This is a genomic window from Halobacteriovorax sp. XZX-3 (assembly GCF_043196495.1).
GTDB lineage: Bacteria > Bdellovibrionota > Bacteriovoracia > Bacteriovoracales > Bacteriovoracaceae > Halobacteriovorax_A.
Genome location: NZ_JBEBMO010000001.1, coordinates 1,489,313 through 1,546,983 on the forward strand (window position 1 = coordinate 1,489,313; position 57,671 = coordinate 1,546,983).

General features: G+C 36.1%; 53 protein-coding genes and 1 tRNA gene (2 of these 54 running past the window's edge). 25 read left to right on the forward strand and 29 right to left on the reverse strand.

The annotated features are described in order from the left end of the window. Positions 1–1,190: the 5' portion of a UDP-glucose/GDP-mannose dehydrogenase family protein gene (locus ABMA70_RS07040; RefSeq protein WP_103218926.1), read on the reverse strand. Its footprint begins 124 nt before the window's first position; the window shows 1,190 of its 1,314 coding nt (coding positions 1–1,190); its start codon is at positions 1,188–1,190; its stop codon lies beyond the left edge, outside the window. 80 nt (positions 1,191–1,270) lie between these two features. Between ABMA70_RS07040 and ABMA70_RS07045 the strand changes: the two genes are divergently transcribed. Then, on the forward strand, positions 1,271–2,263 hold the full coding sequence (locus tag ABMA70_RS07045) for a lysylphosphatidylglycerol synthase transmembrane domain-containing protein (protein WP_392990769.1): 993 nt from the start codon (positions 1,271–1,273) through the stop codon (positions 2,261–2,263). Between the two features lie 5 nt (positions 2,264–2,268). On the opposite strand, the gene ABMA70_RS07050 is transcribed toward ABMA70_RS07045, so the two are convergent. The 5 genes from ABMA70_RS07050 to ABMA70_RS07070 form a co-directional block, all read right to left on the reverse strand. Next, entirely contained in the window at positions 2,269–2,889 is a 621-nt protein-coding gene (locus ABMA70_RS07050; RefSeq protein ID WP_103218924.1) for a hypothetical protein, read from the reverse strand. A 2-nt stretch (positions 2,890–2,891) separates the two neighbouring features. Beyond that, on the reverse strand, positions 2,892–4,715 hold the full coding sequence (gene lepA, locus ABMA70_RS07055; RefSeq protein ID WP_146037906.1) for a translation elongation factor 4: 1,824 nt from the start codon (positions 4,713–4,715) through the stop codon (positions 2,892–2,894). Between the two features lie 89 nt (positions 4,716–4,804). After that, on the reverse strand, positions 4,805–6,037 hold the full coding sequence (locus tag ABMA70_RS07060; protein ID WP_103218923.1) for a HAMP domain-containing protein: 1,233 nt from the start codon (positions 6,035–6,037) through the stop codon (positions 4,805–4,807). Between the two features lie 30 nt (positions 6,038–6,067). Continuing rightward, positions 6,068–6,763 carry a TrkA family potassium uptake protein gene (locus tag ABMA70_RS07065; protein WP_021266154.1) on the reverse strand — a complete coding sequence of 232 codons (696 nt, stop codon included), beginning with the start codon at positions 6,761–6,763 and terminating at the stop codon, positions 6,068–6,070. Positions 6,764–6,783: 20 nt separating this feature from the next. Next, a complete protein-coding gene (locus tag ABMA70_RS07070; RefSeq protein WP_158246933.1) occupies positions 6,784–8,514 on the reverse strand; it encodes a TrkH family potassium uptake protein in 1,731 nt (576 codons plus the stop codon). Positions 8,515–8,579: 65 nt separating this feature from the next. Here ABMA70_RS07070 and ABMA70_RS07075 point away from each other — a divergent pair, with 65 nt between their 5' ends. The 3 genes from ABMA70_RS07075 (at position 8,580) to ABMA70_RS07085 (ending at position 11,767) form a co-directional block, all read left to right on the forward strand. Beyond that, positions 8,580–9,728 carry a class I SAM-dependent RNA methyltransferase gene (locus ABMA70_RS07075; RefSeq protein ID WP_392990767.1) on the forward strand — a complete coding sequence of 383 codons (1,149 nt, stop codon included), beginning with the start codon at positions 8,580–8,582 and terminating at the stop codon, positions 9,726–9,728. A gap of 97 nt (positions 9,729–9,825) precedes the next feature. Then, on the forward strand, positions 9,826–10,629 hold the full coding sequence (locus ABMA70_RS07080; RefSeq protein WP_158246932.1) for a lipopolysaccharide assembly protein LapB: 804 nt from the start codon (positions 9,826–9,828) through the stop codon (positions 10,627–10,629). A 16-nt stretch (positions 10,630–10,645) separates the two neighbouring features. Then, complete coding sequence (locus tag ABMA70_RS07085; RefSeq protein ID WP_103218919.1) at positions 10,646–11,767, forward strand: RodZ family helix-turn-helix domain-containing protein; 1,122 nt, start codon at positions 10,646–10,648, stop codon at positions 11,765–11,767. Here the strand turns inward: ABMA70_RS07085 and ABMA70_RS07090 are convergent. After that, positions 11,764–12,945, reverse strand: coding sequence for an LptF/LptG family permease (locus ABMA70_RS07090; RefSeq protein ID WP_392990765.1), 1,182 nt, complete (start codon positions 12,943–12,945; stop codon positions 11,764–11,766). The genes ABMA70_RS07085 and ABMA70_RS07090 overlap by 4 nt on opposite strands. Positions 12,946–13,046: 101 nt before the next feature. Here ABMA70_RS07090 and ABMA70_RS07095 point away from each other — a divergent pair, with 101 nt between their 5' ends. Together ABMA70_RS07095 and ABMA70_RS07100 are read left to right on the forward strand one after the other, a co-directional pair. Next, a complete protein-coding gene (locus tag ABMA70_RS07095; RefSeq protein WP_103218917.1) occupies positions 13,047–14,555 on the forward strand; it encodes a leucyl aminopeptidase in 1,509 nt (502 codons plus the stop codon). 12 nt (positions 14,556–14,567) lie between these two features. Further along, the gene (locus ABMA70_RS07100; RefSeq protein ID WP_233189732.1) at positions 14,568–15,044 is read left to right on the forward strand and encodes a tRNA (cytidine(34)-2'-O)-methyltransferase; all 477 of its coding nucleotides are present in this window, start codon (positions 14,568–14,570) and stop codon (positions 15,042–15,044) included. On the opposite strand, the gene ABMA70_RS07105 is transcribed toward ABMA70_RS07100, so the two are convergent. The 11 genes from ABMA70_RS07105 to ABMA70_RS07155 all read right to left on the reverse strand — a co-directional run bounded on the left by ABMA70_RS07105 (position 15,041) and on the right by ABMA70_RS07155 (position 28,210). Then, a complete protein-coding gene (locus ABMA70_RS07105) occupies positions 15,041–16,027 on the reverse strand; it encodes a hypothetical protein (RefSeq protein ID WP_392990762.1) in 987 nt (328 codons plus the stop codon). The genes ABMA70_RS07100 and ABMA70_RS07105 overlap by 4 nt on opposite strands. A gap of 68 nt (positions 16,028–16,095) precedes the next feature. Further along, entirely contained in the window at positions 16,096–16,971 is an 876-nt protein-coding gene (locus tag ABMA70_RS07110) for a hypothetical protein (RefSeq protein WP_392990760.1), read from the reverse strand. Positions 16,972–17,081: 110 nt separating this feature from the next. Next, the gene (locus ABMA70_RS07115) at positions 17,082–18,062 is read right to left on the reverse strand and encodes a hypothetical protein (RefSeq protein WP_103218914.1); all 981 of its coding nucleotides are present in this window, start codon (positions 18,060–18,062) and stop codon (positions 17,082–17,084) included. 61 nt (positions 18,063–18,123) lie between these two features. Continuing rightward, positions 18,124–19,119: a hypothetical protein gene (locus ABMA70_RS07120; protein WP_392990758.1), complete on the reverse strand. Its 996-nt coding sequence runs from the start codon at positions 19,117–19,119 to the stop codon at positions 18,124–18,126. A gap of 102 nt (positions 19,120–19,221) precedes the next feature. After that, positions 19,222–20,184 carry a hypothetical protein gene (locus ABMA70_RS07125; RefSeq protein ID WP_392990757.1) on the reverse strand — a complete coding sequence of 321 codons (963 nt, stop codon included), beginning with the start codon at positions 20,182–20,184 and terminating at the stop codon, positions 19,222–19,224. A 161-nt stretch (positions 20,185–20,345) separates the two neighbouring features. Next, positions 20,346–21,395 (reverse strand): hypothetical protein, encoded by a 1,050-nt coding sequence (locus ABMA70_RS07130; RefSeq protein WP_392857499.1) that lies wholly within the window; start codon positions 21,393–21,395, stop codon positions 20,346–20,348. Between the two features lie 136 nt (positions 21,396–21,531). Continuing rightward, positions 21,532–22,485 (reverse strand): porin, encoded by a 954-nt coding sequence (locus tag ABMA70_RS07135; RefSeq protein ID WP_392992267.1) that lies wholly within the window; start codon positions 22,483–22,485, stop codon positions 21,532–21,534. Between the two features lie 183 nt (positions 22,486–22,668). Next, positions 22,669–23,850 (reverse strand): hypothetical protein, encoded by a 1,182-nt coding sequence (locus ABMA70_RS07140; protein ID WP_392990755.1) that lies wholly within the window; start codon positions 23,848–23,850, stop codon positions 22,669–22,671. Between the two features lie 153 nt (positions 23,851–24,003). Then, complete coding sequence (locus ABMA70_RS07145; RefSeq protein WP_103218909.1) at positions 24,004–25,140, reverse strand: hypothetical protein; 1,137 nt, start codon at positions 25,138–25,140, stop codon at positions 24,004–24,006. A gap of 128 nt (positions 25,141–25,268) precedes the next feature. Then, positions 25,269–26,798, reverse strand: coding sequence for a lytic transglycosylase domain-containing protein (locus ABMA70_RS07150; RefSeq protein ID WP_103218908.1), 1,530 nt, complete (start codon positions 26,796–26,798; stop codon positions 25,269–25,271). A 155-nt stretch (positions 26,799–26,953) separates the two neighbouring features. Then, a complete protein-coding gene (locus tag ABMA70_RS07155; protein ID WP_392990753.1) occupies positions 26,954–28,210 on the reverse strand; it encodes a dicarboxylate/amino acid:cation symporter in 1,257 nt (418 codons plus the stop codon). A gap of 47 nt (positions 28,211–28,257) precedes the next feature. Here ABMA70_RS07155 and ABMA70_RS07160 point away from each other — a divergent pair, with 47 nt between their 5' ends. Further along, positions 28,258–28,800: a hypothetical protein gene (locus ABMA70_RS07160; RefSeq protein WP_146037905.1), complete on the forward strand. Its 543-nt coding sequence runs from the start codon at positions 28,258–28,260 to the stop codon at positions 28,798–28,800. On the opposite strand, the gene ABMA70_RS07165 is transcribed toward ABMA70_RS07160, so the two are convergent. Then, positions 28,797–29,606, reverse strand: coding sequence for a hypothetical protein (locus ABMA70_RS07165; protein ID WP_103218905.1), 810 nt, complete (start codon positions 29,604–29,606; stop codon positions 28,797–28,799). The two genes, ABMA70_RS07160 and ABMA70_RS07165, sit on opposite strands and share 4 nt — an antisense overlap. Before the next feature lie 245 nt (positions 29,607–29,851). On the opposite strand from ABMA70_RS07165, the gene rplU reads away from it, so the two are divergent. The 5 genes from rplU to ABMA70_RS07190 all read left to right on the forward strand — a co-directional run bounded on the left by rplU (position 29,852) and on the right by ABMA70_RS07190 (position 32,471). Beyond that, entirely contained in the window at positions 29,852–30,157 is a 306-nt protein-coding gene (gene rplU, locus ABMA70_RS07170; RefSeq protein ID WP_103218904.1) for a 50S ribosomal protein L21, read from the forward strand. Positions 30,158–30,183: 26 nt separating this feature from the next. After that, on the forward strand, positions 30,184–30,438 hold the full coding sequence (gene rpmA / locus ABMA70_RS07175; protein ID WP_021266471.1) for a 50S ribosomal protein L27: 255 nt from the start codon (positions 30,184–30,186) through the stop codon (positions 30,436–30,438). Positions 30,439–30,527: 89 nt separating this feature from the next. Next, positions 30,528–31,529, forward strand: a complete 1,002-nt coding sequence (gene obgE / locus ABMA70_RS07180; protein WP_103218903.1) for a GTPase ObgE — start codon at positions 30,528–30,530, stop codon at positions 31,527–31,529. A 3-nt stretch (positions 31,530–31,532) separates the two neighbouring features. Then, positions 31,533–31,997 (forward strand): ribosome silencing factor, encoded by a 465-nt coding sequence (gene rsfS, locus ABMA70_RS07185; protein ID WP_103218902.1) that lies wholly within the window; start codon positions 31,533–31,535, stop codon positions 31,995–31,997. Positions 31,998–32,003: 6 nt separating this feature from the next. Continuing rightward, on the forward strand, positions 32,004–32,471 hold the full coding sequence (locus ABMA70_RS07190; RefSeq protein ID WP_103218901.1) for a 23S rRNA (pseudouridine(1915)-N(3))-methyltransferase RlmH: 468 nt from the start codon (positions 32,004–32,006) through the stop codon (positions 32,469–32,471). A 3-nt stretch (positions 32,472–32,474) separates the two neighbouring features. Here the strand turns inward: ABMA70_RS07190 and ABMA70_RS07195 are convergent, their stop codons facing one another. Both ABMA70_RS07195 and ABMA70_RS07200 read right to left on the reverse strand, forming a co-directional pair. After that, positions 32,475–33,482: a tryptophan--tRNA ligase gene (locus tag ABMA70_RS07195; RefSeq protein ID WP_199177574.1), complete on the reverse strand. Its 1,008-nt coding sequence runs from the start codon at positions 33,480–33,482 to the stop codon at positions 32,475–32,477. A 111-nt stretch (positions 33,483–33,593) separates the two neighbouring features. Further along, complete coding sequence (locus ABMA70_RS07200; RefSeq protein ID WP_393022161.1) at positions 33,594–33,896, reverse strand: hypothetical protein; 303 nt, start codon at positions 33,894–33,896, stop codon at positions 33,594–33,596. A gap of 143 nt (positions 33,897–34,039) precedes the next feature. Between ABMA70_RS07200 and ABMA70_RS07205 the strand changes: the two genes are divergently transcribed. From ABMA70_RS07205 to ABMA70_RS07215, 3 genes are all read left to right on the forward strand, one after another. Then, positions 34,040–34,115: transfer RNA gene (locus ABMA70_RS07205), tRNA-Met, on the forward strand. A 232-nt stretch (positions 34,116–34,347) separates the two neighbouring features. Then, complete coding sequence (locus tag ABMA70_RS07210; RefSeq protein ID WP_392990748.1) at positions 34,348–35,562, forward strand: sensor histidine kinase; 1,215 nt, start codon at positions 34,348–34,350, stop codon at positions 35,560–35,562. 48 nt (positions 35,563–35,610) lie between these two features. Continuing rightward, entirely contained in the window at positions 35,611–36,837 is a 1,227-nt protein-coding gene (locus ABMA70_RS07215) for a sensor histidine kinase (protein WP_392990746.1), read from the forward strand. On the opposite strand, the gene ABMA70_RS07220 is transcribed toward ABMA70_RS07215, so the two are convergent. The 3 genes from ABMA70_RS07220 to alaS form a co-directional block, all read right to left on the reverse strand. Further along, on the reverse strand, positions 36,834–37,133 hold the full coding sequence (locus tag ABMA70_RS07220) for a hypothetical protein (protein ID WP_103218896.1): 300 nt from the start codon (positions 37,131–37,133) through the stop codon (positions 36,834–36,836). The two genes, ABMA70_RS07215 and ABMA70_RS07220, sit on opposite strands and share 4 nt — an antisense overlap. A gap of 65 nt (positions 37,134–37,198) precedes the next feature. Then, positions 37,199–37,552 (reverse strand): hypothetical protein, encoded by a 354-nt coding sequence (locus ABMA70_RS07225; protein WP_103218895.1) that lies wholly within the window; start codon positions 37,550–37,552, stop codon positions 37,199–37,201. A 136-nt stretch (positions 37,553–37,688) separates the two neighbouring features. Then, the gene (alaS, locus tag ABMA70_RS07230; protein WP_103218894.1) at positions 37,689–40,259 is read right to left on the reverse strand and encodes an alanine--tRNA ligase; all 2,571 of its coding nucleotides are present in this window, start codon (positions 40,257–40,259) and stop codon (positions 37,689–37,691) included. Between the two features lie 232 nt (positions 40,260–40,491). Between alaS and ABMA70_RS07235 the strand changes: the two genes are divergently transcribed. From ABMA70_RS07235 to ABMA70_RS07270, 8 genes are all read left to right on the forward strand, one after another. Continuing rightward, positions 40,492–42,075 carry a phosphoenolpyruvate carboxykinase (ATP) gene (locus tag ABMA70_RS07235; protein WP_392990744.1) on the forward strand — a complete coding sequence of 528 codons (1,584 nt, stop codon included), beginning with the start codon at positions 40,492–40,494 and terminating at the stop codon, positions 42,073–42,075. Beyond that, on the forward strand, positions 42,075–42,611 hold the full coding sequence (locus tag ABMA70_RS07240; RefSeq protein WP_103218892.1) for a CopD family protein: 537 nt from the start codon (positions 42,075–42,077) through the stop codon (positions 42,609–42,611). Before ABMA70_RS07235 ends, ABMA70_RS07240 begins: the two co-directional genes overlap by 1 nt. Next, positions 42,611–42,856: a DUF1653 domain-containing protein gene (locus tag ABMA70_RS07245; RefSeq protein WP_103218891.1), complete on the forward strand. Its 246-nt coding sequence runs from the start codon at positions 42,611–42,613 to the stop codon at positions 42,854–42,856. The genes ABMA70_RS07240 and ABMA70_RS07245 overlap by 1 nt, the downstream gene beginning before the upstream one ends. Then, positions 42,853–43,647, forward strand: coding sequence for a 2-oxo acid dehydrogenase subunit E2 (locus ABMA70_RS07250; RefSeq protein ID WP_392990742.1), 795 nt, complete (start codon positions 42,853–42,855; stop codon positions 43,645–43,647). The genes ABMA70_RS07245 and ABMA70_RS07250 overlap by 4 nt, the downstream gene beginning before the upstream one ends. Before the next feature lie 83 nt (positions 43,648–43,730). After that, positions 43,731–45,584: a phospholipase D-like domain-containing protein gene (locus tag ABMA70_RS07255; protein WP_392990740.1), complete on the forward strand. Its 1,854-nt coding sequence runs from the start codon at positions 43,731–43,733 to the stop codon at positions 45,582–45,584. A gap of 41 nt (positions 45,585–45,625) precedes the next feature. Next, entirely contained in the window at positions 45,626–46,180 is a 555-nt protein-coding gene (locus ABMA70_RS07260; RefSeq protein ID WP_392990738.1) for a hypothetical protein, read from the forward strand. Between the two features lie 94 nt (positions 46,181–46,274). Beyond that, positions 46,275–47,366, forward strand: coding sequence for a hypothetical protein (locus ABMA70_RS07265; RefSeq protein ID WP_392990736.1), 1,092 nt, complete (start codon positions 46,275–46,277; stop codon positions 47,364–47,366). 1 nt (position 47,367) lies between these two features. Then, positions 47,368–48,738 carry a hypothetical protein gene (locus ABMA70_RS07270; RefSeq protein WP_392990735.1) on the forward strand — a complete coding sequence of 457 codons (1,371 nt, stop codon included), beginning with the start codon at positions 47,368–47,370 and terminating at the stop codon, positions 48,736–48,738. Here ABMA70_RS07270 and ABMA70_RS07275 read toward each other — a convergent pair whose 3' ends face one another. Continuing rightward, a complete protein-coding gene (locus ABMA70_RS07275) occupies positions 48,739–50,475 on the reverse strand; it encodes an ABC-F family ATP-binding cassette domain-containing protein (protein WP_103218885.1) in 1,737 nt (578 codons plus the stop codon). A gap of 65 nt (positions 50,476–50,540) precedes the next feature. Between ABMA70_RS07275 and typA the strand changes: the two genes are divergently transcribed. Further along, positions 50,541–52,382 carry a translational GTPase TypA gene (typA, locus tag ABMA70_RS07280; protein WP_103218884.1) on the forward strand — a complete coding sequence of 614 codons (1,842 nt, stop codon included), beginning with the start codon at positions 50,541–50,543 and terminating at the stop codon, positions 52,380–52,382. A 224-nt stretch (positions 52,383–52,606) separates the two neighbouring features. After that, positions 52,607–53,308, forward strand: a complete 702-nt coding sequence (locus ABMA70_RS07285) for a response regulator transcription factor (protein WP_103218883.1) — start codon at positions 52,607–52,609, stop codon at positions 53,306–53,308. Here the strand turns inward: ABMA70_RS07285 and ABMA70_RS07290 are convergent. The 4 genes from ABMA70_RS07290 to ABMA70_RS07305 all read right to left on the reverse strand — a co-directional run. Next, entirely contained in the window at positions 53,297–54,364 is a 1,068-nt protein-coding gene (locus ABMA70_RS07290; protein WP_158246928.1) for a glycosyltransferase, read from the reverse strand. The genes ABMA70_RS07285 and ABMA70_RS07290 overlap by 12 nt on opposite strands. Positions 54,365–54,371: 7 nt before the next feature. Next, a complete protein-coding gene (locus tag ABMA70_RS07295) occupies positions 54,372–55,529 on the reverse strand; it encodes an NAD(P)/FAD-dependent oxidoreductase (RefSeq protein ID WP_392990732.1) in 1,158 nt (385 codons plus the stop codon). Positions 55,530–55,533: 4 nt separating this feature from the next. Continuing rightward, positions 55,534–57,345, reverse strand: coding sequence for a DEAD/DEAH box helicase (locus ABMA70_RS07300; RefSeq protein ID WP_392990730.1), 1,812 nt, complete (start codon positions 57,343–57,345; stop codon positions 55,534–55,536). Between the two features lie 170 nt (positions 57,346–57,515). Continuing rightward, positions 57,516–57,671, reverse strand: partial view of a hypothetical protein gene (locus ABMA70_RS07305; protein ID WP_103218879.1) — the final stretch only. It continues 537 nt past the right edge of the window; the window shows 156 of its 693 coding nt (coding positions 538–693); its start codon lies beyond the right edge, outside the window — the gene reads right to left on this strand; the stop codon is at positions 57,516–57,518.

Below are 57,671 nucleotides of genomic sequence, written 5' to 3' on the forward strand. Positions count from 1 at the left end.
GGAGTAGAGAATTCTCTCCATTCAGTTACAGTAACCATAGCGTCACATCCACTTAAACAGTCATACTTATTAGCTACTTGCTCAATAGATGAGTGATACTTTTCATCCACAGCTTTCATGAAGTTTGGTCCACCTTCAGGATCGAAGAAACGAATCTTTGCACCAGCATCGATTAGATCCTTTGCCATATAAATTGCAGGAGACTCACGAACATCATCAGTATTTGCTTTAAATGCTACACCCCAAAATGCAAAAGTTTTTCCACTTAAGTCTTCACCAAAATGCTTTTTGATTTTTGTTGCCATGTAAAGTTTTTGCTCATCATTTACATCTTCAGTTGATTCAATGACTCTTAGAGTATGCCCATGTTCTTTAGCTGTATAAATTAAGGCCTTCACGTCTTTTGGAAAACATGATCCACCATAACCAGGGCCCGGATATAAGAAGTGTGGTCCAATTCTTCGATCACTTGAGATTCCTTGGCGAACCTCATTGATGTCTGCACCAAGAGTGTCACAAAGTCTTGCAATGTCATTAATGAAAGAAATCTTAGTCGCTAGAAAACAGTTTGCCGCATACTTTGTCATCTCTGCTGAAAGATTAGACATCATATAAATTGGGTTACCTTGTTTTACTAATGGCTCGTAAAGCTCTTCCATAGCTTGCGCTGCGTACGGGTCGTTGTGACCGATAACTACACGATCAGGTCTCATGAAGTCTTCAATTGCTGATCCTTCTTTTAAGAACTCTGGGTTATTTACGATATGAAATTTTTTGTCAGTATTTTTTGCAACAATCTCTTTTACTTTTTCACATGTTCCAATTGGAACTGTTGATTTAATAACAATGATTGCATCATCACTAATATTTTTTGCTACATCTTCAGCAGCTTGAAATAAATATGAAAGATTTGCACTTCCATCATCTCCAGAAGGAGTTCCAACCGCAAGAAAGATCGACTTAGAATCTTTTACTGATTCAAGACCTGTTGAGAAAGTTAGTCTCTCTGCTTTAATATTTCTTTCTAGTAGATCGTTAAGTCCTGGTTCAAAAATTGGTGATTCACCACGTCTCATCATTGCAACTTTATTTTCATCGATATCAACACAAGTAACCTTGTGACCGATTTCCGCAAAACAAGTTCCACTTACTAAACCTACATATCCTGTTCCAATAACTGTAATTTTCAAGCTTTTATCCTTTTTAAAAATTGGTACTAGATTAGCACCTTTTATGCTAAGTTTTAAGTCTAAATAAGGACTTCAACAGTATGCTCAAGGCGTCATTCCAGACAATTCTCAAAGTAGTTTTCGCAATTGCTATCCTGACATGGCTTGCAAAGTCAGACAAGCTTGACCTTGGGCTAATAAACAAAGTACTTGAAAATGGTCCATGGGCCCTGATCTCATTTACTCTGTTAGTGTGTGGTTCATTTATTGCAGCTTTTCGCTGGTCACTTCTCCTTAAAACAAAAAGTGAAAAGATTCATATAAAGAAAATTTATCCAATTAATTTGATTGGACAATTCTTTTCCACTTTTCTCCCTGGTGTTGTAACTGGTGACTTCTTAAAACTTCTCTATGTTAGAGATTGTGATCGAAATTTAAAAAGATCATTTCTTTTAAGTACTGCACTTATTGATCGAATCATTGGCCTTATTGGCCTTTTAATTGTCGGTGGCACCTCTTCGATTTACTTTTATTCGGAACTGATCGTTTTATCACCAAAGGTAAAACCTCTTATTTCATTCAATATTATGCTTCTACTTGGTGCACTTGGTTTTGTCTTAGTACTCTTTATGCCGGTAAGAATTAAAAGACATGTCATTGAATTAATAAAAATTCTACCAATTGTTGGAGATAAGATTGCAAATATTACTGAAACGTTTTGGAAAATTGGTGAAAGTCGAAGCGTGATATTAAAATCAATTGGCCTCTCAGTGATAGTCCACATCTTTGCAATTAGCGCTTTCTGGAGCTTAGTTCATTCTTTCCTAGATACAAATATTGGAATTAAACAACTTTTCAGTATTATCCCTATTGGGCTGATTTCAATAGCTATTCCAATATCTCCTGCAGGAGCAGGTGTTGGCCACCTTGTTTTTGAAGAGCTCTTTAAGGCACTGGGACAAGATAAAGGTGCTTCATTTTTCAATCTCTACTTCTTAGTAGCAATTTCAGTGAATCTTCTAGGTGTCATTCCATACGTTCTTTGGAAAAAGAAGCACACCTTCAAAGAAGCTGAAGCACTTGAAGAAAATTAAGTAAATTAGTTAAAAACAAAAATCTTTTTCGGATCGATATGGCCGTACTGACGCCACTTAGTCTTTAAAGCTTCAATCCTTAAAAGAAATTGCATATCTCTTTTACGATCATTTAGCTTTCTGACTTTCTTAGATTCCTTAACAAGCGGCCCTCTCGCATCATAAGGAAGAACAGAGATATCATCTAATAACATCGTCTTTCCTTCGTGAGAAATTGTTCGAGCAATGAATAAGTCATCTTTTACTAGTTGTAACGTAAACTCATTCTTAGGAATATAGAATTTAGTATTATGTAGAATGTCTTTAAAGACATGCTTTTTAAAAAGATTTTGTCCACGGTATTCAAAAAGAGAATGATTAATACTTAACATTGAATCTTTTTGATTTTCTTCAATTGAGATTTCATTAACAAATTTCTTAATAAGTGGCCCATTATCATCGAAGTCACGTTGAGTGATATACCAGTAAACGAATCCATTCATACGAGATTCGTAATCCTCATCTTCTTCCGATAATTTCCCAGCAAGCTTAAAATACTCTTCTTTTGCTGATCTTAATTTGTCATAGTATTCATTCGACGAAAACTTAGTTACAGCATCGTCTAAAATACTTCTCAATTCTTCCATGTTTATTTTTTCCCACCACTACTTTCTTCATCAACAGCAAGAACGGCCAAGAATGCTTCTTGTGGAACTTCTACGGATCCAACCATCTTCATTCTCTTCTTACCTTCTTTCTGCTTTTCAAGTAGTTTTCTCTTCCTTGAAACGTCACCACCGTAACACTTAGCAAGTACGTTCTTACGAAGTGCCTTTACAGTTTCACGAGCAACAATTTTAGCACCAATTGCAGCCTGAATGGCAATATCAAATTGTTGACGATCAATAATCTTTCTTAATCGTCCTACAAGATCACGACCCTTATAGTATGCATTATCAACGTGACAAATAATTGATAGAGCATCAACTTTCTCACTATTTAAAAGGACATCAACCTTAACAAGTTTTGAGGCTTGATAACCTTTGAACTCGTAATCCATCGATGCATATCCCTTAGTGTAACTTTTTAACTTATCATAGAAGTCAAAAACCATCTCACTTAGTGGAAGATCATAAGTAACCTGCACACGCTCTTCAGTAATATATTTCATATCAGTCTGAATACCGCGCTTTTCCTCACATAGACGAATAATCTTACCAACAAATTCGTTTGGTACGTGAATTGAGATTGAAACAACCGGCTCAGTAATTTCTTCAAATTTTCCAGGCTCAGGCATTGTTGAAGGGTTTTCAACATCAACAATCTCACCGTCATTCATCTTAACTTTATAAGACACAGAAGGTGCAGTTGAAATTAAATTTAAACTAAATTCACGCTCAAGACGTTCTTGAATAATATTCATGTGAAGTAGACCAAGGAATCCACAACGGAAACCAAAGCCTAGTGCCTGAGATGTTTCAGGCTCGTATGTAAATGAAGAATCATTTAGCGCTAGTTTTTCTAGAGCATCTTTTAATACTTCATAATCATGAGATTCAACAGGGAAGATACCACAGAAAACCATTGGCTTTACTTCTTCGTATCCACCTAAACTTGGCGTATCTTTCTTCTTAGCATTAACAACTGTATCCCCAACCTTTACGTCACGAATATTTTTAATACCGCAGATAACCATCCCAACTTCACCGGCACCGAGCTCTTTTACCTCAGTAAAGAACGGAGTGTTCACAGCAAGCTTAAGAACTTCATATTCTTGATCTGAATTCTTAAGATAGATAATATCTTTCTTATTAATCGTACCTTCAACCACTCTGAGTAAGAAGATTACACCCTGATACGGGTCAAACCATGAGTCAAAAATTAGACCCTGAAGATCTTTATTTGGGTCCCCTTTAGGACAAGGGATTTTTTCAATAATCGATTCAAGTAGGTCTTCTACACCAAGTCCTGACTTAGCTGAAACTTCATCAGCATCTAATGCTTCAATACCAACAACATCTTCAATCTCTTGCTTAACACGTTCTGCATCTGCGTGAGGAAGATCAATTTTATTAAGGACAGGCATGATTTCAAGATCATTTTCCATGGCCATATAAACGTTAGCAAGAGTTTGCGCTTCAACACCTTGAGAGGCATCAACAACAAGAAGAGCACCATCACAAGAAGCAAGTGATCTTGAAACTTCATATGAGAAGTCAACGTGACCCGGAGTATCGATGATATTTAGGTAGTAAGTCTGTCCATCGCGGGCCTTGTAGTTCAATCGAACAGTTTGTGCCTTAATGGTAATCCCACGCTCTTTTTCAAGCTCCATATTATCGAGAATACGATCAGATTTCTCGCGATCAGTAATTGAACCTGTTTTTTCAATTAAACGATCCGCAAGAGTCGATTTCCCGTGGTCAATATGTGCAATAATGGAAAAATTTCGAATTAGTTTCCTATCAATCATTGTATCTATAACTCCGCTAAATTCCACGAATCATAGCACATATTTCTAGGGATAACTATATTTTCGAGAGTTTTGAGGCACCTAAATACTTAAGATGCCTGAACTTCTTTTGACATTACCATTAAGTAATAATCTAGTGACGAGTCGCGTCCACGAATTGGAATTACTGACGCATAGCCTTCGTAAATATATTCAACTACTTCCTCGATATCTTCATGAGACTCACCTGCTTCATCCCCTTCGATATCAACCTTTACAGAAATCTTATCTCCAATCTCTTTATCTGATTTAGCTGAGTCATCGCGCTTAGCGATTTTGATTTCCTGGTTTTCAATCTTAGAACGACGCTTAATGGCAAGTTCATATGTTTCAATGATGCATTGAGGAATAATTGAGTCTGTCATCACTTTACCAATTGTATCTTCAGATTGAACCTGAAGAAGTTGATAAATCTGATTATTCATATACATGAGCTCACCCTTGGCATTTGTTAAAAGAACAGGTCTTTTAACCATATTGGCAAGTACATCAAACTTTCTATTCTCTACAACAATCTTATCTGCACGTAATTCTTCAAACTTTTTGAAAGAGTGAATCATCTTATTCATCTCTTGAGCAATCTCACCAATCTCGTCATCTTGCGAATAGTAGATCGAAACGTCGAAGTTACAATCTTGTAGCTCTCGAATAGCATCTTTAATCTTCTTAAATGGTAAAGCAATTTTACCAGGGATAACTAGACCTAAAATAATCGTCCAAAGAAATGCAATAATTAGAGTAATCATCATCTTGCGTTTAGTTTCGTTGATGATTCCTTTAATTTTCTCTTCTCTTTCCACATTCTGATAATACTGAATGTCTTGAAACTCAGAGAATGCATCAAGAATTTTATCGGCCAGCTCACCTATGGAAGTCATTCCGATATTATTTCGATGGAATAAAGAAGCTTTACTTAGAATAACCTTCAATGAATCGGTATAAGAAAGCATTTGTCCAATAATCTTTTTAACCTCTGGTTCATCGTAGTGAGTATCAAGTCTTTGAAGTTGTGATGTAAAAGACTCACAAAGGTTTAGAATTCTTTCCACCATCTCTGGAGTTGGTTTTTTTGTGAGAATCCTTCTTTGATTCTTTAAAATCGCAACCGCTGAAATCCTAACCTCGTCAGTAATAAGAGTTACTTTATTTGAACGATCAGTAATCGACTCAATTTCTTTATTGAGGTTATTTAAATGATAAAAAACGATGAACGCTAGAAGAATTACAACTGCTGCTGCAAATGAAAAACTCCAGGCGACTCGATTTCTTAGTGATAAATTCAAAATTATTCCCCTTTATGCGACGTCAAAGACTTATGCATCCTCAAGATCAGCAAAAAGTTTATTAAAATTCTTTTCACTTCCAACTAGAACAACGATGTCATCTGATTCGATAATATCCATCGGCATTGGACAATCGTTAATTTCCATACGATAAGCAGACTTACCGTCTTCAGTGATATATGGAACCTTCTTTTGAAGGGCAACAATATTAAGTGAATAGTTTTGACGAATCTTACTCTCTACCAGAGTCTTTCCTTCAAATTTCTTTCCAAGCTTAAGCTCGACAATAGAATATCCGGCCGCAAAGTTATAACGCTGAAGAACGTGAGGAGCAATAATCTTAGAAGCGACGATTTCCCCCATCTCCTCTTCAACTTTAATAATTTCAGAAGCACCAATTTCATGAAGAACGTGCTCGTGAAGTTTTGAAGTAGCACGGGCAATTACACGACCTACACCAAGCTTTCGAAGCATTGTTACGGCCATAATCGACATCTGAATATTGTCACCAATGGCAACAACCGCAGTATCAACGTCAGAAATATTTACAGATCGAAGAGATCTTTCATCAGTAACATCTAGTGCAACAGCGTGTGTTGTACGGTCTTTAATTTTATCAACGAGCTCATCATTCTTATCAATAGCAATTACCTCGGCTCCCTTTTCAAAAAGTCCAACCGCAGTTTTTGCTCCAAATGTCCCTAGCCCGATAACAGCAACTAGCATATAAAATCCTTTATCTAATTTTAACCAATCATTATTCGTCCGTCAGGGTAGTCTAATTTACCTGAGTATTTCTGTCTCTCACCAATTGCTAAGATTAGAGTTAAAGGACCAATACGTCCAATAAGCATCAGAATAGAAATTGCAACTTTCCCTGCGACTGTTAAAAATGGAGTAACTCCAAGAGTGAGCCCAACTGTTCCCCCTGCACTTAGAACTTCAAAGAAAAGTGGTAAGAAGTTTTGATTTGGCTCTATTTTCATCATGATAAAAATAAATGATGTTGAAACGACAATAGAGATGAACATAAGTGCTGTTGCCTTAACAACAACAGGTCCAGCAATTTTGCGATCAAACATCATAACGTTTTTATCACCTTTTAGTGTTGATATAATAGACTGAACAAGAATAGCAAGAGTCGTCGTCTTAACCCCACCGGCCGTCGAACCTGGTGAACCACCGATGAACATAAACATGGCCATCATATAAATCGTATACGAATGAAGATTCGTCAGAGGAATCGTGTTGAATCCAGCAGTTCTAAGGGTAATTGATTGGAAGACAGAAATCTGAATTTTCTCCCAAAGATTATAGCTATCGAGAGCACCAAGAAACTCTCCAAAGAAAATAAAAATTGCACCACCAACAGTAAGAGCTAATGAAGTTATAAGAACAACTTTAGTGTGCATCCCTAAACGAACAATCGTCTTCTCTCTAGTGACAACTTCCTTTAATTCCTTAAGAGCAATGAAACCAATTCCTCCAAGAGAAATAAGAATTGCAATAGTTCCGTGAATTAAAGGATTAGTAGCATAATTTTCAAGAGAGTTATCAAATAGAGCAAAACCAGCATTACAAAATGCAGAAACACTATGGAAGAATCCGTAGTACATTGCCTGACCAAATTCAAAGCCTTCGAAAGTGAAACCAATCGTTAAGATAATGGCCCCCCAAAGCTCAATAATAAAAGTATATTTAACAATATTGATAATCATAGCAAAGAGCTCTTCCAGAGAAGAAACATCGAGAAGGTCCTGCATGATGATACGATCTTTCATCTTCATCGATCGACCTAGAACAATGGCCATAGAAGAGTAAAGGGTCATAATGGAAAGACCACCAATTTGAATTAGTCCTAAGATGACCAATTGTCCGACCACACTAAAACTCGTATTCGTTCCAAGGGTTGAAAGTCCTGTAACACAAGTTGCCGAGGTTGCAGTAAAGAGGGCATCCACAAAACTGATACTTACTCCATCTGCAGCAGAGAGAGGAAGCATGAGTAATAAAGTCCCTGCCATGATAACCCCACCAAAGGTGAAGAGAACAAGCTGAGCAGACGTTAATTTGATTTTACTAAAGAGCGTATCAAAACGATTCTTATACTCTCGATTTGTTGGTTCTCCCCCATCATCATATAAAGATAAAATAGTCGAGAGTAAGTGCGCGCTGGCGAGCAAATAGGTAAACTTTAAATCACCCCAAGTAATGAGTGTCGGTATAAATACGAGTAAAGAAAATGAGTATCGACGAAAAAAGTCTTCACCATTTTTTGCTTCAATCATGTTCTTAATAACCGTTAAAGCAATGGCAATTGGGACTACCCAAACCATTAAGTCTAGGGTATTCACGATAAACTTTTGATTCCAACTGGCCGGGATCTTCTTATTATCGTAGAGAGTGAATAAGAGGATAAAACTACCGTTGAAAAAAAGTTCAAACAGGAATGACAATTTTTGTAATAATGATGCCATATTCTTTAATAATATTACTAATTTAGCTAAGTTGATACTTATAGCAGATTGAGACATATTTTCCTATGACTAAAAAGAAGAAACCAAACAAAGAGATCAAGTTTCCAAAAACTTTCCCAATCGATTTCAAAGTCGAACACCTCGACTCTCTTGGTCAAGGTGTATCGAAATCAAATGGAATTGCTTTTATTCAAAAAACACTTCCCGGAGAAGAAGGAAAGGCCCTTGTATACAAGTCTAAGAAAAGTATTCAATTTGCAAGCTTAACCGAGTTAACTAAGAAGTCCCAATTACGTACTGGTTCTGAATGTCCTTACTATAGCGAGTGTGGAGGTTGTCACTTCCTACATACTAGTTATGAAAATGAGATTGAGTTTAAAAAGAAAGCTTATCTCGACAACTTTAGTCGCCAATTTAAAATCGACTTAAGTGAATCTCTGATTATTCATAAAGCAGACGAACGCTATAAATATCGAAATCGTATTCAACTTCATTATAATAAGAAGGACAACTCTCTTGGCTTTTTTAACGATTCAAATTCTAAAATCATTACAATTAAAAATTGTTTAATGGCAAATGATGACATTAATAGTGAATTAGCAGTGCTTCATGAAGACTGGCAAAGTGATGCAAAAAAAAGCAAAGGCCATGTTGAATTATTTCAACGAGATGGAAAAATCTTAAAAACATTTGATTCCTACTACTCAGCGGAAGGGTTCTTACAAGTAAATCCACCGATGAATGAACGCCTATTAACACTAGTTAATGAATATATGAGTAAAGTCACAAGTAACTCCTCTATCACTGTTGATTTATTTGGAGGAAGCGGAAATATTACAAAAGCACTTTCACATCGTACTGTTGTCATGGATGCAACTCCGACTAAATTTATCAAGTTACAAAATAAAGAGCATCAGGAATATATTGAATTAGATATCTACCACCACACGGCCATAAAGAAGCTAGAGGAAATGGCAATTACAGAAATTGATCTTCTTGTAATTGATCCTCCTCGAAGTGGACTTAAAAATATTGATGAATTCACTAAAATCCTAAAGCCAAAACATATCGTATATGTCAGTTGTAATAACCAAACTCTGGCCAGAGATACCCATAAAATTCAATCAGAATATCGTATTGAAGAGTCGCACATGTTCGACTTTTTTCCTGGTACCCGACACTTTGAATCAGTTATCTTCTTTGCGCATAGGTAACGATTGTAAGTTCTTAGATTAACATTGTAATGGGCACTGAAAGCCATTACAATTAAAGAGTATATTCTCTTTTTAATCTAACGTTTTTGGTGAAATGATGAAACGAACTACAGTTACTTTTCTATTTGCAACATTAATTGGAATCATGACGACTTCATGTTCTTCGAATCAGAAAGCAGAACAATTAAAGAAGGCAGAGCTCTTCTATACATATGGTACTCAAAAAATGATCGATAAGGATTACTCTCAAGCACTTGAAGCTTTAGAGAATGCGAATCAATTAAATCCTAATGATACAAAAACTTTAAACAATCTTGGTCTTGCATACTACTTTAAAAATAGACCAGAAAAAGCAAAGTTCTACTTTAATCAGTCGATTAAAATAGATAATAAAAACTCAGACGCTAGAAATAACCTTGCTTCAATTTATTTCAAAGAAGGTGATTACAATAAAGCAGAAGAGCACTACAAAATTGTTTTAAAAGACCTTATTTATCGCTACAACTATCGAGTTAAGTACAACCTATCTCTTATAGAACTTAAGAGAGGAAACAAAGATGCAGCAGTTAAGTACCTTCAAGAAGTTACTGGCTACACACTAGACTATTGTCCTGCTCCTTATCAATTGGCCCTAATCTATAAGAAAGATGGAAATATCAAAGAGGCCATCAAGAACTTAAATATTGCAACAACAGGTGAATGTAAGAAAGAGATTGCACCAAAGTTTGAACTTGCAGAAATTTATCGTTCTCTTGGTGAAGCTAAGAAGGCACTACCTCTTTACAACGAAATTATTGAGCAGTTCCCAAGAACTGATTATGCGAAAAGAAGCTTAGTAATCAAGAATAATCTAATGAAGAATGTTTATTACTCAAACAAATTTGAAACTGATAATTTATAATTAAAAAGGCGTAATAATGGAACAGGAAGTTGCAAAAGAAGCCCAAAACCTATCTCTAGGAAAATATCTCCAAAAGGCCAGAGATAAGAAAGATCTAAGTATCGAAGCAGTAAGCAGACATACTAGAATCAACCTAACAAACCTTTCGGCACTTGAAGCGGACGACGTCGAGCGACTACCTAACATCGCTTACGTAAGAGGTTTCGTTAAGACACTGGCAAAAACTTATGACATCGATGTCGAAGAAGCAACAAGAAAGCTTGAAGAGCTTTATGGCGAAGCTGCAAGTGAACAGACACAACCGCTTGAAGCAACAGACTTCCCTCAAGCAAACGTAGAGAAGAAGCAGGATCTTGTTAAAAAGGAAGTTCAAATTTCGGACTCTCTAAAATATAAATTACTAGGTGTTGTTGCAGCCTTCTCTATTGGTATTTTTATTTTTATTAATCTTGATAAATCCAGAGAAGTAGATACTGGTGAAGAAACTAAAGAAGTCGTTGTCGAAGCACAAGTGTTAGATGAGAACACTCCGCTACAAGAAGAAAGCGTTGAAGAGACAGAAACAACTTCACAAGAAGCAACAAGTGAAGATGCTACTGAGCAAGTAGTAGAAGAGACAAAACCTGAAGTTATCGTTGAAACTAAAAAAGAAGAAAAGCCAGAAGAAAAAAAGGTAGAAGAAAAAGAAGAAAAAGAGCTTAATTTCTACAACCTTCCTTCTCCACTCTTTGCATTCAAGGATATCTCAGAAGATGAGAAGAATGAGATTATTCCAGCAAATATCAGAGCTGCATTTGAAGATGGAAAACAAAATATTTTTCTAAAAGCTATGACTGGTGATTCTTGGATTGTTTATCAAAGTGATGAAGATCCAATCAAAAAGTTCACGCTTAAAGAAGGAAGGTATCTTCTAATTAAGGGTGATAAAATTCTACTGCGCCTAGGAAATATTGATGCTCTAAACGTATTTTATAATGGTGAACTACTAGGTATGAATTCTCGTTCAGGGGTCAAAAGCTTAGTTTTCCCAGTTGAAATTGCAAAAGATTACAAGTTACCACTGTTTATTTTTGATAAAAACGGTGGTGTTCAAACATCTAAAGAATATTTAGAACAAAAAGAAAATTCTCAAAACTAAGAATTCCAATCTAATTTTTTATAATAACTAATTCCAATAGCTCCTGTGACTACCGCTGGTAAGAACAGGACTAATGGGATTGGTAAATTACTTTTCTTAGCAACAGACACACCAGAGAAATAAAGGGTGTAATAAACAATCGTTACCAAAAGAGCTAATGCACTAGTATTACGAGTTGCACCTCTCCCCTTTTTTACACCAAAGACAAAGCCTAAAAGAGCAAAAACAATACATTGAATAGGTATCGTAAAACGTTCCCAATACTCAATATTTCCCTTTCTTATATCATCTTCTAGCTTATCCTTTATCTTCTTCGTCTTAGTATTTTTTAATTGGCCCTTTAGCTTTCTAATATGTCTTCTCAGCTCGTTAGATGACATCATACTTGCCTTGTTAACACTCGAAAAACTCTGACCTGTTACTATTGGATATTCATACGTTTCAAATAGAATTTTCTCTACTTCATGGCCTTCTTTATCAATAGAAATAATACTTCCATTGAAAAAATCAAATCTAATATTTAAACCACTTGAGTCTCCATCAGACTTTGGCTTATTCAAGACTCCTAGTTTGGCCATAATTACTTTATCAACACCATCTTTAGAAGAGATTCTCAAAAAAACATTTTCTAATATCTTTCCATCATCCTTCACATCTTCAGCAAAAAGAATTACCCCAGGAATCTCTGTAAAAAATTGTTCTTTTTTAATATCTGTCAGAATTCCCTTTGATCCAAGTTGCTTAAAAGTATTCCTGAATATTTTCTTTGAAGTAGGAATCATATTCGTATTTAAAGAAACGACAGAGACAGCAATAAGAATTGAGATAATAAAATAAGGAGAAAAAATTCTGTGCTTATTAATTCCCATGGCCCTCAATGCAACAATTTCTGAGTCTTCACTTAATTTATTTAGTGTATAGATCATTGCAAAAAGAATCGATAACGGAGTCGCCATTGGGATGAAACTAATAGAGATATGGCCAAGAATTTCTAAAAATTGAAAAATTCCTACACCTTTTTTTGTCACAAGCCTCATGAATTTGAACAGTTGTGTCGTTAAGAGGAAGGCAACAAAGAAAGTAAGACTCATCGCAAAAGGGACAATAAAGTTTGACGCAAGGTATCTTTGAAATATCTTAGTTGGGATTAAATCTTTGATCTTTTTGACTGCGTCCATGAAAACCCTTAGCGACTGTTGTCATACTTTGTCTTTTTGTATAGTTACTGCTAGTTTATACCCTCTTAAATCACTTTGAAACCCCCTTTTAAGGAGCAAATATGAAATTCACTTTGAATTTAAATTCTAAAGAAAATTCAAGTGCTGATTGTTATGTAATTGGTGCTTATTCAACAAAAACAAAAAAAGGTAAAAAAGAAGTAGAAACTGTAGCCCTTACAGGTTGGCCAAAAGAGCTTAAAGCTACTTTTGAATCAATGAATAGCTCAGTTGATTACAATGGTACAAAAGGTACTACTTATGCTTTCAACCACTATGGTAGCGACGTTTTAGTTGTTGGACTTGGTGACAAAACTAAAGTTACAACTGAAGACATTAGAAAAGAGTTAGCGAAAACTTATAAACTTGTTTCTAAGTACAAGAAAGTTGCTGTAGCTTTTGATACGTTTACTTTTAAAACGAAAAAAGAAGAGTCTCTAGCAGTTCTAGTTGAAGCTTTTGAAATGTCTGCTTATAAATTTGATAAGTATCTTTCAGAATCAAAGCCAGCTGCTCTTAAAGAAGTAATCATTGATACTGCTGAAAAAGCTGCAAAGAAGAAAGACTTTGATAAAGTTATCAAAGATTCACAATTTGTAACTGAGTCGATCAATGTTGCACGTGACTTTGTTAACGAGCCACCAAACGTTCTACGTTCAACTGAATACGCAAAGCGTGTTAAAAAAGATGTTGAAGGTATCGCAGGTGTAAAGTGTAAGATCCTTGGAAAGAAAGAACTTAAGAAAGAAAAAATGGATCTTTTCCTATCTGTTAACAACGGTTCTGCATACGATGCTCAACTTGTTCACCTTACTTATACTCCAACAAAAGCTACTAAGAACATGAAGCACATCGCTTTCGTAGGAAAGGGTTTAGTTTTTGATACTGGTGGATATTCTCTTAAGCCAGGTGGATCAATGATGAATATGAAGTTTGATATGGCAGGTTCTGCAACTGTTTATGCTGCATTTAGAGCTGCTGCTAAAATGAAACTTCCAGTAAAAATCACTTGTATCCTAGGTATGACAGATAACGCAGTAAACGCTGATGCAACGATGCCAGACTCAATTGTAAAAGCTAGAAATGGTAAAACAGTTGAAATCCTAAACACTGATGCTGAAGGACGTTTAGTTCTTGCTGACTGTCTAGACTATGCTTGTGATCTAAAACCAGATGCAATCATCGACGCTGCAACTCTTACTGGTGCTTGTCTAGTTGCTCTTGGAACTGAAGTTTGTGGTCTTATGTCAAATGACAAAAAGCTTTCTGCAAACCTTCTTAAAGCTGCTGAATCAGCGGATGAGTATATGTGGGAACTTCCAATTATCCCTGAGTGGACAAAAGACATGAAAGGTACAATCTCTGACCTTAAAAATATCGGTGGTTCTTCTTTTGGTGGTACAGCTAAAGCTGCTGCTTTCCTACAAGAATTCATCAAAAATGATATTGCTTGGGCACACCTTGATATCGCAGGTGTTGGTGACTCTCAATCTCACCTACCATACTGTCCACCAAAAGGTGCTTCAGGAACTGTGATTAGATCTCTTGTAGAGTTCTTAAAGCAAAACTAAGAAGTCATCCCAGTGAGTAGTAACGCAATTTTTAACATTGTTCTATATGCGCCAGATATTCCCGGAAATACCGGGAGTATAGGGCGTACTTGTATCGCTCTTGGTGCAAGACTAGTCCTTATTAAGCCTTACGGATTTGATCTTTCAGAGAAGGCCGTCAGACGCGCGGGACTTGATTATTGGAAATATGTAGAAGTTGCAGAATACGAAAACTGGGAAGAATTCATAGAAAATGAAAAGCCAGATGAAGAAAATCTTTTCTTCTATACAAAGACGGCCATAGAAAATCATTTCTATGGACGAAACTACACTAAAGGCTGCTATCTTGTCTTTGGTTCAGAGACAAAAGGGCTACCAAAGCATATCTTTGATAGCTACCCTAATCGTTTATTTTGTCTTCCAATGTTTTCAGAGCATGTGAGATCGTTAAATCTCTCAAACGTGGCCACGACTGTGGCCTACGAAGCATTAAGAGTTATTCAATATTAAAATTGATAACCCATACCAAGTGTAATTCGATATTGATCTAGCTTAATATCTTGATTAGCAATCTCAAGACTACCATCAGCAAGATAGTCAAAAGCTAGAGTTATATCCATCCCCGCTTCACGATATCCAAAATCCATAGAAGTATAGATTTGTTCAGATGATGAGTTATTAATATCAAGTTTTCGATATTCAATACCTGGAGTAACATAGAGATATTTTGTATAAAGAACTTCAAGATCAAAGTTAAACTTCATTCTCTTATAATCACCTGAAGCGTATCCATTATCTCCTGACTCATATTCAAAATCAGTATCAAACTCTAAATTACTATGTTTTCTTGTTCCACCAATAAAAAATTCTTTTCTTGTTCCACGATTAAGCTCTTGGCTTTTTGTTTTAATACTAAGACCAGCTTCAGCAGATAGAACTTCATCAAGATAGCCACCAGCAAGTGTTAGATCAGTGTAGTAACCATGCTTTTTTGAATTTGGCTTTACGTATTTATAGGCTCCACCAAAGCTTACACGATTAAAATTAAACATAGTTGAAGCTTCAACTTCGAATGTATTGATATTTTTATTTTGAAGGTCTCTTTCAATATTTCTATATCCAAAACCAAAAGAAACTAAATCAACAGGTCTAAATCCCATAAGAAGAACAGCTTCTCTATTGTGGCCAACCTCTGTGATAATTGGCTGAGTCTGTGCAAATCCAACATTGTCATTATATGAAAACTCTGCTGAAAATACACGGTTCCCAAAAGCACCATTAATATCAAAGTCTGAACTATCAAGAGTATCGATATCCTGAATCTCTGCACTTCCGCCTTCGAATTGTGTGTTAAAAAATTGTCTACGATCATTTGCTACGGCCATTGAAGAGCTATGTCTCGTTTTACCATCTTTAGAGATTTCAGGCATAACTCGATTTGCAAATGCTGTTGATGTTAATAGTAGTGATAGTGCAAAAATTTGTCTTTTCATAATCCCTCTTAAATAATTTGATTTTATTCTAGAGGATATAAAAAGGGAGGTCAAAACCTCCCTGATATTTAAAAGAAATAAACAGCGTTTACTTTTAAGTTCAGATCTCCACCTAAGAAGAAGTCAGCACCTACAGTTGCGTCAATTTTATCCTTACGATAACCAAAATCACCTGAAACTGCTAAGTTATCGAATTCAAAATCGTAATCCACGATATCCCACATAACACCTGGAGTTACGTAGTATCGATCTTGTACTAAAATTTCAGCATCACCAGTTAGAGAGATTATATTGTCAGAGAAAATATTTAGTCCGTCAGTTGATGAAACAGAAATATCAGCATCGTATTCGATTTGGTCAACGATCATTGTTAAACCACCAAAAAGATTTAATCTATCATCTCGACCTAGATCATCTGATGAAAGCGCATAAGTCATTCCCGCTTCCCAAGTCATTTTCTTATTCACTTGCCCAATACCGGCAGTCGCAGAAAGATAACTTCCATCTACAAATACCAAGTCCTGAGAATTATATGTAACAGATCCACCAACAATAAACTCTTTCCACTTAGTAGAAGCTGCAAACTCAATGGCCATGTCTTTTGCATCAGAATCAAAACTATTAAAATCAATTCCAAGTCCAATGGCCAAGTCATCTGAGACCTTCATTCCACCCTTAGCATTGATTGAATTATAACCATCACCAAAATCAACAACACCTTCTGCTGAATAGTTTTTAAATGAATAAGCACCAAATGCTGCTAATCCTGAAGTGTCTTCAGTATCTTCGATCATCGCTCCTGCAAATGTTCTCTGTTGAGTCGAAACTGCGATTGCAGAATTATTAAGAGTTTTTCCATCACGTGAAGTTTCAGGAACTATTGTATTAGCAGCTGCTGATAAAGTTAGTGATGATAATAAAATTGTACTTAGTGTTTTTTTCAAAATTACTCCTTTAATTTTAATAACTTAAAAAAAGAATTATAGGAGAAAATTAAAATAAAAAAAGGGAGGCCAAAGCCTCCCCGTCCACATATAAAATTTATAAATAAATCTTAGAACTTGTAACCAACGTTTAAGTTAAATCCTATACCATCAGCATCAATACCTTCTAACTCACCTGTTGAGTAGCTTAGTCCAAAAGTAGTATCAAGACCATCAGCTCTATAACCGAAATCAGACTTTACGCTAAGAATTGATGAATCAGAGTCAGCGGCTTTAGGTAACGTAGTACTCAAGTGATAAACACCTGGTGTGATATAGAAAGTTGGACCAACTAAGAATTCTGCATCAAGAGAGATTTCAAGTTGAGAATAATCGTTGTCTGTTGCACGATTTTGTAAGTAATCACCATATTCATAAGATAGTGATCCATCTAATTCAACATCATTAACAATCATTGTACCGTTACCAAAAACTCCTAGGCGAGTATCTGCAAGTACAGCATCGTTACCTTTAGTTGTATATTGAATTCCCGTTTCCCAAGAAACAGATTTATCTTGTTTACCAAAAGCAAGAGTAAGAACAGTATAATCTCCTTCAGTTGTAGGAGTATCAATCATATGATGAGCAAGTGAAGCACCTAGGGTAGTTCCATTAACAACCATAGTTCCACCTGCTTCAAGAACAGTATCATCAATAGTTTCAGTCAATTCATCTACAGATAGCCCTAAACCAAGAGTTAGGTTTCCACCAGTTCTAAATCCCATTAATAGATTAAGTTCTGCAAGATCTTGTTCTGCACCCATCGTTTCCATTTTATTTTTTGAATAAGAACCTTCAAATGAAAATGTATCAGTTGAAACTGCACCAAATAAATTTGTAAAAGTAATATCTAGATCAACTGAAGGTGTCGTATCAGTTTCAAGGGACTGAGAAGTATATTCACCAGCAATATAGCTTCTTTTATCTTGAGAAACAGCAAGTACTGATGTGTTTTTTGTTTTACCATCGCGTGAAATTTCTGGCATTAATACGTTAGCGTATGCTGATGTCGAAAGTGCTGCTAGAGCAACTGCACTAATAAACTTCTTCAAATCTTCCTCCTTGAAGCAATAAAATAAATATTAAGATTTATTATACTTTAAAATAAATTAATTAAAACAAATATCCTACGTTTAGTGACCAACCAAGGCCATCGTAGTCGATATCATTTTCTTCACCAACAAAAATATAGCTTGCACTTATTGTTGCATCTAGTCTTTTTGTACGATAGCCAAAATCAGTTTTAAGTCTTACGTCAGAAGTGTCACTTGAGACACCTGGAGCATTTTCAGCCGAATAATTTATTCCCGGAGTAATATAGAAGCTTGATCCTAATAAGAATTCAGCATCAAATTCGAAGTATAGAGCATTAAAGTTATTTCCATCTGATGTATTATCTTCATCTTTTAAGTAGTTTCCAAATTCATATGTAAAGCTACCATCAATTTCAATTCCATTTACTACTTTTGTCATACCACTAAAAAGAGTGAATCTCTTACCAGTCGTTAAATCATCAGAGCCTTCAGTCTTTAGTTGTACACCTGCTTCGACACTATTTTTAGAATCTTGTTGACCAAAGCCTGCACTTAGAACGAAGAATCCACCTTTTGTGGCAGAAGTTTTATTTTCAACATATTCAACAGAACCACCTAAAACCTTGTCATTAACTTTAAGACTTCCACCGGCAGAAATAATGCTTTCATCTGTTGAAATATTTAATTCAGACTTTGTGTAACCAAGCCCTAAAGTTAGCTTCTTATTTACTTGGTATCCACCGAGAAATGAGAAGTTGGTCGCATGATTTTTAGAACCTTCAATATCAAAAGTAGGTATATCAACAGTTAACTGTCCATTGAATCCATTTGAAGAAAATCCACCAAAAACACCTGGAACAGTTTGTTTAATTTCAACGACTGGATTCGTATCACTTTCTACGCTTAAGTATTCATACTTAGCCGCCGCAAAATTTCTCTTTTCTTGCGATGATGCAATAACAGACGTGTTTAAAGTTTTACCATCGCGTGAAATTTCAGGAAGAATAAAATTTGCAGTTACATTGGTACTAATAAGTGAAAGTACACTTAGACATAAGATATTTTTCGACTTCAACTCGAACTCCTAGGGCGTATGAATATTTTATTAGATTATACAAAGAGAAAAGGGAGATGAAAATCTCCCTTTTTATGACAAATATTTGATTAATATCAGTTTTTAAAATAAATAGGCTACATTAACCTTCCACGCCATTTCATCGTAATCGACAGATCCAACTTCGCCAATAACTGCATAATCGACACCGAATGTCGCATCAATTCCGTTCATACGATATCTAAAGTCTGCAGAAAGATCGAGTTGCTTTGTGTCTGTTCCATCATTATCAATAAGTGTATATTCAATACCTGGAGCAATGAAGAACATCTTATGTAGCATAAATTCAGCATCAAAATTTAAATGAAACATAGAGTAGTCACCACCAGCTGTTGTGAAATCTCCAGTTGTATAATCAATATCACCATCAAGCTCTGTGCTATCTAATACAGTAGTCATTCCCGCAAAGATTTTTGTACGACTAGGAGACTTAATAGCATCATCTTTCTCTTCAAGATCAAACTGAAGTCCCGCTTCCCATGACATATTATCTTTATTTGAACCAACACCTAAGATGATACGATTATGAGAACCATCTATAGTTCCATTATCTTCATCCACAAGACTAAAAGACCCACCAATAATTAGATCATTCATATTAAATGAAGCTGCTATCTCAATAACTGTATCTTCACTATCAGGATCTGTATCAACCATTTGATAGCCGATACCGAGAGCAAATTGATCTGATAACCTGAAGCCTGCTTTGATATCATATGTATTACTATCAGTATCAGTAGCACCAGTATCAACATTTCCAAAATTTAGATCTGCTTCGATTGACATCATCTTATTTGACCAAGCACCGTAAAAATCAAAGTTAGTGGTATCAATATCACCACCACTATCTGGTTCTAAGTTTGATGAATTATACTCAGCCGCAACAAAAGTTCTCATCTCTTGTGTTACTGCAATTGTTGAATTATTTTTTGTTTTACCGTCTCGTGACGTTTCGGGAACTATCGTATTCGCAAACGCTGTCGTTGTAAGCCCAACTAGAGTTGCGGCCATAAAGATATTCTTCATTTATTCCTCCATAAAAGTTGTATATGCAAATTTTCAACTAAGATGAAAAAAATAAAAACTTAATTTAATTAAAAAAAATGATGGCTTGAATGAGTTAGTTAGAAATAAAAAAGGGAGATCTAAGTCTCCCTTCACGTATATTCTAAATTTTAAAATTAAAATTAGAAGTTGTAAGCTACGTTAACTTTCCAAGCCATTTGGTCAGTATCATATGCGCCAGTACCATCTATATACTCACCTGATAATTGATAATCTACTCCTAAAGTAGCATCAAAACTATTTGCACGATAACCAAAATCAGCAGAAAGACCTAGCGAGTCTTCTTCAACTGGTCCAACAACACGATCATTATAATAAAGTCCAGGTGTTACATAGAACATTTTACCAATTAAAATTTCAGCATCAAGATTTACGTTTAATTTCTTATAGTCGTTACTACTTAAATTTGTTTCTACTAAGTTATCACCAGTTATATAAAATATATCTGCATCAAACTCTATATCGTTAATTACTTTAGTAATACCAGCAAATACTCCAAACTTTGAATCACGCTTTGTAGTATCAGAACTCGAATCTCCTTCAGCATTATATTCAATACCAGCTTCCCATGACATGTTATTTGCGTTTGAACCAACACCCAAACGATATCCATACCAATCACCTTCAGTTTCTCTAACTAAGCTAATTGACTTTATCGTAGTTTTTCTATCGCTTGAATGATGCGCAATTGATGCTCCAATAACTAAATTATTTAACTTATAAGATAAACCAAATTCTGTTTCAGGGAGTTGTGAGTCAGTATGAACGACTGCAGAGTCAATAGCTTCTTTGTCAACAGTATGAGCTAGACCTAATGAGAGTCTCTCATTTAAACGGTAGCCAATAGCGATATTATAATAATCATAATCATAATCAGCGACTTGATGATAGTCGCCTTTTCCATCTCTTAAATCAGCAGCAAACGTAAACATTGAATTTGACCATTCTCCATAAATATCAATACTATTTCTATCTAGCTCACTGTCAACGTTGTCCTTTTCAAAAGTTGAAGAGTTATATTCAACAGAAACAAATTTTCTCTTTTCTTGTGAAGTAGCAATAACTGAAGAGTTTCTTGATTTACCATCTCTAGAAATTTCAGGAACTATAATATTTGCATATGTGGAAGATGAAAGCATAATTACGGCAACAGAACTTAATATTTTTTTCAATGTTTACTCCTTAAAAAATAACTATACTAAATATTTTCCATATACAGCAATGAAAACACAAGCAAATATTTTCAATGTAAAAAAAAAGGGAGACCTAAGTCTCCCTTCACGTATATTCTAAATTTTAAAATTAAAATTAGAAGTTGTAAGCTACGTTAACTTTCCAAGCCATTGAATCGAAATCAACGTTGTTTTCTTCAGCCATAACAGCATAGTCAATACCAAAAGTAGCATCGATTTTGTTAGCTCTGTAACCAAAGTCAGCAGATAGATCAAGTTGGTTTGTTTCTGAACCATTATCATCTTCACTTGAGTAGTTAAGACCTGGAGTGATGTAGAACATTTTCCCAACTAGGAATTCTGCATCAAAGTTAAGCTCTAGGTTAGTGTAGTCACCACCAGCAGTTGCTGAAGCGTCACCAGTTTCGTAAGAAAGATCACCATCTAGTTCGATGTTGTTAACAACTTTAGTCATACCAGCAAATAGTTCAAATTTTGAACCAACATCTAGATCCTCATCTTCTTCCATTGTGTAAGTAAGACCAGCTTCCCATGACATGTTGTTTGCGTTTGAACCAACACCAACAGTTAGAGTGTTGAATGAACCATCAGTTGTACCTTGCTCATAAGAGTTGATTGCAAATGAAGCACCAATTACTAGGTCATTCATATTGTATGAACCAGCAATTTCAAGTTTAGACATATCAGTTTCTGGAGTTGTATCTTGAGACATCATTGTGTAACCAAGACCAACAGCAAATTGCTTGTTGATTCTGTATGCAGCTTGTACACCGTATGAATCATTATCTGTATCTGCATCTTCACCCATGTTGATATCTGCTTCTACAGAGAACATTTTGTTTGACCATGCACCGTAAACATTCATGTTAGTTGTATCAACTTCTGGTGCACCAGCAGTATCAGCTTCTGTAGTTTTTGAGTTATACTCACCAGCTACGAAAGTTCTCATTTCACCAGTTGTAGCGATAACTGAAGAGTTCTTAGTTTTTCCATCACGTGAAGTTTCTGGAACGATTGTGTTTGCAAATGCTGCAGAAGAAAGTACTGCCATTGCGATAATACCTGTCATTTTTTTCAAAACTTACTCCTTGTTTTGTTTTATTTAAACTAGCGTTCTAGTTCGATTTAAAAAAATAATTTACTAAATTATACCCTTTTTGTTTTTCTGTGCAATTTTTTTTTACTTTTTTTTAAGAAAGGCCGTGGTTACACTTCCACGGCCTTCTGTATACAATCAAAAATTTTAAATCAATTAGAAGTTGTACTTCATTGCAACTCTTGAATCAGTGTCTTCACCATTTGTACCAGTGTAAACATCAATATCAACAGTTTTATAAGTTAAAGTAGCACCTACAGCAACTCTTGTAGTGTTTTCAAATGAAGCATCACCATTTGAATAAGAACCATTGTAGTTAGCAACAACAGCTGATGCTAAAATATTAGTTGGTCCACCTGTTGCATTTCCAAGGTCAGTAGATTTTGCATTTGAGTAAACAGATTGAGAAACAGAACCTCTTAGAGTTAACCAATCAGTTGCTTTAGTTTCAGCACCAATAATAACTGGAAGATTCATTGTTTCTAGCTTTGCTTTACCAGGAACTGCGTTAAGTTCTACATTGATTACTTGGAATGCAGTTCTTACGAAAACCATTCCACCTTCAACTTTGTATTCTTTACCTGCACCAAGATCTAGACGAGAAAGCTCTCCATCTTCAGCTCCAAGACCTCTTTCTTGATCCCAAGAAAATGTTTTATATGAACCGTAGAATTTAGTGTCTTTATTGATTGTGTAAGAACCACCAACTTGAACACCAAGAGTTCCATCAAACTTATTACCTGATAGAAGGTTCTTAGACTCAGACATTAGAGAAACGTTTGCGTATGCATCCCAGTTGTCTTTGTTAACACCAAGCTTAACGGCCATTGCTTCGTCTTCCATTTTATTATTTGTTGTCCCATCAATTGATGTAACGTCTCTGTCTGAAGAAGCATAAACAAAAGCTGCACCCCAGTTAACACCAGCTTTTCCACCAATGAAAAGTTCTAGTTGATTATCTGATGAAGCTAAGTAGTTTGTTGTAGCAGCTGGAGCTGATGCAAGAATTCTTAGAGATGTAGAAATATTTGATTCGTTACCTAGGTAAAGACCATAAGTGAAGTTCCCCATTTTCTTAAAGAATCCACCCATCGCTTTTGGGTCACCATCAGTATCAAGAGTTGCTGATCCAGAACCAATACCTTCTGCACCGTACTCAAGTACAACCATATCTCCATAGTTGTTTACAAATGAAGCGTTAGTGAAGATATAACGATCATCCATTGTGTAGTAGTTGTCTTCAACTTCATCACCAAGAGCAAGAAGTCTTGCTTTTGTAGCATAAGCACTTGTGCTTAAAAGAGCTAAAGTAGCGGCACCTAAAAATACCTTTTTCATATTCCTCTCCTTGAGTGAGTAAATTCCATGAGTTCAAAAAGTAAACTCTTATTAAAAAATGTTAGTTCTTAAATTTTCGAAGGAGATGGGATGAATGTCAACACCCTGAAATTGCTAAAGAATTCGCAATCCCAGGGCTGATATAAGTATTTTTTATTTTATTTTTGCTTGGACAGCGATTCCTCTTGCGAGAAACTTTGACGACATCCAGGAATCTACGAATGTATCATTCTTTGTCGCCGCCTGCTTCAAAGGAGCGTTAAAACTAAAGAAAATAAGGTGATCTTCGTTTAGAGTTCCATCCTCTATTGAAGAATCGTCAATATCCGGACAATAAGAATAGTCTCTTAAAACCACACGCTCCTTTGACTCATTCTCATTAAAAGCGTCAAAATTCTTGGCCAGGTTTTTCTTCAGAAGATTGATTTTTTTAGAAATATCTTCCTCCGTGCTCTCTTCTTTATCGACAAAAGTAACAAATTTGGCCGTTTGAGCATATCCTTCACTTTCAGATTCACAAATCTCACCGATAAAGTGTCCCCAATCGTGCGTAAAAGATAATGGAAAGAAATAAGTTTGCGACTCTTCATCTTTTGTAATTTTCTCTTTTAAGTCTAAGTGAACATAAAGAGAACATGGTGTCGATGTACTTTCACAAAATTCAATGAACTCACTTGAAAGTGTCTTCTTATCTTGAAAGAGCTCTAAAAACTTAGCAGGAGACTCTCCCCAATATAAATTTTCACATTCAATAATTAGACCATTTGTTAGGCATACTTTCCAAAATGCTTGATCAATTAATTCTTCTGGAGTTGTACGATAGATTTCTTTAATTCTAAGATTGAAACTATTAGTTTTAATTCTCTCTAGAAGTCCTTCTTTACTAAGCGATGGAAGAAGTTGCGATGGCGATAATTGAATATGATTATCAATATAACTCTCTTCCCCCCACAGTAGTGGCATCGGCTTTGTACGAGATCCAAACGGGTGAAATTTAGAATCTTTGTAAAAACATGAACTATTGATTGGTGTCTCTTCAACAAGTCCTAGATCTTTTAAGATTGAAATATTTCCTTCACCGCGAATTAGTGACGGTCCCATTAGCTTGAAGTTATCTTCAGTTACTTCTTCTTCAGAAAGAAGCTTTACACTTGTTGCATCTAAATTATTTAAATGATCGAATAGATCAATTGCAAAGATATCACTTCCAACAATCAAATTTTTAATGAATGTCTTCTCTTCTTGTTTTACTTCAACTTTTTTAAGTTTAAGAATATCGCTATAGGCCATAGTACCAAATTCCTTGTGTGTTGTGTTTGGCAATACAATAGCGTATTTTTTTTGGAATTAAAATAGCGAAACCACGCATTAAAGCGTGGTTTCAGGTAATTTCACTATTTTTTTCTTACATTTTTAGATTATTTAATGACGAGCCTATCGCCTGCTCTAATTTGTCTCTTCTTGATAATATTTAAATTTGAAACAATTAGAGTATCAAGGCTTACACCTGTTTTACGTGATACAGACCATAAAGAGTCTCCACGTTGAACAGTGTAGTATTGAGTTGGATTATTAATTTTCTTTCCACGTTGTTTCGCTAATCTGATGCGATTACTATATTTTCTTTTTCTTACAACAGACTTACGAGGTTTATCATAGAGATCTGCGTACATATTATCTTTCTTACTCTGTCCTATTCTAAATGGCAGTGTTACGTAAGATCCGCGCTTAACTCTTGAACGATGTGATTTGTAATCATCGTTTAACCAAGTAAGAACTTCTTTATCTTTAATTTTAAATTTTTGAGCAACATCACTTAAACGAGTTCTCTTACCTCGTACACGATACTTTTGAAAAACATCCTGGCTAGCGACGTAATTCTTTTCAGTACAACAACTTGCCCACTGCTCTCTTTTTCCAACAGGAACTCTTAGCGTGTAAGTTTTGTGTGTTGGTGGCGTGAACCATCTTTGAATCTCTGGGTTTAAGTAATGAAGATCATCAAATTCAATATTTAAATCTTTTGCAATTTCGAATAAGTCCGCTCCACCTGGAACAGAGATTTCTTGAAAATCCAGTGGTTCATGCCAATCAATCTCTTCAAAACCAAAAGACTTTAAGTTCTTTCCAATAATAGCTAGTGCCATAATTTTAGGAACATAATTCTTTGTTTCTGGTTTTAAATAACGGCCTTTTCTGATTTGCCAAAAGTTCTTTGTACGATAGCGACGAATCGCACGAGACATCTTTCCTTCACCAGCATTATATGATGCTGCAGCAAGCTCCCAAGAACCAAATTGATTAAAGAGTTTTCTTAAATATTTTGAAGCAGCAATTGAAGACTTGATTGGATCACGTCTCTCGTCAACATACCAGTTAACTTCAAGTCCATAACGACGACCTGTATAAGGCATGAACTGCCAAGGCCCTACCGCTTTTGCCCACGACTTAGCTTTTGTTTGGAATCCAGATTCGGCCATTGCTAAAAAGATTAAGTCTTGTGGTAGACCATTATCCTTTAAAACTTTAGAAAGGATCGGAGCATACCTTCCAGCTCTTGCAGAGTATCTTTCAAAGAAGCCACGGCCACGTGTTGTAAAATACTTTATCCATTTCTTAACTGCCGCATTGTAAACAACAGGAATATCAAAATAATTATTTTCTAAATTTAAATGCTCAGCTCCATATAGGAAGTAAGTCTTAAGTTCATGAGTTGTTGGATGTTCAATCTTTGCAGAACCAACAATCTGATCATTCGAGAACTCTGCTCCGTGCTTTGCACTACGAGCGATGATTTTTTCTTCTGAGTATTCCGCATCTGCTTCAATTTCAGCATCTGTTTCAACAACTTCAGAAATGTCCTTCGGGCTCGGGACATCTTTCTCAACAGAGATACATGAAAAGAGCAGTTGGGAGGTTACCAGTAAAATTAATCCATTAATTCTCATCGATCTTCCTTAACTATATGTGCGTATTTCGTTTTCATAAATATTCGGGAACCCAACTTTGGGGTTCCCATATTTTTTCAAATTGTCGTGTCTGAGTCAACGAGGAAAAGATTTTTTCGGTTAAGTACAGTACTGAATTCAATACTTTATATTGTTTACTCTTTATTTTTCAGCATAGAATCAACAACAACTGTTCCCATGGCGTCACCAAAGACGTTAACTGCAGTTCTGAACATGTCCAGAATTCTATCCACAGCTAAGATAAGACCGATCCCCTCAATAGGAAGCCCGACAGCTGAAAGTACGATCGACATTGTAATTAGCCCCGCACCAGGAATTGCTGCTGCTCCGATTGCCGCAAGAGATGCTGTCATAAAAATAATAATCTGCTGAGTTAAACCTAAGTCAAAGCCATAAGCTTGCGCAATGAAGATGGCGGCGACTGACTCATAAAGAGCAGTTCCATCCATATTTACAGTTGCACCTAATGGTAAAACAAATTTTGCAGTATCTTTATCAACGCCTAAATTTTCTTCAACATTCATCATCGTAATTGGTAGAGTTGCTGCTGAAGAAGCAGTTGAAAAAGCAGTAATAATAGCTGGCCCTACACCTTTTAAAATCTCAATAGGAGAAGTTTTTCCGCGAATACTTCCAATAATCAGAAGAAAAATACCATGACAAATCAATCCTAGAATTACTGTCAGCATATACTTAGAAAGAGATATAATTGCGCCAAAACCAGATTTAGCAAGAACCCCTGTCATAAGAACAAAGATTCCATAAGGAGCTAAGCTCATTACTCCCATTGTTAGTTTATTAGAAAGAGATTCAAGAGAACCTACTACTTTAACAAATGGTTCACTATCTTTAGGAATAAATAGCGCAGTCATTCCCATAAGAATTGAGAAGACGATAACTTGTAAAATATTTCCATCGGCCATTGAACCAAATGGATTCGTTGGAATTGCACCTAGTAGAACTTCTTTGATTGAAGCAAACAGTGACGCCCAACCACTTGAACTACTTGCAACTTTCGACTGCATTGCTTCTGAAAGGCCATGAACTCCAGCAGAGCCAAGATCAGCACCAATACCAGGATTGATAAGATTTACAAAAATAATTCCAAATAAAACGGCAATACAAGTTGTAATGAAATAATAAGCAACGGCCCTTACCCCCATTCTTCCTAATGATTCTGGTGTTCCTAAGTGGTACATCGCCATAAAGATAGATGAGAAAACAAGAGGGATAATCACCATTTTAAGAAGAGAGATAAACGCATCTCCTATAGGAGAAATAAATTTTACGTATTCACCCTTTCCAAAATAATGTAACAGAAGACCCAAAATTAATCCGAGTACCATTGCAATACCAATCTTCTGCGCTTCCTTCTTTGCTGCTGGTTGCATTAAATTCCCCTTTTAACTATAAAAATTCAAATCGTTTAAAATAACGTATGGTAAAAAAAATTCTTAACAATATTCTAACTTGTTCATTTATTCTCTTATCATTTTGCATATTTATCAATCCGGCAAAAGCTAAGGTGGAAGAACCGAATTACGACTTCACCTTTGATAAATTCAAACCATTCTATCCTGGACAAAAACTGTCAGATATAAAGAATGAATATAAAGCAATCAGATTAATCAATGACAAGAAACCTCTAGCAACTTATGAAATTCAAATTCGCCATCAGAACTACTTCTTTCCTGTTTTTATTCATGTTAGAGATGAAGTCGTTTTAGATTTCTACGCAAGACTTCCAAATTACTTTCTTCACAATACTTTTCATCAATCACTAATAAATCGCTATGGTAAGCAGGATAAGTTTATCAATAATGACGGCACGTCAGTCTATATTTGGAATGATGAAGCCGGATTCACAATTACATACACAGGAGCATGTACAATTACATGCTTCCCGATATTTATTCATATGATAAAAAAAGATGATGTGAAGAATAAGGATTCTTTTCTCATTAAACTTTTAAAAAACTAACTTAACTCTTTTGCAACATCGTTTAATGCAAATTTGTAACACATAATATTTTTGGCAAGAGTGGCCAGGGCCTGTCTTGTTGCCATTGGCATTCCATTGGCACCAAAGTAAGCCGAGTGAATTGCTAAAAATGCCTGTGCATCTTCAAACCTCATCTTAACAGGGCCCAACTTATTAAGAGGATCAAGCTTTATAAAGATCTCTGATTTTCTCAGTTTATGTACTTCACTCATCGTAAATATATTCTGATTACGATAATCGATATAAATAACTTCACCTTTAACATCTGCCATACGGCCAAGAATAATTCCCTGCTTAGTTTTTCTTCCCCATAGGCCAATAATTCCCATAGGAGCTAAAGCCCAAGTTAAAAAGCGATTGATAACGACTCGGCTTTCAAATTCTCTTTCGGTGTGACCAAATTCTGGAAATGTTCCCATTAGCCACTCATTTGAGGCCAAAGACAGAACAATCATCGCCATATTCTTATAGCGATAAACATTGTATCCAGGTTTTTGTACGATCGACTCCTTCCCATACTTGTCATTGTCAAAATTTGACCTAATTTGGGCGGCCACCATCGGTGTCGCTTCATCAATAGTCATGACCTTGGCCAGTTGATTTGACGCTATATTTTGTTGGGCCAGCTCACTTTCTTTCTCACCCAGCTCAGTAAAATTCATAATTTGTAAAAATCCTGCGATTTCCGGATCGAACTCCGCAATACGCAGCCTAATATAAACAGGCAGCGCCTGCTCCTTAGCATATTGATAATATGTGTATTTTTCAGTACTTACAGATTGCATTATCGCCTCCATTCAACTTAATTTTTCGGTATTTTTTCCGACTAAATAAGCTCGAAGTGGTTTCCGCTTAGCGCTAGGCAAAAAATCCTCAAATAAAGGAGTGTAATTGCGTCTTAGTCCTTGACAATAGGCCCAATTATTAATAAAAATCCTAGTTTCATAAAGTTAATTTCAGTCCGAGGGAAAAAAGAGTTAGCGAGAACTATCGAGCAACCCCCAAAGGCTGCCTTTCATTAGGAGAAAGTATGTACGGAGTAGTAGAGATCTCAGGTCACCAGTACAGAGTAGAAGCTGGTATGACTATTGATGTTCAGAAGTTAGAACAAGAAGCTGGATCAACTGTAGAATTTGATAAAGTTCTATTTGTTGGTGGTGAAAGCGCAAAAGTTGGTGCTCCAACTGTTGCTGGTGCTAAAGTTGTTGCTGAAGTAGTAAGACATGATCGTTCAAGAAAAGTTATCGTTTCTAAAAGAAAGCCAGGTAAATACATGAAGAAGAACGGACACAGACAACACTTTACAACTTTAAAAATCAAAGAAGTTAAAGCTTAATTAATTATCAATTTTAGGAGTTAGATATGGCACACAAAAAAGCCGGTGGTTCAACAAGTAACGGTCGTGATTCAAACCCAAACATGTATGGTGTTAAGAAATTTGGTGGTGAAGCTGTTGTTCCAGGAAACATCATTGTAAGACAAGCGGGATCTAAGTTCCACGCTGGTAAAAACGTAAAAGTTGGAAAAGACTTTACTCTATTCGCTACGAAAGAAGGTAAAGTACAATTTGGTTTCTATAACAAGAAGAAGCAAATCGTTTCTGTTGTTGAAGCTTAATTAAAATTACCATTTTACGCTATTAATTAGTTGTAAATATTAAAGGGAGCCTATACATAGTGCTCCCTTTTTTTATATAAGACCTTATTATGAAATTTATCGATGAAGTTAAAATTACAGTAATTTCCGGAAACGGAGGAAACGGATGCGTAAGCTTTCGCCGCGAAAAGTATATCCCATTTGGTGGACCAGATGGTGGTGACGGTGGTGACGGTGGTAGCATCTACTTTGAAGCCGACGAAGGAATGAACACTCTTGTTAACTTCAGAGGTAAAAAACATTACCGCGCCGAACACGGACAGCAAGGTGGTGGCCGTCAAATGTGTGGAGCATTTGGTGACGACCTCACAATCAAAGTTCCTGTTGGAACAATTGTTCGTAATGCAGAAACGAATCAAGTTATCGCGGATCTAACTGATCACGGTATGAGATTAATGGTTGCACAAGGTGGACGTGGTGGTCTTGGAAATATTCACTTCAAGACTGCAACTAATCAGGCTCCACGAAAAGCAACTGCAGGAAAAGAAGGCGTAGAACTTGAAGTAGATCTTGAACTTCGTCTACTTGCTGATATCGCACTTGTTGGATTACCTAATGCTGGTAAATCAACACTTATTTCTTCAATCTCTGCAGCAAGGCCAAAGATTGCAGATTATCCTTTTACGACTCTTGAGCCAAACCTTGGTGTTGTTACACTTGGTGAAGATGACTCATTTGTTGTTGCCGATATCCCAGGGCTAATTGAAGATGCCTCAGAAGGAAAAGGCCTAGGGATTAAATTCCTAAAACATATTGAAAGAACAAAATCTCTTGTTCACCTAGTGGATGTTTCTTGGTGTCTTGATGAATACGAAGCGTTTGAACAATACGTAATTATTCGCCAAGAGCTTGGTCGCTATAGTGAAGATCTTTTAAATAAGAAAGAGCTAATTTGTTTAACAAAAATTGATGCTATGACAGATGAAGAAATTAAGAAGTTCCAAGACTTCTTCGAGGCACAGGTTGATAGAAAGTGTCTTCCAATCTCTTCAGTATCTGGATTAAATATAGACTTACTAAAATCTTTAATGCTTAAAACGATAAAGGACTAATCAATGTCACAAAATGAATTTATCACGAAAAACGTAGATGAAATTGCAGATAATTCAAAGCTTGAATTCCCATTAAATATTGCTATGGCGAGTGCTTGGATTCTTGGTAACTTTAAAGGTGTTAACCTTAAAGTTCTTGATATGAGAAAAACAACTGCACTAGCAGATTTCTTCGTACTTGCATCAGCAACAAACTCTTCAATGGCAAATGCAATGTCTGATGAGATTGCAAAACAAATGAAAAGAAAAGGTCAGACGGTAATCTCTAAAGAAGGTCTACACCAACAAACAGATTGGATTCTAATTGACCTTGGTGACATTATTGTTCACATCTTTGATGAATCAGCTCGCGAAGCATATGACATCGACAATTTATGGTCTGTTCCATCAATTGAAATTCCAAATGAGTACTACTACTCTTCTGAAGAAGCTGGAGCATCTACTGATTCAGATAAAGGTTACTTCTAGTAACTCATGAAAGACAATCATGTTATTGTCATTGGGAAGTTAAAAGATAAGCACCTTATCGCGCTTGAAAATGAATACCTTAAGCGTATTAACTTCCCAAAACTTCACATCCATGAGTGTAAAGGTCATCAAGAAAATATTGATCTTGAACTTAAGGAACTTCTAAATAAAGTCGAATCCATAAAAGCAAAATTTGGAAATCAACACGTAGTTGCAATGACCGAGCATGGAAAAACTTGCGATAGTGAGAAGCTTAGTAAGTATATTTATGATGTTATTGAAACCCAGCAAAAAGGTGTTTGCTTTCTAATCGGTGGAGCAGCAGGCTTTCCTAAAGAGTTTTTAAAGACAGTTGATTACCAACTCTCCCTATCTCCTATGACTTTTCCACATAAGATTGCCCGACTTGTTCTAATCGAACAAATATATCGAGCTCAAACGATCAAGCAAGATCATCCTTATCATAAAAACTAAATATTAGTTTGAAACACCAATAGCTTTCTTAATACGACGTAAGTTCTCTTGAGCGATAGGACGAATCTTAGCAGCACCTTGTGCAAGGATAGCATCGATCTGTGACTTATCGGCCATAAGAGCTTCATACTTTTCACGCATCGGTGTTAGTTCACGGTTTAGGACCTCAAAAAGTTCAAGTTTAGCGTGGCCCCAACCAATTCCTTCTTGATAACGTTTGGCCAAGGCAACTTGTTCTTCTGATGTTGCAAAGAATTTATAGATATCAAAGATTAATGATTCGTCAGGATTCTTTGGAGCCTCAGGAGGAGTTGAGTCTGTTGTGATTTTATTAATCATTTTCTTAAGCTTCTTCTCTGGAACAAAGCATGGAATATGGTTTCCATACGACTTACTCATTTTACGTCCATCTAGACCTGGAAGAAGTTTATTTTCGGCCTTGCTTACAATAGCTTCAGGAAGAGTAAGAAGATCACCAAATTTGTGATTAAAGCTTGAAGCGATATCTCGCGCAATTTCGATATGCTGTAGCTGATCCTCACCTACTGGTACATAATCAGTATTCATAAAAAGAATATCTGCGGCCATAAGAACAGGATAAGAAAATAGACCCATATTAATACCAAAGTCTTCATCGCGATTTTCTTCAGCATTCTTATCTTTCTTTGCTTTATATGCATGAGCGCGATTCATTAATCCCTTTGAAGCAAAACATGAAATAATCCAATTTAGCTCTGTAATCTCTGGAATATCACTTTGCTTATAAAGAATTGCTTTATTTGGATCAAGTCCAGCAGCTAGCCAAGTCGCGGCCACTTCATAAATATCATTTCGAAGAATTTCTCCATCGTGAATAGTTATAAGAGAATGATAATCAGCAATAAAGAAGTAGCCTTCCATATCTGATTTATTAACATTATCAATAGCAGGTTTAATTGCACCGATATAGTTTCCTAAATGTGGCATTCCTGTTGGTTTAACACCTGTAAGACAAATTTTCTTTTTACTTATGTCACTCATTTTCAAAGCCTACTTCTTAAAGTTCACAGTCTGTTATAGCTAAATTTTTGACAAAAAAAAAGGGCCCATTGCAGGCCCTTTATATCTAATTATGTAATTCTATTAATTGTCGTACTTTACTAAAGAAGAAGACTCCATAAGCTCAGTTAGAAGCTCAATAGAAAACTCTAAAGCTTGATCTCCGTATGGAATTTTTGAATTCTCTTGGCAAAATTTCGACTGTTTTACTAGTGAAGCGCAAATTCTCATCACTTCCGCAGTCCCATCAAAAAAGTCTGCTTCATCTTCTGTTGTCACAATATGTGCCATTAGCATATTAATCGTTTTAATTGCGCGAAGCTGTGCAGGTGTAAGCTCTGAAGTATCGATATCAATCGTTAACTTACTATGATTTTGCATTTCCATCGTCTAAACTCCAAAAAATTTATTTTTTAACATCCCTCATACAGAGTTCATATCGGAGCGTCTTCTAGAAATTTTAGTAATTTATGTCTGACAAATTTAATTTGACATAAGACCTTTCTGATAATATATTGATTTTACTTTGTCGCGGGGTGGAGCAGTTGGTAGCTCGTCGGGCTCATAACCCGAAGGTCGTTGGTTCGAATCCAGCCCCCGCAACCAATTTCTTACTTAAAAAATCCCAGTCATTTACCACACTTACCGTCATTAAAATAAGGCGCTAACGCTTATATTTTAATTTTGCATATTAAGCTCCTCAGCGTCATAAAGCTGCGCTTCATGAACGCAGGGACAACCCGCAACCAATTTCTTACTTAAAAAATCCCAGTCATTTTCAACTAAATAAAATATCGTCATAGCCGACAATCTTTTATATTATTTATATTTAGTAATTATGAAAGATCGTTTTAATACACTTCTTATTCACTTCACTAATGTCATGGCGATGATCTCATTACTTGCCTATGCCTTTAGACACCATCATTTTATCAATGATAATGTTTTGTATTATTTTGTTTTACCAATCTCAACTCTTTACCTTGCCTTCTATTATTTTGACTTTAAAGGGCAACATACACTTAGAAATATTTCGAGCCTCTTTCCTTCTATCGCAATAACATTGGTATTAATTACTTCTTTTGGTGGTATTCACGCTCCAGGAGTCTTCTGGATTGCAGGGTTCCCAATTTTCTTTGCAATATTTTTTAGAAAAAGAGGGATGATTATTGGCATCTCACTCATGCTTGCTATCTATACTGTCTTCTATGCCTTTGAGGCGCAAATTCTATCGATGACAGTTAATGTGTCACCAGAGCTTTATATGCAAGAAAAGAGGATGAATGTTATTCACTTCTCGATTGTTATTACTCTTTTCTTTCTATACTACACTTGGCTTGAGCAACAAACGCGAGATGAAATTGAACAATCAAAAGAGCAACTGGACACCCTTTTACATGTTGTTCTTCACGATCTTTCTAATCCAATTACAATTTTAAAGTTAAAACTTTCAAATTTGAAAAGACGGTTTCAAATTAAAGATAATGAAACAAAGCAAATCAAAGAAGCTTTTTCTAAAATTGAAGAGATTATACAAAATATTAGAAGCTTTCAAATGAGTTCTGAAAACTTACAAGAAGATAGAAGAATAATCGAATCAACAGAGTTGAAATCATATCTTTCAGAGCAGTTTAGATTAATTAATAAGAAACACTTAAAATTAATTTTTAAAGATGAAGGAGGCTTTAAGATAAAATGTTCTCCCTCTATTCTTAAAGACCATATACTAAGTAATTTACTTACTAATGCTGTGAAATTTAGCCATCCCGAAGATATCATTGAAGTAACTTTTAGCATCCAAGGAGACTCTGCACTGCTCAGTATTCGAGATGAAGGTATTGGTATTCCAGAAGAACTTATGGAATCGATTTTTGAATTTGATAAGAAAACCACAAGGCCTGGAACAATTGGCGAAGCTGGTACCGGTTACGGGCTTCCAATCGTACACTACTTTGTAGAGCTTTCAGGTGCAAAAATTTTCGTTCACTCGCCTACAAGTAATGAAAATGGCACGGAGTTTACCTTAAGTTTTCCCTTGAGAAATCATAAATAAATTTCACTTTGCTAGCATAAGATCACAATTTGATTTAAAGTGGCCTCGATGAAACTAAAATTCAAAAGCGAGAACCTTATTCAGCGCTATCTGATTGTTTTTACGCTTATCATGGTATCAATTACAGTCAGTTACTACTATCTGGCGTACCCTAATGTTCTCTTTCATAAGATTCCGAAAGAGTTCTTTTATACGTATACGACGGCCCAGGTTTTATTTTTTATTATTGCCTGTGCACTAGGAAAGCATGGTCTCGCCAAGGCGATTTGTGTTCTGCCGTCTATTCTAATCATGATAATCATTGTCTTCACTTTTGGAGGCGTAAAGTCTCCTGGGATTATTTGGATAACAGGAACGCCTATTTTTTTCGGAGTTTTCTATAATAGATCAGGGCTTCTTTTTGGTGTATTTGTGATGATCTCCACATTTGCATCTTTTTTTATGCTTGATCATACTATCGCATCTCTATCTTACCCTTTAACGAATACTCAATACTATTCTCTATTGAAATTTAATATCGTACAATTCTCTATTCTCACGACAATATATTTTTTCTTCTATGTTTGGCTGGAGTCCAACTCTAGACTAAAACTTGCACTTTCAAATAAGCAACTTGATACACTACTTCATGTAGTCCTTCACGATCTTTCAAATCCAGTTACTATTTTGAAATTAAAAATTTCAAGCCTACTTAGAAAGAGCGTAATTGATGAGTCTTCTTACATACAAATCAACACCTCTCTAAAGAAGGTTCAAGAGATCATTTCAAATGTAAGAAGCTTCCAATTGGATTCAGAGAGTCTCTTCTCACATAAAAGTAAAATCGACTCTGAGCTAATTAAAAACTTCTCTGAACAGCATTTTAAACTCTTAAATGATAAAAACTTAAAACTACACTTTGATATTCTCACAGAGAAAAGCTTTTTTTGTGAAAAGAAGATTTTCTGCGATCATATATTAAGTAATCTTATCTCAAATGCGATTAAATTCAGTCATGAAGGGCAAGACGTGCTTATAAAGTTTTATGATGAAGCTGGTCGTATTTATATTGATATTGTCGACAAGGGAATAGGTATTCCAAGTGACATCATTGACGGCCTTTTTCACTTTGAGCGAAAGACTAGCCGCCTAGGGACAAAAGGAGAAGTTGGCACAGGTTATGGCCTACCTATTGTGAAATACTTCACTGATTTCTCAAATGGAAAAATCAATATAAGCTCTGATGTAAATATCGGAACCCGTGTAACACTCTCATTTCATATAGCAAAGAATTAATGCAGGCTTTGATTTGGCAGCATTAGTAACTCACTCCAAAAATTAAGGTGTTCTTTAGCTTTATCATTTAAAGTAAAAGATTCCTGGCAGATGCTCTTATAACATTCGATCCAGCATTCGCGTATTTTTTCAGCAATATCGACAGGTATGATATTGGCCTCAAGATAAGCTTTATCTAAATGCTTTAGTGATGAAAAATAAAATACATCGTTTACACGCGAGCGCTGTTCTCGCGTGTAGTGAATTGCTACAACAATTTTTTGTGCAAATGAAACTCTAGGGTCAAAATCTCTCATAAGTTACTCCAAATCTCTCAGAAATTTTTCGGAGCAAAGTTAACAAATAGTTAATTATGAACAGGTTATGCAGAGATTTTATTGAATCGATGAACAATTCCGTCAAAACGATCTTTGATCACTTTTAGACGTAGTTCATTCTTTTGAGGAAAACGACCAATTCCCTTACTAAGTAGATTGATTTCGGCTTGGACAAAGCGCTTCTTTAAGTTAGTTTTTCTAATTCCTTTCAATTTCCCAAGGTAATTGATATTTGAAGAAGTCATATCACTCATTTTTAGAATAATAGACTTTTCAACAATCTCTCTCTTTTCTTCGATTTCGGCAGCATCAAGATGATTCTCAATGATTTCAAGTTGCATTGTTAAACGACGAAGCTCACGAGAAAGAGCATCTGTAGGTAAATTGGTTTTAATCACGTCTACACTCCATAAATTTAAGACAAATTCTTTATACATCAGAATTTGTTTCTAACGACTATGGAGTGAAATTAAGTATAGGGATGTTAGGAAATTAGACACAGGTTTGTCGAACCTGTGTCTATTATAGAAATCTTTATAAACTTTCAATAAATTCAAGCACTTGAGCCCCAGAGTTTACATCTGGTGCACCACCTTGAGCAAAGTTAGGGCGTCCGCCACCACGTCCAGCGACAGGCTCTAGGATCTTCTTTAAGAAGTCCCCTGCCTTAACATCAGAGTTAGACCATACAAATGATTTCATCCCCTTATCATCCTTCGAAATGAGGCAGATAAGCTGTACTTCACCCTTGTTGATCATATTATCACCAATTTCTTTAACCGCTTTAGCATCAGCATCCAAAGTAGCAGCAAATAGCTTAAACCCTTCATAGTCACGCTTAACTTCTTTGATAAAGTCAGTTGATCCATTTTGAGCTGCTTTAGCACTCGCTTCCTTGATCTTCTTTTTCATCTCTGCACGAAGATCCTTAATACGAGCTGGAACCTCTTGAGGTTTCGTACTAAGTTCTTTTGCCGCAGCATTAAGTAGTGCCGTTCTTTCCTGCATCACACGAACTGCTTCAGTTCCTGTTACGGCCTCAATACGACGAATACCTTTTGCAACAGAAGTTTCCTGAGTAATTACGAAAAGACCAATATCACCTGTGCGTCCTACGTGAGTCCCACCACAAAGTTCAACACTTTCCTTTCCGAATGCAATTACGCGAACATCGCTATCGTATTTTTCACCAAATAATGCCATCGCACCATTATCAATAGCTTCTTCGTATGAACAAAGCTTTGTTGTACGTGAATCATTTTGCATAATCCACTTATTTACTAAAGCCTCTACTTTAATCAGTTCTTCGTTAGATACTGCTTGAGGGTTTTGAAAGTCAAAGCGTAGACGCTCTGAAGTTACCATTGAACCCTTTTGAATCGCATGCTTTCCAATCACTTCGTGAAGAGCAGCATGTAGTAAGTGAGTCGCAGAGTGGTTTCTCATTGAAGCTTTTCTATTTTCACCATCAACTACCAACTCAATCTTTTCACCTGTTTCAATTTCACCAGAAATAATCTTAGCGATATGAACATGAGTATTTTTTACTTTCATTGTATCGATAATCTGAAGCTCACCAGTAGATGTTCTAGCAGTTCCGATATCACCGGCTTGTCCACCAGACTCACCATAGAATGGTGTTTCTTTTGTCGCAAAGTAGATTTCATCTTCAGTACGGTAAATTTTTAAAATTTCACTATCTGTCTCAAGAGAGTCATATCCAGTAAACTCAGTATCAGCTACTTCGATAAACTCAAGTTCAATTCTCTCCTGGTCTGCACCAACAGAGCTCTTGCGAGAAATTACACGAGAAGCTTTTCTGTGAGCTTCGTAACACTCGTTATATTCAATTTCAGCAAATTCAATTTTCTTTGAAGCAAGCTCAGCTTTAATTACTTCTAAAGGAAGTCCATGAGTTGTTACAAGTTCAAATGCAACATGCCCTGGAAATAGTTCTTTTGATTTAGAGTTTGTTGATAGCTCTTCTTCAATTTTCTTTAGACCATTTTCAACGATTGGAACGAACTCATTAATTTCTTGTTCCATATTATAGATGATTGCTTCACGAGCTGACTTAAGCTGTGGGTAGTAATCACCAAGCATCTCAATTGTTTTTTGAATGTGCTTATTAAAGTTAGGTTTCACACCTCTTGAAATACAAGCGGCGACACACTTACGAATAAGACGACGTGGAATATATCCTTGTCCTTCGTTTCCAGGCATAACACCTTCAGCAAGAATCATAATACTTGCACGCATGTGATCTGAAATCATACGCTCAGTTTGAATATCTGTATTCTTACCTAAAAGCTCTTTTGAAAATGCCATAAGCGGTGCGAGTAAATCAGTTTCATAAACAGAATCGCAACCATTCATAACCATTGCAAGTCTCTCAAGTCCAGAACCTGTATCAACCGACTTAAGTGGTAGAGGCTCAAATGTCCCGTCTTTTTGCTTGTTAAGCTCCATGAAAACACCGGCATTCCAAATTTCAATGTAACGACTTACATCATCAAAATGTCCACCCGGCTTATACTCAGGCCCATACTCTGCACCTGTGTCATAGAATACTTCAGTACATGGTCCACATGGCCCATGGTCCCCTGCCGGTCCCCAGAAATTATCTTCACCAAGAACGACAATATGATCCTCAGGAACACCACACTTCTTCCAAGCCTCAATAGACTCAGTATCTGGTTTAATCCCTAGATCATCATTTCCACCATAAACAGTGAAGTAAAGTCTCTTTGGATCGAAGTCTAGTTCATGAACTAGTAAGTCGTAAGCAAGCTTACATGCTTTTTCTTTGTAATAGTCACCTATTGACCAAGAACCGAGCATTTCAAAAATTGTTAAGTGGTGACGGTCACCAACATCATCAATATCTTTTGTACGAATACATGGTTGATAATTTGCTAGCCTTGGAGATGGAGGAGTCTCTTTTCCAAGAAAATAATTCTTTAACGGGGCCATCCCAGAGTTGATAAAAAGTAGTGTCGGGTCGTTTTGAGGAACGATTGAAGATGCACTAATTTTTAAGTGATCCATCTTTTCAAAGTAATCTAGGAATCTCTCTCTAATCTCGCGAGATGATAATGGCTGCATATTTTCTTCCTTATAATTCAAAGCACAACTAAGTGCATCATATCTATTGTGTATAAGTCCCCAAAATATACTATAAAATCGTTATTCCGACTACTTCTTAGCGTTAAAAAATATGAGCTGAATTAGGATAAAAATGGTTATCAATACAGGTTAAAAAGCATATATTTAGTGGCATAAAAGAACTAATAACAAGAACTATTATGGACTGTAAAAAACGAACCGGAGATGATGTATGACGCAATTTTATACAGACATGGGAATTAACATGGAGCGACCAAATAATAAGATATTTGTAAACTCTGCAAGAAGCTTTTTAATTCAAGAAACAGTAGCTCGTGGCATTGGAAAGCTAACTAAAGACGGTGCTCTAGTAGTTGAGACAGGAAAGCATACGGGGCGCAGCGCCAATGACCGTTATATCGTTCGCGATGAAACAACAGAAAATACAATCTGGTGGGACAATAATTTTAAGGCCATGACACCGGAGACTTTTGCAAAGTTAAAGTCACATATAACTAATTACCTAAATGAAGATCGTGATCTTTTCATTACTGAAAGAAGCGTTGGTGCTGACGAAGTTCACAACCTTGGTGCAAGACTTGTAACAACTAATCCTAATCATGCACTTTTCTCAACTCACCTATTTCGTGAAAAGATGAGAGACTTTAATGAAAATGATTTTACGATTCTTCACGCTCCAGAACTTCAACTGGATCCAGCTGAATTTGATTTAAGATCAGAGACTGCAATTGTAACTTGTATCAAATCTAAAATTACAATTATTGCAGGAACACTTTATGCGGGTGAAATTAAGAAGAGTATGTTTGCAGCGATGAACTATCTTCTACCTGAGTCGAATATTATGCCAACTCACTCAGGGGCATCTCGCCTTGATAACGGTGAAGTTTCAATCTTCTTTGGTCTTTCGGGAACAGGAAAAACAACTCTTTCAACAGATGTTGGTACTTATCTAATTGGTGATGATGAGCACGGAATTAGTGAAGCGGGTACTTTCAATTTTGAGGGTGGATGCTATGCTAAAACTTATAAGCTTTCTCAAGAAGGTGAACCAGAAATTTACGCGGCTTCAAATCGCTTCGGATCACTTCTTGAAAACGTTGTTCTAGACGAGAATACTGGACTTGTTGATTTCTATGATAAGTCACTTTCTGAGAATGGACGTGCTTCATATCCTTTAGAGTTCATCGATGAACTTGAAAAGACTTCACGTGGTGATATTCCTAAACACGTATTCTTCTTATCTGCTGATGCCTTTGGTGTTTTACCTCCAGTTGCAAAACTGACAAAAGAACAAGCGATGTTCTACTTTGTTCTAGGTTACACAGCGAAGCTTGCTGGAACAGAAATTGGAGTAAAAGAGCCAACGGCCACTTTCTCATCTTGTTTTGGAGCTCCTTTCATGCTTCGTCATCCAAGTGAATACGCAAAACTTCTTGGTGAGTATATTGACAAGCTAGGCTTTAATGTTTGGATGGTGAACACTGGTTGGACTGGTGGTGCATATGGTACTGGACAACGTTTCCCTCTAAATATTACAAGACAGATTATTCGTAACATCCAAGCTAATAATCTACATAACGTTGAAACTGAACAAGACCCTATCTTTGGTCTAAATATTCCAAAAGTTGTGGGAGAAATTCCAAGTACAATTTTAAATCCTCAAAAATCGTGGGAAGATCATGATGCTTATACAACTAAGGCGCAAGAGCTTGCCGTTAGCTTCCATAAGCAAATGAGTACATTCGGTAATTTCTATGAAGAAAATATCGCTGGTGCTCCAACATTTGGAAAATAATGAGTTACGAGTATTTAAAAGCACTACATTTAATTAGTATCGTTTGTTGGTTCGCAGGACTTTTTTATATTGTCCGCCTCTTTATCTATCATACAGAGGCCCAAGATAAGAGCGACAGTGAACGAGATATTTTAAGTGCTCAGTTTAAAATTATGTCTCGCAGGCTATGGTATGGAATTACCTGGCCTGCTTGTATTGCTACAGTGATCTTTGGCGCTTCATTGGTTTATACAACTTACTGGCCAATGAAAGGACACTACTGGCTACATTTAAAATTAACACTAGTTGTTTTACTGCTAATGTACCAATTTAAATGTCATAAGATTTTTAAAGCACTTCAAAATGACAATTTTCCTCATACCGCAAAATTCTTACGTATATGGAATGAAGTTGCGACACTCTTCCTTTTTGCGATTGTCTTTCTTGCTGTAATAAAAAGTTTAGAAGGAATTCTCTACGGAGTTGGCGGAATTATTGCTTTAGGAGTTGTTCTTATGGCGGCAATAAAATTTTATAGAAAAGTAAGGAAGGACTAATGAGTAAGATCGTCAAAGGTGGGTTATACCAACACTACAAAGGTATGAATTATATCGTTCATGATATTGTTCGCCATTCGGAAACATTAGAAGAGTTAGTCTACTACGAATGTCTATATGAGAATGATCTTGGAAAACTCTGGGTTCGTCCTCTAGAGATGTTTATTGAATCTATTGTTATTGATGGAGTTGAAACTCCTCGTTTCAAATACATTGGTGATCAGAAGGCAAATTCTCGCTTATGAGACATATTAAACTTACTAAGGTCAAACGCCTTTCTTCTTGGCGCAAAGTTTCTATGAATACATGGAAAACGCCTGTTGATCCTTCGACATTTGGCCTTTTAAAATTTGATGCGACTAATTTCAAAAAATACACAAAAGATAAAGGAGTAACTCCTACCCATCTTTTCACAAAAATAATTGCACAAGTATTCCACGAAAACCCACAAATTAATCGAATGATTCGTGGCCCTCATCTTTATCAAAGAGAGAGTGTCGATATCTTTTTACAAGTCTCAGTAGATCATAGTGGAAAGGACCTTTCAGGAACAGTCATTAGGAATGCTGACAAGAAAAGTGTTTTTGATATCAAGAAAGAACTGATGAAAAGTGCGAATAATATTCGAAACGACAAAGATAAATCTTTTAAAAAAGTTAAAAAGGTTGTGGAGCTTATTCCTAACTTTCTTGCGAGACCTGCCCTTACACTACTAGACTTTGCTATGTATCGACTCAATCTTTACACGAAACTCTTCAGTGTAAAACGTGATCCATTTGGATCTTGTATGATTACAAGTGTTGGTAACTTTGGTGCTGAATTTGCATTTGCTCCAATTCCCACAATCTCTCACGTGCCAATTGTTTTGAGCTTATTTAAAGTCAAAGAAGAGGCCATCGTAGAAAAAGGTGAGATTATTGCCAGAGAAACATTAACTGTTGGAGCTACACTCGATCACAGAATCATTGATGGAGTCTATGCGAGCAAGATCATTGCCGGAATAAAGAAATACGTTGAGCACCCGCAACTACTCTAAATTACGTCTGTTTTCTTTTTAAACAGAACGGTAGTTATTTCAAAAATCAATATTTTTTCATTAATCCAACATAAAATATGAGCATGTCTCATATATTAGTAAGATCCATAAGATCTGCACTCATATTAACTTTGGCCACTAATGTCCTAGCGCTGCAAATTCCTTTTGTAGATCAAGACTATGTTATCAATCAGGCAAGTGCTGACAGAGCAACATACAGCTATAAGAGAGATGAGTATGGAAGGCTTGAGAATACAAAGTGGTATGAGCTGACTTGGCATCTCTTACAAGAAGATTACCAAACTGATTATGATGCCTATATAGAAAAGTATGGGGGCACAACTTTTAATGAAGCAAAGATCAATTACTACTCACAATTTAATTTTTCAAATGAGAATAGACATCATCTCGTAGATGTATACCCATTAAAAGAATGGGGTTTTTTAAATCATCCACCAATTAGAAAGAAAATAGCTAACCTATCTTTATTCTCAGAAGATTTTAAAAGGATTAATTTTAATACGATTGAACATTCCTTTTTTACATCAGCATTTCAAATAGAAATGGATAAGGTTTCAAAATCTCAACTTAGCTTTGGCAATAATGTAGAACTTCTTGAAAATCATTATTCATATAAAAAGAAACTAGAGCTTATTAAGAGCGCAAAGTCTGAGATCTTAATGTCGTCTTTGAGTTTTGTTTGCGACTCTTCTGTAAAGATACTAGTTAATGAGTTAATTAAAGCTCACCAAAGAGGCGTCAAGGTCTATATTATGGACGATAAAATGATGTCTAAAGCACTAGGACATAATGAATGTCCAAATAAGCTTAAAGATAAGGGTATTCAATTTATACGAGCAAATGATTTTTGGAAACATGAAGGACGTACAGTCTATCATCACAAGAAATTAGTCGTGGATGGAAAAATTGCTATCGTTGGCGGTCAAAATCAACTGAATGCTGACAATCTTTCCCAAGATACTGACTTCAAAAACAAAGATATTGATATCATGGTTCAAGGTCCCCTTGTCACCGATATTGCAATTGGCTTTCTAAAAGACTGGCAATATTTTAAGAAAAAAAATACTCGAAATATTAGAGGAAGAAACGGCGCTATCATCAGACACACTGGTAAGAATATCGCAAACCTAGAAAAGGAACTCGACTTTTACCTCACAAGACTAGAATGGGAAGAAAAGAATGAGCTGAGAGGGCAAGGACAATATGACAAAATATTAAATAATAAAGACACAAGAATGAAGGGAGTCTGTCGTTTTATACAACAGTCACCTTATGAATATCGAACAAATATTGGTGATGCCTACCTCCTTGCACTTAATTATACAAATACATACCTAGGAGTTATGGATCCGATTCGTTCAGATACATACTATAATTCAGTATTTAAAGATGCTCCTTTAATAGAGAAGTTTGATACATTTAAGATGTTTAAAAAATTACATCAAAAAGTAGAAGAGCTTCAAAAGAGCGGCATATCTCTAGACTTCATTACGACAGGTACTGATATGACTGGTAATGAGATTATTGACATAAAGAATGAAGAAATAAAAGAATTACTACTTAATGAAACACTTAGTGATAAATCACTACAGAAAAAAATCAGAAAAAAACTCAAAAGTATAAAAAAGTGGAATGACTATTTTGGAGAGGCCCATTTCTCTAATCTTTTAAAAGATTATGCTAGATTTGACTCAACTCGAGTCTGGTTACATCTGAGTTTTCTGCATTCTAAAGTATTTTATTTTGATAGAATATTATCAAGTATTGGAAGCTATAACTTCCAACACAACGCTACAGATCACTCTTATGAAAATACTCTGCTTTGCTTAGATAAAGACTTAAATAATGCTTTGGACGAAGTATTTGTAAGAGATATGGCAAACTCAGTTCCACTTAAATTTAATAATTTAGAATAAATTCCGATGAGCTACTTAGGAAACTTTTCTTAGGTGGTAATATGAGACTTAAAATTGTCTTAAAATCTTCATTAGTCATTTTATTTGCATTTGCAATTCACGCTTCTGAAATGAAGATAAAGCTTAACAAAAGCTTTTTTCCTAAGAAAGAAATTACAATAGATGCAGATTCTCCTGATAGAATTATTGTTGAATATGACCTACTTTACTATATTAGTGACGGCTGTGCCGCAGATGTCATTACTTCATATAAGTTAGGAGGTTGTCCACGTAAGAAATACAAAACACTTAGAAAAGAAAGTAAATACATAATCGAGCTAGAGGATTCAAGTGCAAGAAAAGGTAAAGGGCCACAAACTATTAGACTTTCAGTAAAACAAGAAGAAAAAGACTCATATGATATTGTACCAGTTATCACTATTCTAGATGGTAATGAAGACCAAATTAAGATTGAAGATCCTTGGTTTAGTGCGACGAAAGTTACTTTAAAATCACGTGATCGTGTTATCAACCAATCTCAAAGTAATCAAAAAAGTGAAGTTGAAAACAACCAGTCTAATCGTAAAAACAACAATGTGAAATCACATAATCAATAAGAATTTTAAATACTTAGATTAGAACGCTTTTGCTCAAGTAATTGCCCCTCATTACCGATAAGAATTGAGTAATGAGAGAAAGGGAATTATCGTAATGATTTATTCAAAGAAAAAAATTTTAAAACTATGTAGTCTCATAGCACCGCTACTCTTTTCAAATCCTTTGTTTGCAAATGATGACAAAATTGTAGATCAAATTATTGAAGGTCATGAATTCTACGAAGCAAGTGTTCATGGCTCTAAGATCAATATTCTTGAGTCTGATGCATATAAGAAGGCTTTTACTGATCATTTAAAAGCTCGCTTAACTGAAGTAATTATGGAAAAGGCCGATCCTCTCTTACAAGAGGAAAAAGCTTTAATGGATAAAATAGCTAAAGGTGATAGTTCTGTAAGTACTAGAGATAGCTTAAGTAATGTACGTGCAAGATTAGATATCTATCGTGATCGCGAAGAAGTTAGAAAAATCTATCGAGAAGTCAAAGAGATCGAAGTAAATAAAGAAAGTAATTATTGCTACGATAGCTCTCAAGCTACACTTAGAATTGTTTCAGGTGGAGAGATGACGATTCGTTGTATTACGAATGAAAGTGCTCGCAATATTGTAAAAGTTGCCCTTTTAAATCCAAAAGATCGCGGAGCTATTGAAGTTAAGACGTCATCTGCGACAAAACCAGAGCCTGTTGAGATTGATACTCAAACACCTGAGATCGAAAGAAAATTTTATTTTTGTTACGAAAGAACAAAAAACATTTTAGCAAAAGAAAGTAACTGCCGTCCCAAAAGGCTAAAGCTTTCCGAAGATGAGCTTGAAAAAGTTGGACGTAGCAACTGTTATCCTATCGATCAAAGTTATAGGTATAAACCAGAAGACGGATTTACTCCAACGGCCAAGCTTTATGGTAAATGTCGAGATGAGATATGTACAAATGAAGACGAGCAAATTGACTTTGCAAAATTCGAACTTATATCATTCTCACAAGAAGATCCAAAACAGTGTATCAATGACAATTCAAAATCTAGAGTTTGTGCTCAAACTTATAAATGTAAAAATCAAACTTATCAGATCACATGTGAATTTAATGATGAAGAATCAATTGGAGATAACTCTTGTCATGTGAAATCCATTTCAAATTCTACAATTGAGAATAAGTGTAGTGTTATTGAATTAGGAACGGAGGTATAAGATGAAATATTTAATTTCTGTTCTATTCACTATTACTTCATTTTTTAACACGTATGCTTTCACAGTACCAACAGTATACAATACAGGTAAGTTAATTAATATTACGAAAGAACACTATTTAATCCAAACTAAGTCGAAAAAATATATAAAGGTGAAACCATTTTTAAACAATCCTAAAGTAGGGATTCAGGTAACCTACCCTATTTCAACGACCGACATTGCTGTATCAGATAACTATATTTATCAACAAGCTTTAAAAATGTTACCGCAAAGTGAATACACATCGGATATTATCGAAGCTTATTTGAAGACACTTGCTGAGGTTTCACGAAATGGACTCTACAAGGTTGAAAGTACAAATGGTGGAAAATATTCATTTAACTTTGTCATCGATATGCTAATCCCAACAGCTTGCGCTGAAGGGCAAGAATGTAACAATATGTGCTACTTTGGTGGTTGGGCATCAACGAGAAAAGGTAGCTATTGTCAGGCTCCTTGGAAAGTTTCTGGTTTAGATAAAGTTCAAAGTGTTGATTCAGTAGTTTATACTAATAGTTATAGTTGTGGTGGAAAAAACCTATTTCGCTGTAATCCGAAAATTTTTGGTGGCTATGACTCTAGTCTCGACCCACTACCATTTGTAGCTACAAAAAACTCAAAAAGAAATAGCGAAGCCGGAATTTGTATTAAAGTCTCACCTTCATATGCTTATGCGACTTCTCAATGTCTAGAAGCTTCTGCAAAAGTTCCTAATTTCAAAGAGTCTTTGAAAGAGCGCTATAATAACAATAAAGAAACATTTGAAAAAATCATTGATAATGTAAATTGTTTTTGTGAAGCAAAGAGTACACCTAAAAAGGCATTTAGCTGTAATGCTCTAAAAGAGAGGCTTGCAACAATTTTTGAAAAGCCTGAGCAACCAGAAATTCCTAAAGTAGAGGAAAAAGAACCAGAGCCTACACCAGAAGCTATTCCAGTAATTCCACGTGATGACGACGGAAGAGAGAAAGCAATTCCTCGAGAAGCAGATGGTGGCGATGAAGAAAAATTTGTTCCTGTACAGGTAGAAGTCGAACAAGAAGAGGAGCTTCTTCCTGATGATTTAATCTATTACAATTGTAACTTTGATTCGAATGAAAAATTATTTGAAGGAAAGAATGCTAATTGCTCAAATAAGGGAGTGTGTCTTAAGAAGTTAATCTGCGAAGCCCACTCTGAAAAGCAAAAGAAGTTCGATATTAAATCTAAACTTCTTGCATACTGTCCTTGTGATGAAAATGATGCCACTCAATGTGCCAATGCGAAAGCCGACAAGGCCATTCGTACAAGTGCTCCTGATTCGTCTAACTCATCATCAGCACAAGAACAATAATTATAGTAACTCTAGTAACTCATCGATTTTTGCATTAACTAGTTCAAGCTCATGGCCTGCGCTAGTTATTGCATCGGTGTCACCCGCCGCTGAAGCATTCTGAATTTTCTCTTCTAAAACAGACTGATACTTTTCTAATGTTTCAATCTGGGCCATGATCTCTTCTTCTTTATATTTATTTCCTGATACCTTAGGCTCTTCTTTTTTTACTGGTTCTACTTTTATCGGAGCAGGCTTTTCTTTTATTGGCTTTACATCTTCTTCCCAACCAATTTTTTCAAGAAATTCGTCATAAGTCCCCTCAAAGAACTCGGCACCATCTTTTCTAAAGATTACAAGTTTGTTAACACAAGAGCGCAGAAGATCCTCATTGTGAGTTACAATCAAGCATGCACCCTCATAGTCATTGATCGCTTCACCTAGAGACTCAATACTCTCCATATCTAAGTGGTTTGTTGGTTCATCTAGAAAAAGTAAGTTTGTTTTCTTTGCCAGAATTTTTCCAAGCATAACCCTAGCTTTTTCTCCACCAGATAAAACAGAAATTCTCTTGTCTGAATCTTCACCAGTAAAAAGCATAGTTCCGGCAATTGCCTTTACTCTCGTAATAGGTAGTTCCGTATTAACTTCTTGGATTTCTTGAGCAATTGTATTCTCTGCATGAAGACGTTTCACATTTGTTTGACCAAAGTGTCCTAGGGCAAGACTTGGGTGTTCCCAAATCTCTCCTGTTCTCTGTTTAAGCTCATGAGAGAGAACATTGAGAAGAGTCGACTTACCTTTACCATTTTTTCCAATAATCCCAATTCGATCTTCACGGTCTACTTCAAAACTCACACCAGAAAATAAATTCTCTTCATCATAACCAAAGCTCAAATCATTAACCTTCATGATTTGCTTACCTGGGCATGAAACGTGATTAAAAGAAAAATCAAGATCAGCTATCTTTTCTAGTTGCTTCATATCTTGCATCTTTTCAATTGCCTTTAAACGCGACTGAGCTTGAGATGCACCTCTGGCACTTACACGGTACTTATCCACGTAATCCATCATATGCTTTATTTTCTTCTCTTGATTCACACGAGTTTGTTCATAAATAATCTCATCTTGCTCAAGCTGCTCGTAGTACTTCTTTGTTGGCCCTTTTATTTTTCTAAGCTTTCCACGATGAACACCCATCGTATGAGTCGTTACCGAATCCATAAATGAACGATCGTGAGTAATGATAATTACTTCACCTTGGAAGGTTCTTAGAAATGAACGAAGCCACTGAAGTGAGACGATATCAAGGTAATTTGTTGGCTCATCTAATAAGAGGCAGTTCGGCTCAGTAAGAAGAGTTTTGACGAGATTAATTCGTATCTGATAACCACCTGAAAAACTCTGGGGACTTTTCACAAAATCTTCATCAGAAAAGCCTAGTCCAGTTAAGAGTTTTTCTGCTCGGTAAGTTTCATATTCAAACTCAGGCCCTAGTGCTGACATACACTCGGCCAAGACAGTCTCATGCGAGAAGTGAATATGTTGATCTAAGGTACCGATTTTATAAGACTTTGGAATCTTTACTTCGCCACTATCATAGGACTCGATCCCCATAATGACCTTAAATAAAGTCGATTTACCAGTACCGTTTCGTCCCACTAGGCCTATTCTTTCACCCATATTGAGTGAGAACGTCACTTCTTCAAAAAGCGTTCGGCCACCAAAAGATTTAGTTACATTTACAAGCTGAATCATATATATTGTGTAGCAAATAAATTCATTAATAGAAAGCAGATTAGACAGACAAGAAAGGGCACACAATGAGTCAATTTGAGAAATTAAAAAACATCGCAGTAGTTGCGCACGTTGACCACGGTAAAACAACCATGGTTGATGAAATCCTTAAGCAATCAAACACTTTTGACGAACGCGCTGAAGTTGAAGAGAGAGTAATGGACTCTGGCGAAATCGAAAAAGAACGCGGGATTACAATTACAGCTAAAAACTGTTCTTTCTTTTACAAAGACACAAAAATTAACCTACTTGATACTCCAGGCCACGCGGACTTTGGTGGAGAAGTAGAAAGATCACTAATGATGGTAGATGGTGTACTACTTCTAGTTGACGCTTCAGAAGGGCCACTTCCACAAACTCGTTTTGTACTTAGAAAAGCTCTTTCAAGAGGACTAAAAGTTGCCGTTATTATCAATAAGGTTGACCGTCCAGACCAAAGAATTGAAGAAGTAAAAGGTGAATGTGAAGACCTACTTCTAGAAATCGCAACTGAACTTGAAGTTGAAGACTTTGATATTGATATCCCTTTTATCTACGCTTCTGCAAAGAATGGTTGGGCAGCAATGGAGCCAGGTGTAGTAAGGGAGGATATGATTCCGGTACTGGATTTCATGGTTTCAGACTACTTCCCAGAACCAAAACAAGACATCGATTCTCCTCTACAATTACTCGTTTCAAATCTTACATACTCAAAATTTCTAGGACAACAATTTGTTGGACGTATTCACCAAGGTACAATTGTTAAGAACCAACAATTTACTTGTATCGGTGATGGAAAATCTAAGAACTTCAAAGTTTCAAATATTCAAACTTACTCAGGACTTCAAACAGTTGAAGTTAACGAAGCTCACGCTGGAGAGATCGTTATTTGTGCTGGTATTGAAGAGGTTCATATTGGAGATACAATCACTCCAACTACTGCTCAAAACCCACTAGAAAGAATTGAAGTAGAGCCACCAACTGTTGCGGTTAACGTTTCTGTTTCAACTTCTCCAATGAGTGGTCAAGAAGGTGAATACCTAACTTCAAGAAAGCTTGAAGAATTCTTACAAGATGCTTGTCGTCTAAACGTTGCTCTTCAATATGAAGGAACTGACGATGCAAAAGTATACAAACTAAAAGGTCGTGGAGAGCTTCAAATCGCTATCGTTTTCGAAGAACTAAGACGTAAAGGTTTTGAGCTAATGGTTTCAAGACCAGAAGTACTTTTCCAAGATATCGATGGCCAGAAGCACGAGCCATATGAGTTAGCAGTTCTTGATGTACCAGATGATTTTACTGGTGTTGTAACTGAAAAACTTTCAATCAGAAAAGGAATCATGTCTTCAATGATGCCAATCGGTGAAGGTCGTACAAGAATTGAATTCGAAATTCCATCACGTGGTCTAATCGGTTACCGTGGTGCTTTCATGACAGATACTCGTGGAGAAGGGATCCTTTCAACAGAATTCCTAGGTTACCGTCCATTTGCAGGTGAAATGCTTGCTCGTCAAAATGGTGCCATCATTTCAGATAGAGCTGGTAAAGTTACTGGATACGCTGTCTTCAACCTACTTAACAACGGTGAGTTCTTTGTTGAGCCAGGTGATATGGTTTACGAAGGGATGGTTATCGGTGAAAGTAAAAAAGAAAACGATGCCAACGTTAACATTTGTCGTGGGAAACAACTAACTTCAGTTCGTACTGCAGGTAAAGATGAAAACATCATTCTTCCACCAGTAAGACCAAGAACTCTAGAGTGGGCACTTGACTGGATTGATAACGATGAATGGGTAGAAGTAACTCCTCAAAATATCCGTATTAGAAAGAAAGAGCTTGCTGCTAATAAACGTTCAGTTGTTAGAAAAGAAAAGAAGAGCAAGGACTAATTGCCAATTAAAAAGCTTAAAATACCCAATATAGGCCCCTAGACAAGAACTAGGGGCTTTTTTTTTCCACAATTACGAACTCTTAAGTACCTATAATTAAAGAAATTATCTAAATAATTCCAAAACGACGCATCGAGCATATATTTATCTTATTGACGAGCATATGAACCAACCTTTAAAATCAATACGTTATAGTTCAAAACTAAAGAACGAGAAGTTGAATCATGTCAAAAATTTTAAAGGCCCAGAAGCCACACGTAACAATCGTTGACGATGACAGCGATAACTTAGAAAACTACCAAGATCTTCTAGAAGATGAGTTTGATTTAGAACTTATTCAAAATCCTCTCGAGCTTCTAAGTTTCTTGAACACAAACAAGACAGACATTATGGTGCTGGATCTTCACATGCCGGAAGTAAATGGTTTCGAACTATTTAGTAAGGCCAGAGAACTTGCTCCGCGTACTCCTGTAATTTTCTTAACTGGTGACCCATCAGAAGAAGCCTGTGTTAAGGGACTTGAAATTGGAGCACAAGACTTTATTGTTAAGCCAGTAACTATTAATGAACTAGTGGCCCGTATTAAAAATAAAGTAGAAGCAAAGAAGAATAAGCATCGTCGTAAAAAGAAGAATGAAATCAACTTTGAAGATCATAATTTCTCAATCAATCTCGATCAGCAAAATGTTGTTCTAGAAGGGAAAGAAATTAAACTTACGACAACTGAGTATAAAATCATCACTCTATTAGCTTCAAACCCTAACAAAATATTCTCAAGAGATCATATCTCTCAAGTTGTTTGGGCCGATAGTGATGTTAACTCACAAAATATTGATACTCACCTATCAAACCTAAGAAGAAAGATTAAGCCTTTCTCAAACTACATCAAGACAATTAAGTCTCGTGGTGTACTTCTAAGACTGTAATATTTCTTTTAATATAATCTCACTCGCATGCTCCCTATCCTGAGGGATAGCATGTGATGGGATATTTTTTATTTCTTCTAATAAGTCACAACGACCAAACTCATCTTCAGTAATTACGATAGAACCTAAGAGGCGGTTTGCTTCCATCGCATTGTGATATTGCTCGTTCTTTTGTGCAATTTTTAATGGAATATAAAGACTAGGTTTACCAATTGCAATCAACTCAGCAACTGTTCCTGCGCCAGAGCGTGAAATAATGTACTTTGCTGCCTTCATTAGATCAGGCATTTCATCACCTAAGAAAGCGACTGGAAAATAGCGACTACTTTCAAGAGATTTATACTCCTCAATATACTGACTTCCAACTTGATGTATAACGACAAATTGTTTCGTTAACGGACCTAAGTTTTCTTTAATTTTATCATTCAATAATTTCGAACCATTTCCACCACCAGTAATGAAAAATATTGGCGCATCTGAATCCTTAAGCTCAATACCTTTGAAAGTACGAGTCTTTAGTTGAGTTGTTTTAAACTCATCTCTTACAGGGTATCCAGAATATCGAACGATCTTTTGAGGAAAATATTTTAAAGAATCTTTGAAACTAACGAACACACGATGAGCAAATAATGATGCAATTTTATTAGCAAGCCCTACTCGTGACGTTTGCTCATGAACAATAATTTTATAACCAAGAAGTTTACCTGCAACAACAGTTGGGACACTAACAAATCCCCCCATCGATACAATAGTATTTGCACGTAAACGAATATGAGCAAGATAATAAAAGCATTGAATTAGTCCGATCATTAGACGAAAAATATCTGTAATATTTTGCCAATCGAGATATCTTCTAAGCTTCCCTGTTGAAACACCAATATAGCGATCAACCTTACCTTTCGTTAACTTTGACTCAATTCCAGTATATGAACCAATATAGTAAATCCTAACAGAATCTTCTTTTAACTTATCAATTAAAGTTAGAGCAGGAACAACATGTCCACCACTTCCACCACCAGTAAATACAACAGCTTTTTCTTTCTTCTTATTTCTCATAGAGAAATTATACATATTTTGCGGCTACATAGCCAGAGGACCAGGCCCATTGGAAGTTATATCCTCCAAGAAGTCCTGTAACATCAAGAACTTCACCAACAAAGTAAAGATTCTTTTGCAATCGACTCTCCATTGTTTTGGAGCTTACCTGATTTGTATCCACACCACCTCTTGTAACCTCGGCCTTACGATAGCCTTCGGTTCCATTAGGGACAAAAGTCCAGTGATGCATTACTTCTATTAGCTTTTCTTTTTGTGCTCCAGAAAGTTCTGCACAATTTCTATTTAAGGGAAGATCGTGCTGGGCCAACCAAAGCTCAACAAAACGACTTGGTAAATGTCCCTTTAAAGCATTAACTAGATTTTTCTTCTTATGTTCTTTAAGAATTTCGTAAAGATCACTCTTAGGTAAGAAATTAATCTTAACCTCGTCCTTAATATTCCAATAAAGTGATGCTTTTAAAATCGATGGACCACTTAGACCCTTATGAGTCCATAAGATATTTTCAAGAAACTTCTTACTTCCTACCTTCACCTCTGATTCAATAGCAATACCTGCTAAATTTGCATTCACTTTGTCTAAAGTAAAAGGCACTAGTGCAGGTGTCGTCTCGATTAATTTATGACCAAATTTTTTCGCCACACGATAGCCGATATCAGTTGCTCCAAGTCCAGGAAATGAAAGACCTCCTGTTGCAAGAACAAGAGTTTCACTTAAAAATTCAGTACCATCAGATAAAGTGACTTTATATTCTTCTTCATGCTCAACATCAACAACACGACTATTAACTCTTAGCTCACAATTTTTAGGTACAGACTTCAGTAGTGCTTCTAAAATTCCACGTGACTTTTGATCACAAAATAGCTGACCTAACGTCTTTTCTGTATAAGTTAAATTGTATTCAGATATAAAAGAGATAAAATCCCAATTTGTATATTGGCTTAATGCTGACTTACAGAAATGAGGATTATTAGAAACATAGAAATTTGGAGTGACGTCAAGATTCGTAAAGTTACAGCGCCCGCCTCCAGAGACAAGAATCTTCTTTCCAGGGCCTTTTGCACCTTCAAGAATTAAAACACTTCTTCCTCTTTTGGCAGCATGAATGCCGCAGAATAAACCTGCGGCACCAGCACCAATGATTATGACATCATATTTTTTCATTTAATTAGATTTGGCTACGAGAGTTTCCTCTATTTCCGTTTGAGCGCCCAGTGCTGCTACGACGGTTTCCAAAACCACCACGGCCACCTCTTTCAGAGCGTCCACCACGATCTCCACCGCGTCCGCCACGGTCACCGCCACGGCTAAAACGACCACCGCGATCACCACTGCGTCCACCATCACGAGAACGTTCTTTAGTTGCTTCAAATCTTAGTTTCTTGTTACCGATGAATACTTGTTCTTCACCGTTGATTAGAAGCTTTCCACTTTCAATTGGAATATCAATGAAAGAGAACTTATCTTTAAGCTGAACGTTACGGATCTTTCTTTGATCAATTTTAAGCTCACCTGCAATTGCATCTAAGAAAGAAGCAATTTGAGCACCGTCATCACGTCCGTAGTTTACGAAACAACGAATATTACCACGGTTATCTGCTCTAACTTCACCACGTGCACCACGCTCACCTCTTTCACCTCTTTGCTTAGGCTCCATATCGATGATTGGATTCATTTCAAAACGCTTCAGATTGTCAGCAAATAGTGACATATACATTGCTCTAAGAACTTGCTCTTTTTCAAGATGATCAAAGTTCTCAGCAAAGATGCTAAAGCTATCGTCTAAAGAATCATCTCCCTCAAGTTCTTCAAAAATCTCCTCAAAGTGGTTTAGCTTACGGCGAACCATAGCTCCTTTAAGAGTATCAACTGAAGGAATTCTTTCTCTTTCAATTTTAGCTTTTGTTAGTCTTTCTAGTGCAGAAATCTTTCTAATTTCACTTGGTGAAACGACAGAAAGAGCTAGACCTTTTTGACCCGCGCGTCCTGTACGACCAATACGGTGTACATAAGACTCTAGATCTTGCGGAAGTCCATAGTTGAATACGTGAGTTAGGTGATCAACATCAATCCCACGAGCTGCAACGTCTGTACATACAAGAAGCTTTACTTTCTTATCTTTAAACTTTCTCATCGTTACATCACGATGTTTCTGATCCATATCTCCGTGAAGAGAATCCGCAAGGTAACCTCTAAGGTTTAGTTCATCACAAAGAGAGCTTGCTTCAAGCTTTGTCTTTGTAAAGATGATCCCGTAGTAATCCTCAACAGCATCAAGAAGACGACAAACCGCTTCTCTCATATTTTGATCACGTACAAGGTAGAACTTTTGCGTAATATTATCATTCGAAAGAGTTTTCTTTTGAACTCTAACAATTTCTGGTTCATCAAGATAATTCTTAATTAAATCAAGAATTGCAGGTGGCATTGTTGCTGAGAACATCCACGTTTTCTTATTTTCAGCTTGAGCAAGAATTTCCTTAACATCATCAAGGAATCCCATGTCTAGCATCTCATCAGCTTCATCAAGTACTGCATACTTAACTTTTTCAAGCTTTAGAACACCACGATTAATTAGATCAAGAACACGTCCTGGCGTACCAACAACAATTTGCGGCTTAATTTTCTTTAGGTTTCTGATTTGGTTATCAATTGCAGTACCACCGTAAACCGACATCGTCTTTACAGTTTCAAATGTTGAAAACTTTTTAATTTCATCGTTGATTTGGTTAGCAAGCTCTCTTGTAGGTGAAAGAATAATTGCTTGAATATTCTTTTCACTTCCATCAATACGATGAAGAAGTGGAAGAGAGAAAGCAGCAGTCTTACCTGTCCCAGTTTGGGCCTGACCAACAAAGTCAGTGTCTTTTTCAATTAATAATGGAATAGCTTGAGACTGGATATCTGTTGCCGATTCGAACCCTCTATCTTCGAGTGCACGAAGCAGCGATTCCTTAAGTGGAATTTCGTTAAAATTCAATTTTGACTCCTTAAACGCAAGCCTAGAATGCAGGCCACGGATGTTTGCTCGATCTTGAGCTGAAATAATGACTAGTGACCGTCATTTATAAATAGGCGTATTTTCTTAATTTCCGGGACTCTAACACGCTAGACGCTGTGTTTCAAGGGCCATGGAAATAATACAATTGTTCAATTTTTAATTGTATTGAACTCATCTCTCAAATTTTTGGCCATGTTACTAAAAAATGTTGAAACCGTGATGGATTTATTAAGTAACCAATGGTCAGTGCTACACGTAAATGTGTACGTATAACGTGTCCTGCCTCCAGCGGCCGGCATTATGTA

Excerpts from the sequence above, each read along its gene's own strand:
- ABMA70_RS07045 (WP_392990769.1), top strand. The coding sequence starts at position 1,271 with ATGCTCAAGGCGTCATTCCAGACAATTCTCAAAGTAGTTTTCGCAATT.
- ABMA70_RS07050 (WP_103218924.1), bottom strand. The coding sequence starts at position 2,889 with ATGGAAGAATTGAGAAGTATTTTAGACGATGCTGTAACTAAGTTTTCG.
- lepA (WP_146037906.1), bottom strand. The coding sequence starts at position 4,715 with ATGATTGATAGGAAACTAATTCGAAATTTTTCCATTATTGCACATATT.
- ABMA70_RS07065 (WP_021266154.1), bottom strand. The coding sequence starts at position 6,763 with ATGCTAGTTGCTGTTATCGGGCTAGGGACATTTGGAGCAAAAACTGCG.
- ABMA70_RS07070 (WP_158246933.1), bottom strand. The coding sequence starts at position 8,514 with ATGGCATCATTATTACAAAAATTGTCATTCCTGTTTGAACTTTTTTTC.
- ABMA70_RS07075 (WP_392990767.1), top strand. The coding sequence starts at position 8,580 with ATGACTAAAAAGAAGAAACCAAACAAAGAGATCAAGTTTCCAAAAACT.
- ABMA70_RS07080 (WP_158246932.1), top strand. The coding sequence starts at position 9,826 with ATGAAACGAACTACAGTTACTTTTCTATTTGCAACATTAATTGGAATC.
- ABMA70_RS07085 (WP_103218919.1), top strand. The coding sequence starts at position 10,646 with ATGGAACAGGAAGTTGCAAAAGAAGCCCAAAACCTATCTCTAGGAAAA.
- ABMA70_RS07090 (WP_392990765.1), bottom strand. The coding sequence starts at position 12,945 with ATGGACGCAGTCAAAAAGATCAAAGATTTAATCCCAACTAAGATATTT.
- ABMA70_RS07095 (WP_103218917.1), top strand. The coding sequence starts at position 13,047 with ATGAAATTCACTTTGAATTTAAATTCTAAAGAAAATTCAAGTGCTGAT.
- ABMA70_RS07105 (WP_392990762.1), bottom strand. The coding sequence starts at position 16,027 with ATGAAAAGACAAATTTTTGCACTATCACTACTATTAACATCAACAGCA.
- ABMA70_RS07125 (WP_392990757.1), bottom strand. The coding sequence starts at position 20,184 with ATGAAGAATATCTTTATGGCCGCAACTCTAGTTGGGCTTACAACGACA.
- ABMA70_RS07135 (WP_392992267.1), bottom strand. The coding sequence starts at position 22,485 with ATGACAGGTATTATCGCAATGGCAGTACTTTCTTCTGCAGCATTTGCA.
- ABMA70_RS07140 (WP_392990755.1), bottom strand. The coding sequence starts at position 23,850 with ATGAAAAAGGTATTTTTAGGTGCCGCTACTTTAGCTCTTTTAAGCACA.
- ABMA70_RS07145 (WP_103218909.1), bottom strand. The coding sequence starts at position 25,140 with ATGGCCTATAGCGATATTCTTAAACTTAAAAAAGTTGAAGTAAAACAA.
- ABMA70_RS07150 (WP_103218908.1), bottom strand. The coding sequence starts at position 26,798 with ATGAGAATTAATGGATTAATTTTACTGGTAACCTCCCAACTGCTCTTT.
- ABMA70_RS07155 (WP_392990753.1), bottom strand. The coding sequence starts at position 28,210 with ATGCAACCAGCAGCAAAGAAGGAAGCGCAGAAGATTGGTATTGCAATG.
- ABMA70_RS07160 (WP_146037905.1), top strand. The coding sequence starts at position 28,258 with ATGGTAAAAAAAATTCTTAACAATATTCTAACTTGTTCATTTATTCTC.
- ABMA70_RS07165 (WP_103218905.1), bottom strand. The coding sequence starts at position 29,606 with ATGCAATCTGTAAGTACTGAAAAATACACATATTATCAATATGCTAAG.
- rplU (WP_103218904.1), top strand. The coding sequence starts at position 29,852 with ATGTACGGAGTAGTAGAGATCTCAGGTCACCAGTACAGAGTAGAAGCT.
- rpmA (WP_021266471.1), top strand. The coding sequence starts at position 30,184 with ATGGCACACAAAAAAGCCGGTGGTTCAACAAGTAACGGTCGTGATTCA.
- obgE (WP_103218903.1), top strand. The coding sequence starts at position 30,528 with ATGAAATTTATCGATGAAGTTAAAATTACAGTAATTTCCGGAAACGGA.
- rsfS (WP_103218902.1), top strand. The coding sequence starts at position 31,533 with ATGTCACAAAATGAATTTATCACGAAAAACGTAGATGAAATTGCAGAT.
- ABMA70_RS07190 (WP_103218901.1), top strand. The coding sequence starts at position 32,004 with ATGAAAGACAATCATGTTATTGTCATTGGGAAGTTAAAAGATAAGCAC.
- ABMA70_RS07200 (WP_393022161.1), bottom strand. The coding sequence starts at position 33,896 with ATGGAAATGCAAAATCATAGTAAGTTAACGATTGATATCGATACTTCA.
- ABMA70_RS07210 (WP_392990748.1), top strand. The coding sequence starts at position 34,348 with ATGAAAGATCGTTTTAATACACTTCTTATTCACTTCACTAATGTCATG.
- ABMA70_RS07215 (WP_392990746.1), top strand. The coding sequence starts at position 35,611 with ATGAAACTAAAATTCAAAAGCGAGAACCTTATTCAGCGCTATCTGATT.
- ABMA70_RS07220 (WP_103218896.1), bottom strand. The coding sequence starts at position 37,133 with ATGAGAGATTTTGACCCTAGAGTTTCATTTGCACAAAAAATTGTTGTA.
- alaS (WP_103218894.1), bottom strand. The coding sequence starts at position 40,259 with ATGCAGCCATTATCATCTCGCGAGATTAGAGAGAGATTCCTAGATTAC.
- ABMA70_RS07235 (WP_392990744.1), top strand. The coding sequence starts at position 40,492 with ATGACGCAATTTTATACAGACATGGGAATTAACATGGAGCGACCAAAT.
- ABMA70_RS07240 (WP_103218892.1), top strand. The coding sequence starts at position 42,075 with ATGAGTTACGAGTATTTAAAAGCACTACATTTAATTAGTATCGTTTGT.
- ABMA70_RS07245 (WP_103218891.1), top strand. The coding sequence starts at position 42,611 with ATGAGTAAGATCGTCAAAGGTGGGTTATACCAACACTACAAAGGTATG.
- ABMA70_RS07250 (WP_392990742.1), top strand. The coding sequence starts at position 42,853 with ATGAGACATATTAAACTTACTAAGGTCAAACGCCTTTCTTCTTGGCGC.
- ABMA70_RS07255 (WP_392990740.1), top strand. The coding sequence starts at position 43,731 with ATGTCTCATATATTAGTAAGATCCATAAGATCTGCACTCATATTAACT.
- ABMA70_RS07260 (WP_392990738.1), top strand. The coding sequence starts at position 45,626 with ATGAGACTTAAAATTGTCTTAAAATCTTCATTAGTCATTTTATTTGCA.
- ABMA70_RS07265 (WP_392990736.1), top strand. The coding sequence starts at position 46,275 with ATGATTTATTCAAAGAAAAAAATTTTAAAACTATGTAGTCTCATAGCA.
- ABMA70_RS07270 (WP_392990735.1), top strand. The coding sequence starts at position 47,368 with ATGAAATATTTAATTTCTGTTCTATTCACTATTACTTCATTTTTTAAC.
- ABMA70_RS07275 (WP_103218885.1), bottom strand. The coding sequence starts at position 50,475 with ATGATTCAGCTTGTAAATGTAACTAAATCTTTTGGTGGCCGAACGCTT.
- typA (WP_103218884.1), top strand. The coding sequence starts at position 50,541 with ATGAGTCAATTTGAGAAATTAAAAAACATCGCAGTAGTTGCGCACGTT.
- ABMA70_RS07285 (WP_103218883.1), top strand. The coding sequence starts at position 52,607 with ATGTCAAAAATTTTAAAGGCCCAGAAGCCACACGTAACAATCGTTGAC.
- ABMA70_RS07290 (WP_158246928.1), bottom strand. The coding sequence starts at position 54,364 with ATGAGAAATAAGAAGAAAGAAAAAGCTGTTGTATTTACTGGTGGTGGA.
- ABMA70_RS07295 (WP_392990732.1), bottom strand. The coding sequence starts at position 55,529 with ATGAAAAAATATGATGTCATAATCATTGGTGCTGGTGCCGCAGGTTTA.